Here is a 57,671-nt window from a genome sequence, read left to right on the forward strand (position 1 = left end):
TACTCGTTGAACCATGGGTTTGACATTATCAAACAACCATTGTGGCCGTTTGTTGGGCCCCAGCTGTTCTCTACCATCCACTTCTTTGGCTGTCCGTTCTCGTCAAGGTCTACAGCTGTAAGTGTCATAGCGTGGGTAGAACCGCTATCGAATGTAGAGATGCGTTCTGCCTTGTTCATTGGGAAAGATGTGCCAAAGAGCGTGCCATAATCGTAGTTGTCCAAATCCAAGTAACCACGCTTGCGGTCCAACTGCTTGCCTACGTCATAGCTTGTATACATCTTTGTATTGTCCTTCAGAGATGCAATAGACATCTTTGCAATGTCTTCCATAGGAAGGTTGATGTACTTCCAGTTCTGTCCGTCGTAGGTATGGCGGTCGTATTCCACTTCGTAAGTCTTGTAGTACTCACGGCGTGGGTCGTTCATTGCCATAATGAAGGTACCGTTGAGCTTATTTCCCATCACTTCGTCACGGAACGATTGTGGAGTATAAGTCTTTGGTTTGCCAACGCTGTTGCCGTTCTTATCCTTGAAAGCATACTCGAAAGTCTTTACAGGCTCACCCAACGAGAGGGTAAGAATGCGATAGACATCGCCCAACATTTCTGTTTTGCGCGCCTTAATCGCTGCTGCCGACTTCTTGTTAGCTACCATCTTACGAAGTTCCAATCCAAATTCGCGGAGCTTAGAAGATATGATTGATGCCATACGAGAAGTGTTTTCAGCTGAATAACTCTCTGGCATTGCTTCCATAGGAACAAGTCCGTACTTATCAACGAGGTCTGAAACGCCACAGAAAGTACCACCATCATTTATCGGATGCTTAAAGAAGAACTGCACAGTAGGGTCTTCTATTGGTTTGTTGGCATTGTCGATAACGCCTTGAAGCATAAGGTTGGACTTCTCCAACTGGTCGTGGAGACTCAAGTAAACGTGTGAGAACTCTACTCGAAGAGTATCTTTGTGCTTGCTCGCAAAGTTGGAACGCAACACATTTAAACCAGTAAAGAGCCAGCAACGACCCGAGCTTTTCTGGTCGTGAATATTCTGCTTGGTTGTCTCAACGCTGAAATGACTATCAATCTTGCCTGCTTTCTTGAAGTTACGAGCAAGGTCGTCGATAGAGTTTGTTGCAATAGCGTTTGCAAGAGCACGATTAGCAGTTGATGAATGTCCTGCGGTGATTTTCTCCATCATCTGCTTGTCAATTCCACCACCCTTTGTCTGTGCCTGCATTGAAAGCGAGAGGCTAATCAAGCCACAGACCATTAAAGTCTTTTTGTTCATAGAATTTGCTTGTAAATTTTAGATTATTTCTGTATTTATAGTATTCCGATTGTTGTCGCTGCCTGCTTCTGTCCGTGCTGAAAACGCAAAGACGACCGCCAAAACTGACGACCGTGCAAAGATAGCTAAAAAACTTTAATCCCACAACTTTATAAGGAACAATAGTTAAAGTATGTGATAGGAAAAGAGTGCAGACGTATCTGCACTCCGTATTTGCGCTTTTCCATTATACTGTAATCTCTGCCGAACCGAAGCAGCGGTTGTGGTCTTTGTCGTAGATAACGCAGAACTGACCAGGTGCCACGCCGTGTATCTTGTCTTCAGAATGTACGATTGCTTCTGTCGGTTCGCCATTATCAGCAGCAGGAAGCAGTTCCAAATAGCCCTTGTGGAACTCTGGCGTGTGCCTGATTTTAAAGCAGATGGAAATCTTTCCAGCCGTTTCGGCATCACTGTCGCTTGCTTCGGGGCGGGGCATTTCGGTGAGCCAATGCAAGCCGTGCACCTTAAAGTCTTTCTTGTACGCCGTTTCAGGGTCGTAGCCGTGGCTGACAAACAACACATTGGCAGCTACGTCTTTCTTCACAACAAACCACGGTCCGCCGCCAAAGCCCAAGCCCTTGCGCTGTCCGATGGTGTGGAACCACAGTCCTTTGTGCTGTCCTATCTTCTTTCCGGTCTCAAGTTCCACCACATCGCCTACCTGTTCGCCAAGATAACGGCGCACATATTCGTTGTAGTCGATGTTGCCCAAGAAGCAAATACCTTGCGAATCCTTACGCTTGGCATTGATTAGGTGTTCGCGTTCGGCTATCTCGCGCACCTCGTTCTTTGCATAATGACCTATCGGGAATATGGCTTTTCTAAGTTGCCAGTCGTATATCTGTGCCAGAAAGTCGGTCTGGTCTTTCACTGGGTCGGGACTTGTGCAGAGCCATTTCTTTCCGTCAATCCACTTGGTTTGTGCATAGTGCCCCGTAGCAATGAGGTCGTAGTCGTGTCCGCACTTCTCGTCGAAGGCACCGAACTTAATGATGCGGTTGCACATAACGTCGGGATTGGGCGTAAGACCTGCACGCACCTTATCCATTGTGTACTTCGTTACCTGACTCCAGTATTCCTTATGACAGTCTATCACACTGAATCGGCAGCCATAACGCCGTGCCACAGCCGTTGCCATCTCCACGTCTTCTTCCGAATTGCAGTCCCATTCTTCTTTCTCTTCGGGACCGATGCGGATATAAAAGCAGTCGGGGGTAAGCCCTAACCGTGCAAATTCGTAGACAACAACTGAACTATCGACACCGCCCGAAAGCAGTACCGCAATGCGCTTATCCTTTATTTCATCATAATTCATACTGCAAAGTTACTGATTTTCATTAACTTTTGCATCATCATCGGCTATCTTTTTGCGACTTCCCACCTTCATTTTGTCGAACCCAATGCCATAAACGCCGTTTACAGCACTCTGCGAAACAAAGGCTTCGGGGTCTATCTCGTCGATAACACGGAATATATCGCGGGTTTCGGAACGGCGCGCAAGTATGAAAAGCATACCCAATTCCTTGCCCGTATAGAAGCCGCGGGCGTCGATAAGCGTACAACCACGCTCCACATCGCTGTTAATGGCATTGCCAATTTCCTTCCATTTGTCGGAAACGACGAAGAACTGAACCGACCCACGCATACCATTGACGACATAATCGACCACTCCCGTCATGATGAAAAGCGTGATGTAGCCATATATAATATTCTCCCAATTGTGCAGAACCAAGTAGCCAGACGTAATTATAACAAGGTCGCAACCCAATATTATCTTACCCAACGATACATCGTGGTGCTTGTTTATCATTGCTGCAATTACGTCCGAGCCGCCCGTACTGGCGTTGTATTGCAAGGCTATGCCCGTGCCGAACCCTAAAAGCACGCCACCAATAACGCTGGCAAGGAAAGGTTCGTTGGGGAAAAGAGTGTTTCCTGCCATCATTTCCTGAAAGATAGTGCTGGTAACGGTAAACACCACCACGGCAAAAATGGTGTGAATGCAAAACCGCCAGCCCAAGGTTTTCAGTGCAACCAACAGCAACGAGATGTTCAGCACGAAGTAAGTAATCTGCACAGGAGTTTCCGTGCCCCAGTAAAGCACCGATGAAAGACCTGCAATGCCACCGATAGGAATCTTGTGGGGCAATACAAATGCACACCAACCAAAGCACCCTATGGATATGGCAATGGCAATTACTAAGAAGTTTTTAATCTCTCTGAAAAGCTGTTTTTGTGTAATTCCGTTCATTGTTATACGCTCATTTACCTTTAATTCATATTGTGTATTAAAACAAAATATTTGTTCTTCCAAAATAAGAAAGCACTACTTTGCTGCAGAAACCGTTTAATCAATCCTGCTTGTCGGTCGCTTTGTTTTATTCCTCGTATTCCGTTGGGTCTGCCAATCCTGCTTCTCCGAAGGCTTCGTGCCGTTCGATACAAGTGCCGCACTTACCGCAATGGTGCTTGCCCGCTTTGTAGCAACTCCACGTTTCGGCATAGTTTATGCCGAGTTTTGTACCGATACGCACAATATCAGCTTTTGTTATGTTGGTAAAGGCAGCTTCTATGCGTGTGTTGTTGAATGTGCCTGCTTCGGTGGCAGCAGTCATTGCGTCGATAAAATCGGGACGACAATCGGGGTAAATGGTGTGGTCGCCACCGTGGTTGGCAATGTAAATGCGGTTGAGATTATGGCTTTCGGCAATGCCTGCTGCGATGGCGAGCATAATGCCGTTGCGGAATGGCACCACCGTCGATTTCATATTCTCCTCTTCGTAATGCCCTTCAGGAATCTTGTCCGACCCTTCCAAGAGCGAACTCTTGAAGTATTGCTGCATGAACTGCAAAGGAATAACAATGTGGCGTATGCCCAAGCGTTTGCAATGCAATGCCGCAAAAGGCAATTCCTTGCAGGCGTGGTTCTGCCCGTAATCGAACGAAACGGCTAAGGCAATAGTTTCAGCCTTGTCGTATAAGAGCGTAATGGAGTCGAGTCCACCGCTAACGATAATAATAGAATCTTTCATTTATGTCAGTTTGTTACTGCAAAATTACAAAAAAGATTGTGTTTCGTTTCCCTGATAAAATATTTTTTCGTATTTTTGCCGTAGGAATGTATTCATTATAATTATATAAAAATCAATCAAATGAAGATTAATGATTTCAACTTCGCTGGACAGAAAGCAATTGTTCGCGTGGATTTTAATGTGCCATTGGACGAGAATGGTAATGTAACAGACGACACACGTATCCGTGGTGCCTTACCAACTTTGAAGAAAGTGCTTGCTGACGGTGGCGCACTCATTATGATGAGCCACATGGGTAAGCCTAAAGGCAAGGTGAAGGCTGAACTCTCATTGAGCCAGATAGTGAAAAACGTAAGCGAAGCACTTGGCGTAACCGTTAAATTTGCCAAGGACGCAGGCAACGCTGAAGCCGAAGTTGCAGCTTTGAAGAACGGAGAAGCACTCTTGTTGGAGAACCTTCGCTTCTACGCTGAAGAAGAAGGCAAGCCTGTCGGTGTAGAAAAAGGCACACCAGAATACGACGCTGCCAAGAAAGAAATGAAGACACGTCAGGCTGATTTCGCAAAGAAATTGGCTTCATACGCTGACGTATATGTGAACGACGCTTTCGGTACAGCTCACCGCAAGCACGCTTCAACAGCCGTAATTGCCGACTACTTCGATGCCGAACACAAGATGTTGGGCTTCCTTATGGAAAAAGAAGTAACCGCAATCGACAATGTCTTGAAGAACGCACAGCACCCTTTCACCGCCATTATCGGAGGTTCAAAGGTCAGCTCTAAGCTCGGCGTCATCAAAAACCTGCTCGATAAGGTAGACAACCTCATCATCGGTGGCGGTATGGGCTACACTTTCATCAAGGCACAAGGCGGAAACGTAGGTTTGTCGCTACACGAAGACGACCTGATGCCTGAAGCATTGAACGTAATGGCAGCAGCAAAGAAAAAGGGCGTAAACCTCTCGCTCTCTATCGCATCTATCTGCGCACAACAGTTCTCTAACGATGCAGAGCGCAAGGAGTTCCCTATCAACCAGATTCCAAACGATTGGGAAGGTATGGACGCTGCCCCCGAAAGTCTTGAAATATGGAAGAAGATTATTCTCGACTCAAAGACTATCCTTTGGAACGGTCCTGTTGGCGTGTTCGAATTCGAGAACTTTGCTCACGGTACAGGCGAAATTGCAAAGTATGTTGCCGAAGCTACACAGAATAACGGTGCGTTCTCGCTCGTTGGTGGTGGCGACTCGGTAGCTGCCGTAAACAAGTTTGGCTTGGCAGACAAGGTTTCTTATGTTTCAACAGGTGGCGGTGCAATGCTCGAAGCTATCGAGGGCAAAGTGTTGCCAGGCGTTGCAGCAATTGAGAAATAGACTTTTCGTTCAAGCGAAATAGAATATTCGATAAACTAAAGAAAGAAGAAAGGAAGCCCATATCGGGTTTCCTTTCTTTGCTTTTATTCCCTATCTGAACGTGAATTCGTCATAAGAAACACGCCAGTATATTACAAACTCACATTATTCTACGAACGAAAATGAGGCGATAAATATGTAAATATTTTTCATAGTCATAATCATCGCTTAATCATCTAACTATCAATACGTTACAAAACCTATTGTTTTGCGTTCCAAAAGCGGCTCTTTTGCACGGTAAAAGCGTAGGTTTTGCAACGCAAAAGAGCCGCTTTCGCAATGTCAAAACGCAGTTGTCATTTTTTAAGAGAATTATCTTTACAAAACTAAACCGAAAAAGCCTCACAGTTTCATCGGTGAGTTTGATAAAAAATATCTATGAGATTGCGTGCTTAACCTATTTTCTTATGCCAAGCCAACGCCTACTTGAAGACTTCGCACATCGTTCTTAGATACGCACGGATAGGGTGAGGTGAAGTGGGAAAACCCTATTTAACAATCAAATAGGTTAGTTTTCCAACAATTTTTAGTACCTTTGAACCCAATTTAGAAGGATAATTAATTATGAGTAACAACTTATTAAAAGGTAAAAGAGGCATTATTTTCGGTGCCTTAAACGAGCAGTCAATCGCATGGAAAGTTGCTGAAAGAGCAGTAGAGGAAGGAGCAACGATAACACTTTCAAATACTCCGGTAGCCGTGAGAATGGGTACTGTAAGCGCATTGGCTGAGAAATTGAATTGTGAAGTAATTGCAGCTGATGCAACAAGTGTAGAGGATTTGGAGAATGTTTTCAATCGTTCGGTGGAGATTTTAGGTGGAAAGATTGATTTCGTGTTGCACTCTATCGGTATGTCGCCAAATGTTCGCAAGCACCGTACATACGACGACTTGGACTACAATATGCTGGGCACGACGCTCGATATTTCGGCAATGTCGTTCCACAAGATGATTCAGAGTGCGAAGAAGCTCGACGCTATCAACGAGTATGGCTCAATCTTGGCTTTGTCGTACATTGCTGCACAGCGTACATTCTTCGGTTACAACGATATGGCTGATGCCAAAGCTCTCTTGGAAAGCATTGCGCGCAGCTTCGGTTACATCTACGGTCGCGAAAAGAACGTGCGTATCAACACCATCTCGCAATCGCCAACGATGACCACAGCTGGTCAAGGCGTGAAGGGTATGGACAAGTTGTACGACTTCGCCAACCGTATGTCGCCACTCGGTAACGCTTCGGCAGCCGAATGTGCAGACTACTGCATCGTTATGTTCTCTGACTTAACGAAAAAGGTAACCATGCAAAACCTCTACCACGACGGTGGTTTCTCTAACATTGGTATGAGCCTTCGTGCCATGTCTACCTACGAAAAGGGTATCGGCGACGAATATAAAGACGAGAACGGAAAAATCATTTACGGATAAATCTCCGCACTCCAAAACACATAAAACGACACGGGGCGACACGCATAGTGCCACCCCGTGTTGTTTTATCTTCCTTACAAGTATCGCCATTACGATATAAAACAACCACACAATTGCTTATAAATTATAACTTACGCATCTACCCAATACCTTAAAAACCTATTTTAAACACCTTTTTCATTGATTATTGATTGATATTTGCGTATTCTGCAAGATGAAACTTATAATCTAAAAGCACCGTGTTTATCACATTGCCACACTTCCGTTCTGTTTTTACAGCATCGCTGCACAACCGTTGCTACAAGGCGGTAAGCAGCAAAATATCAGCAAGTAAGCAACACCTTATTATATAATAAAGGTACGAACAAATTTGCCTTTGAATGGTCTTATTCTCCCCTGTTGCTGATAAAAAAGTAGAGAATAAGTAAAAAATTACAAGGTAAGAAGTGATTTTTGAGTATTAAAAATTTGTTATGTCATTTAATTAGTGTAATTTTGTACCGCATTTGGAGCAGCCTTGTCTTAATAACCATAAAGGTTTGAAAGGCGAATGCATACAAACAGAGAAAACAAAAAAAATATAAAAAACAATCTAACTTAAATCGAATTTAATTATGAATCAAGATTCTAAGAAAGTCAGTCCATTCTCATCTGAAGGCATTAATCAAGGTCTTTCTAAAGTTGGAGGATTGCTGAAGACAAGAAAGTTTTGGGTAGAGCTGGTTATCATGACCCTTGGTATGTTCGTTGCAGCCCTCGGCGTCTACTTCTTCCTTATCCCAAGTAAGCTCATTGTAGGTTCTATTACTGGTCTTTCACTGGTAATCTCCCAGCTTTTACCATTCATTTCAGTTGGTAATGTTATCTTCATTATCAACGCAATCTTGTTAGTATTGTCGTTTATTCTGATAGGAAACGAGTTTGGTGCCAAGACTGTTTACACTGCACTTATACTTGGTCCGATGATTGACTTCCTTGGAACAATCTTTCCGATGTCAGAATCTATGTTCACACAGCATGTTGCTGGTGGTATAATAACAAATCCTTGGTTCGACTTGCTTTGCTTCGTACTGATTCTGCGTGCTTCTCAAAGTATTCTTTTCAGTATCAACGCATCTACAGGTGGACTCGATATTCTTGCAAAGATTATCAATAAGTACACAGGTGTAAGCCTTGGTACATCGGTAACATTCGCAGGTGGTGCCATTTGCTGTACTGCTTTTGCCATCAACCCTCCCTATCTTGTTATCATCGGTCTTATCGGTACATGGATGAACGGCCTTATCTTGAACCACTTTATGTTGGGTATGAACATGCGAAACCGTGTATTTGTTATTTCAAAAGACTACGAACGGATTCAAGACTATGTTATCAACACCCTTCACCGTGGCGTAACCATGCACGAGGTTATTGGTGGTTTCAGCCATCAGAAGAACGTACAGTTGGAGATTATCTTAACCAACGAAGAGTTGTCTAACTTCATGGCGTTCCTTGCTAAAGAAGAAATCGATTCGTTCTGCACCACCGACACTGTCAGCGAAGTACGCGGTTTGTGGAACAAGAATAAAAAACATAAACACTAACAATTAGGAAAAAGGGGGCAAGTTACATTGTATCCGAAACTAAAAATAAAGAGACGGCATAACAAATATGCCGCCTCTTTATAATGTATAAAAGCACATTGAAATAAAGTTTATTCATTATTAATTATGAAAATCAAAAGCATTATCGCATTATTATTATTGAGTTCGACAACCGTAATGGCGCAAGAAACAAAGCCTGTAAACTTGCAGGTCGAGGCAAGAGCCGACTATCAGCGCATAAACATTGACGGCAAGAAGATTAAAGAAGGAAGCGGATTCAAGGGAAATGTTGTAAATATCATCTTGAAAGGCGACATTTCGCCAAAGTTCTCGTATGCTTTCCGCAACCGCCTGAACGGTATCAACAAAGACTACAACTTCTTCAACTCTACCGACTGGTTGTACTTGAAGTATAAACCCAACAAGAATGTAGCCCTTATAGCAGGTAAATACATTGTAATGGTGGCAGGCTACGAATTGTTGCCCGCTCCAATCGACTGCTATTTCCTATCAGAATTCTGCTACAACTTCCCTTGCTACCAATGGGGACTTGTAGGCGAGCTCACCACCAACAGCGGAAACGATGTCTTCTCGGCACAGATTTGCCAAAGTCCATACCAGAAAGTCTACGAAAACAAAGCAGGCAAGGCAGCAGAAATGTATGCCTACAACGTAGCGTGGAATGGTCGCCACGGCTTCTGGGAACCTTTTTGGTCGGTAAATATGTCGGAATATGCACCCCATAAGTTCATCAACTACATTTCGTTAGGCAACAAATTCCACCTTGCCGACAACCTTCAATTAGAGTTAGATTATTGGAACCGTGCCGCTTCAGGACAAGGTTTTATCGGCAAAGACTGCTCAGTTATCGGTCAAATATCTTACCAACCTACCGAAAAACTGAACGTTTTTGCAAAGACAAGCTACGAAGTGAACCACGCAGGAACCGATGCTGACGTTGCCGTAATGGACGGAACAGAACTCACCCGCGTTGGTAGCGGTGTAGAATACTACCCATTGAAAGAGAAGAACGTCAGAATACACGGCTATTACAGCTACTCATTTGGCAAGAACGCCAACCCTGCAGGTGTGGTTCAAGACAAGATGTCGGAACTTAACATAGGTGTAACTTGGCGTGGCAAAGTGCTCTAATACATCTTTGTAATTGCAGTTGAGCCGAATGGCTCATACGAAATAGAAGCGAACCAATGCTTGCAGTGAGCGTTGGTTCGCTTTTTCGTATTCATTCACTGCCACTAAAAAGGCAACAGAACTTAGGCGGAAACAAGGTAATAAAAGTGTAAACATTTTTCATAAGCATAACTTTCACGCAACCACTTAATTATCAACGTTTTGCAAAACCTATTGTTTTGCATTCCAAAAGCGTAGGTTTTGCACGGTAAAAGCGGCTCTTTTGCATCGCAAAACCTACGCTTTCGCAACGTCAAAGCGCAATTACCATTTTTCAATAGATTTTTTCTTTACAAAACAGAGCGTATTTTTGTTAAAATCAGACCGAAACAATAAAAAGAGATTTGCCCACTACCGAAGTTCCGTCAAACACCTATAAGGCTCGCAATAAGCAAAAAAATGGTGAAATAGTTTGGGCATTCACACCTTTTAATGTAACTTTGTAGCAATGAATACACAAAATTCACAGAACATAAAAATGAGCGAAAACATCATCATTGTCGATGGCGACTATATCGACAGAGTGGCGTTCAACCTCATTGTGAACTTCGAGCGAATGCTCAACAGAAAGATTCCAGCTGCCGACTTCAGCCAATGGGTGGTGGATATAGCACTCGACGGACGGCTGAAAGCAGGCAATCACGAAACCCAAGTAGTGGTATTGCACGATAAGAACAAAGCAAAATTAGAGAACTTCGTGCCTTCCGACTTTCAGAAAGAGCTTGACAAGCAAGCATTTACCGATAAACAGTTGGGCGAATTTATTATAAACACCATTGCTACGGGCAGTGCGCTGACCGAGAAAGACGATGTATTGCTCGACGTATTGCGCATTGCGCTGAGCCACGACGAAGTTCGCCGCATAATGATAGTGCCGAATGCAGAAGACAGCAACATTTACAGCGTTATCCGAAATACGCTGAAAGATGTGGACGACGAGCAGAAACACATCACCATGTTCGCTATGATGCCTATGGAAGGCGGCAACTTCAAGCAACAAATATTAGGTTATCCGCTCATGAATGCTATGGGCATAACCGCAGAGGAAATAGATAAAAACATAGAATAAAAGAAATAAGAAAATGGGAAGAGTACTTATGATTGGCGCAGGTGGCGTTGCCACGGTAGCCGCATTTAAGATTGTTCAGAATCAGGACGTGTTTACTGAGTTTATGATTGCAAGTCGCCGTAAGGAGAAATGCGACGAGTTGGTGAAGTCGATTCACGACAAAGGCTACAAAGCCGACATTAAAACAGCGCAGGTAGACGCAGACGATGTAGAACAATTAAAGGCACTTTTCAATTCGTTCAAGCCAGAATTGGTGGTAAACCTTGCGTTGCCATACCAAGACCTCACCATTATGGAGGCTTGTTTGGCATGCGATTGCAACTATTTGGATACTGCTAACTACGAGCCAAAGGACGAAGCGCACTTTGAGTACAGCTGGCAGTGGGCTTACAAAGAGAAGTTCGAGCAAGCAGGACTCACTGCAATCCTTGGTTGTGGGTTCGACCCAGGTGTGTCGCAGGTATTCACAGCCTACGCAGCAAAGCACCATTTTGACGAAATTCACTACCTCGACATCGTGGATTGTAACGCAGGCAACCACCACAAAGCATTTGCAACAAACTTCAATCCTGAAATAAACATTCGCGAAATCACCCAAAAGGGATTATATTACGAGAACGGCGAATGGATAGAAACTGAACCGCTGAAGGTGCATCAGGACTTAACGTATCCTAATATCGGCCCTCGCGATTCTTATTTGATGCACCACGAGGAGTTGGAATCGCTCGTTAAGAACTTCCCAACCATCAAGCGTGCACGCTTCTGGATGACTTTCGGACAGCAATACCTTACTTATTTGGATTGCATACAGAATCTCGGAATGAGCCGTATCGACGAAATCGAGTACGAAGCACCATTGGCTGACGGTTCAGGAAAGACCGTAAAAGTGAAGATTGTACCACTTCAGTTCCTCAAAGCCGTATTGCCAAACCCACAAGACTTGGGCGAAAACTACGACGGAGAGACTTCAATCGGTTGCCGTATTCGTGGTATCAAGGACGGAAAAGAGCAGACTTACTACGTTTACAACAACTGCAAGCACCAAGAAGCCTACGAAGAAACAGGCATGCAAGGCGTCAGCTATACAACTGGCGTGCCTGCAATGATTGGCGCAATGATGTTCTTCAAGGGCATTTGGCGTAAGCCAGGCGTGTGGAACTTGGAAGATTTCGACCCAGACCCATTCATGGAGCAACTCAACAAGCAAGGTTTGCCTTGGCACGAAGTGTTCGGAGGCGATTTGGAGTTGTAGGATTTGAAACAGCAAAGAAACGAAACAGCAAAACAAAATGGCGTGTTCTTTAGACTTCATTGAGTTTGTTTGCCGACAGATAGAAGCTGTTGGAGCAATCAGATACCGCAAGATGTTTGGCGACTATATGATATATGCCAACGAAAAACCTGTCATCATAGCTTGCGACAACATAGCCTTCGTAAAGCAACACGAGGCTATTGAGGCTTTAATGGCAGAGGCTGAAAAAGGTTATCCATACGAAGGAGCAAAAGAACACTACATACTCGACGTTTCAAGAGCAGACCACGCAACAAAGGTTGTTGCAATCTTGGCAGAGGTGTTGCCCTATCCTAAGAAGCGAAAGAAGAAGGAATGAACGGCAAAGCATTGCACAACAAAGAATGAACATACACAAACTTTTAAATGTTTAGCAGCGAATAAAAAGCCCGAAAGTGAAACTTTTGGGCATTTTAGCACTCCATATAGGCAGGCGAAGATAGTTTGTTATCAACATAAAACCTGTACTGGCGCACAACGTTTGCTAATAAAAGGTTTAAATTACAAGATAAAATAGATTAATTAATATATGACTAAAGAAGAAGCACAAAACCCTGCTGAAGGCAAACTGAAGGCCTTGCAAGCAGCGATGTCGAAGATAGAAAAAGACTTTGGTAAAGGTTCTATCATGCGTATGGGTGATGAACAGATAGAAAACGTGGAAGTAATACCAAGCGGCAGCATCGGTCTTGATGTTGCTTTAGGCGTAGGCGGCTACCCACGTGGACGCATTATAGAGATTTATGGTCCCGAAAGCTCGGGTAAAACAACCCTTGCTATCCACGCCATTGCCGAAGCACAGAAGGCTGGCGGCATAGCTGCATTCATCGATGCAGAGCACGCTTTCGACCGTTTCTATGCTCAAAAGTTAGGCGTAGATGTAGATAACTTGTGGATTTCGCAACCCGACAACGGCGAACAAGCGTTGGAAATAGCCGACCAACTTATTCGTTCTTCAGCCATCGACATTCTCGTTGTAGACTCTGTGGCTGCGCTTACACCTAAGAAGGAAATAGAAGGCGATATGGGAGACTCTAACGTTGGCTTGCAGGCGCGCCTTATGAGCCAGGCTTTGCGCAAACTTACATCTACCATCAGCAAGACAAACACTTGCTGTATCTTCATCAATCAGTTGCGCGAAAAGATTGGTGTGATGTTCGGAAACCCCGAAACAACAACGGGTGGCAACGCTTTGAAGTTCTACAGCTCGGTGCGTTTAGATATTCGTCGCGTTACTTCCATCAAGGACGGCGACAATGTTATCGGCAACCAAGTTCGTGTAAAGGTTGTGAAAAACAAGGTTGCGCCTCCTTTCCGTAAGGTAGAATTCGATATTCTCTTCGGCGAAGGCATCTCTAAAGTGGGCGAAATACTCGACTTGGGTGTAGAATACAACATCATTCAGAAGAGCGGAAGCTGGTTCAGCTATGGCGGAACAAAGCTCGCACAAGGGCGTGATGCTACCAAGACCATGCTGAAAGACAATCCTGAACTTGTAGAAGAGATTACAGCACTGATACAACAAGCCATTACTGCAAAGCAAAACGCATAATGGAAACATCGAGACAGGGCGAAGAAAGCTACTGAAAAGTGGGCTTGCTTCGCCCTGTTTTCTATTCAGAAAAGAAGAAAAGACAATGGAAAAAAACACAACAACCAACTTTGAAACTATCTTCAAAGACGACCTTTATCAATATTTGCTATCACACAACGAGGTAGACGAGCGGTTGCCCGAAGCTCCCGACTTGGACGAACTGTGGCAGAAAATAGCCGAAGCCTATATGCCCGATGCCATACGCGAGTTTCCCAACTACCCAACGGTTGCACTTGGGTGGATAATGTACGTCGGAATGGCAGTTGCAAAATACTGGGACGAGGACTGGGAACTATACAGCAAGGTAGAAAACCTGTATGCCTACCTGCGCGACCAAACCGATTTCGACCATACCGACGACTATATTCGCGAAAAGGTTCTACTGCTCAATGCCGAAGAAGCCAACGCCTTGGAACGTCTTGTGGGCGAATGTGCCGCACGAACTTACAGCCAGTTGCGCCGTTTAAACATCGAGCCAAGTACCAAAGAGGCTTACCGTACATTTGTAGAAGCACTTCATCAGCTTTACAATTTCGGTGTAGCCATAGAGTTGAAGCGATTAGGCTACCGTATGACGGCTATGTAATAAAAGAGCCAAAACTACAATCATACAGGCTGAAACATGCAGCAAGCTGACGGTGTAGTTTTGTTCTATTTTTCCTTAAACAATTCTGTTAAAAAGTGATAACTGCGCTTTGACTTTGCAAAAGCGTAGGTTTTGCGTTGCAAAAGAGCCGCTTTTACCGTGCAAAACCTACGCTTTTGGAACGCAAAACAACTGGTTCTGCAAAGCGTTGATAATAAAGAAGTTACACAACAGATATTTTTACACAGGATTTTTGCACTATTGTCCTATTTTTCCTGTCCTCTCAACAACATACGTTGCTGCATTTCAAACGTCAGCGAACAGCAATATTTTTCTTTATACAATGCTTGCGCAAGAAGTCCTCGTACTGGTTTTTATAGCCATTAAAGACATTTATATCAACGTCGCCGTGTATGCCGCTGACCTTCCCATCGGGACTTAATTGCCAGTAAGTCAGCTTCAGTTCGGGCTTATACTCGCCATAACGGGCTATCCACACGAAGTATTCGCCTTGCAAATCGACAGCCAACGGCAAGTATTTCTTTGTAAACATCTGACTGATATAAAGAATAGGGCGCACGCCTGTGGCACGATGAACCGCAACAAGCCAATTGCGAACGTGCTTGAACAAGACTTCGGCACCGCCCATCTTTTCTATTTGCTCGTCAGAAGGCTCAACATCGAGTACAGCGGGTAGGTCGCCTTTGCTGAAAATGCTGTTCTTCAGGAAGTAGCGAGCCTGCTCTATGCCCGCCGAAGTGGTGGAAAAGAAATGATATGCCCCCACCTTGATGCCGTGTTTGCGTGCCTGCGCATAGTCGTCCTTGTAGTATGGGTTCAGCACCGTGCAGCCTTCTGTAGACTTTATATACATGAATGCAATGGGGTAATCCACCTTTCCGCGTATCTTCTTTGCACTTATCTTTCCCAAACCTGTGATACGGAGCTTCTCCCAATCAATGGCGAACTTCTGTTTGTTCTTCTCGTGCTGATGTTTGGAGATGTCTATGCCATAGATACGCTCGTGGTGGTGGCTGATTCGTTCGCCTTTAAACACGCCGTCTTTCCACTCTCCCACCTGTAAATATTCGTGTGGTGCAATGTAGAAGCCGAATCCGTTGCGCTTTCCGTCGTCCCAATGACCGTCGTAGAAGCTGCCGTTATTGCCGAAATGCTGTCCGTAGCCATTCGGTTTTCCGTGTTTCATCTCGCCGACATAGTAGCCCAACGAATCAGGAACGCCCATTTGAAACGGCTTGTTCAGTGCCACTTCGGTGCGCTGCGACACCTTTGCCAACTCTTCCTGTGCCCTTTCGGCACCCATTACAGCAATTGTGCCGATGGGTGTGAACTTGTTATGCGTCTGCAACAGTAGGTTTCCGCTGTCCTTGTATATGGCAATGCGGTTGCAGACTGTCGTTTTAGCCGAACCGTTGCGCAACACGGTGTAGCGATTAATCTGCTTTATGCGCAGTTGGGCATCGTTTGGAATGCTCACCAACACACCAATGACTGTTCGGAGCGAGTCGCGTTGGCGTTCAAGATGTCGGTGATAGTCAGCTACTTTGTTGTATCCGTAATCGCTTACGTTGTGCACACGCATATAATAAGTAAGCTCGTTGTGCTGCGTTTGCAAGTCTGCCAGCTCGTCGTCGGCAGTTTTCAGCTTGTTGGCTAACAGCTTGTGCAAGGCATTGCTGTTGAGATTCAAGATGATTGAGGGCTTGTTAGCCCACTTTGTTACGATGCGACCGAAGCAACTGGGCCAGATTGGAAAAGCATTTACCCAATAGCCACGTGTGCGAACTTTACGTGTGCGGATTAATTCCTTCTGTATAACACCGCCAACGAGTTTCGAGTTCTTGTAATCGGTAAAGTAAACGGTGGGCTTTCCGTTTACTTCAAGTTGGTAGTAGGCTTGCTGCTCCACCACTACAGCACAGCCATCAATGTCTTCTTGCGTGGGTGGGAGCATTCGATAAACCACAAATGCGAGTAAAAAAAACGACAATACGGCACCCGCAATGCAGTATTGTCGTTTCGTAAGATGCCAACGCGCCATTCCTTATCTGCTTTTTTATATTGGTTGAAATATTCTTATAGCCTCAACAAGTTGCAGTATGAACCACAAAACAGCTGATTATTGAAAAACTCCAACACCACGAATGTTGCTGAAACAATGGTTACGATGTGCATCTTTTCGTTCATTCTACGAAGTTAGTTATTAATCGTGAACGAGTGTTCGCCTTCTGTTGTATAGAAGATAATGATAATATTCCCTTGTGGGAAGGCATTCAAGTCCAAGTTATACTCTTTTGCAGGTTCGGCAATCGCAATATCCTTGATGTTTTTTCCTGCTGCATTCTGCACCGAAATCTTCACGATGGGTTCGTTGGAAGTAGCCGTCAGCATTCCTTTATCGCTTATATGTACTTTTACTTCCATTGTTTTGCGGTCAATGGTCTGCTTCGTTATCGATGTTGTTCTACGAACTTCGGGGAGTTCATAGCCAATTCCTTGCAAGGCTTTGATAGCAAATTTGCGCCCAAGATTTTCAAGTCCCTCTTTAGAATAGTAGATTTTGTTGTCTGCCAAAGGGCAATTTGCCGATGAAACAACAAACGAATACTGCAAGGCTTTATGCATTTTGCCATAGGTTTCGTTGGCAGCGGCATACTTTCCGCCATATTCAGCACGGCCTACCTCGCCTATCAGCAATGGAACTTTCGTAGAATCGAGCGACAAATCGCCAACTATGTCGTAAAAGATTCTCCTCATACGCTTCAGCCACGCTTCGTTGTAGTTGTCGATACCGTCTTGTTGGAGCAATATTCCTTTCACTACGCCCTTGCTCTGGGCACTGCGTGCCATACTGATAAGTTTGCCGTAAGGGTTGTTGTCATACTTTGCCAAAGCCTTCTTGTTGCTTTCATCGGTTACTTTCGATACATAGCTGCGATAGTTTTGCTTATCGAAAGCAATGATAGGGCTTACCGGCAACGTTACGGTAACGAAGCCTATGCGCTTTCCTTTTGCGGTTTCGCCTATTGTTTTGCTGAACGAATCGAGCAAGAAGCCATCGGTACTTGTTCCTTCATCGGCTTTACCAATCATATTATCTTGCCCGATAACAAGATAAATCCAATAGTTTTGGTCTTGCGCATTCACTGAAATGCCCATTAGAAACAAGACCAATGAAACGATAGTCTTCTTCATTTTCTGTTTTATTTAAGGTGTTTTTAGTATTTGCTAATTAAGTGGAAAAGAAAGGCGGAAGCCTCTCCAAGAAGGTTCCGCCGTTTGTATTGATTGCTTCCGAGGATTAGTCGAGGTTAGCCAACTTGTTGTCTGAACCAAGAACGTCCTTAATCTTCTCAGCATAAAGTTCGGTCATATACTCGCGAGCCTTGCCACAATACTGGCGTGGGTCGAAGTATTCAGGGTGCAATGCCAATGTTTCGCGAACACCTGCGGTGAATGCAAGACGAGAGTCAGAGTCGATATTAATCTTACATACAGCACTCTTGGTAGCCTTACGGAGCTGTTCTTCAGGAATACCTACTGCGTTTGGCAATGCGCCGCCGTACTTATTAATCATCTCAACATACTTCTCTGGCACTGAAGACGAGCCGTGAAGTACGATTGGGAAGCCTGGAAGTTCTTTCTCTACCGCTTCCAATACGTCGAATGCCAATGGAGGAGGAACCAAACGACCAGTCTTTGGGTCGCGTGTACACTGCTCTGGCTTAAACTTGTAAGCACCGTGAGAAGTACCGATAGAGATTGCCAACGAGTCGCAACCAGTGCGCTTAGCAAAGTCTACCACTTCTTCTGGACGTGTATAGTGAGACTCTTCAGCAACAACGTCGTCTTCAACGCCTGCCAAAACGCCGAGTTCGCCTTCTACTGTTACGTCGAACTGGTGTGCATAGTCTACAACCTTCTTTGTCAAAGCTACATTTTCCTCGTAAGGAAGTGCAGAACCGTCAATCATAACTGATGAGAAACCGAAGTCCACACAGCTCTTACATACCTCGAAGCTGTCGCCGTGGTCGAGGTGTAACACGATTTCAGGGTGGTTGCAGCCCAACTCTTTTGCATATTCAACAGCACCTTCTGCCAAGTAACGAAGCAATGTTTGGTTAGCATACTTGCGCGCTCCCTTTGAAACCTGAATGATTACAGGCGACTTTGTTTGCACACAAGCTGTAACAATTGCTTGGAGTTGTTCCAAATTATTAAAGTTAAATGCTGGTACTGCCCAACCGCCGTCGATGGCTCTCTTAAACATCTCGCGTGTGTTTACGAGGCCTAAGTCTTTATAATTTACTGCCATAATATTGTTATATATTTAAAATGTGAATACTGAATACTAAGTATTTATTTGCAAATATACCCTTTTATTTTGTGAACACCAAACCTTATGAGCAGATTAATCTGTATGACTGTTAAATTATACATATTTCTTGATTTAAGCGAAGAATTGCCGCACGAAACCAATGGAAAGCCCTACACACGGAAAAATACGTTCTGTTGGAATAAAAGACATTCCCTTTTTGGAGAATGAACGAACCTTTTAATCTCTGCCCCATTTCTCTTACACATCTTATTATATAGGAGAGAAGGAAGCCACAACGGTGTAAATATTTTTCGCAAGAGCATCTGTTATCTAACCACCTTATTATCAGCACGTTGCAAAACCTATTGTTTTGCATTGCAAAAGCGGCTGTTTTGCACGGTAAAAGCGTATGTTTTGCGTTGCAAAAGAGCCGCTTTCGCAACGTAAAAACGAAATTATCATTTTTCTTTAGAATTATCTTTACAAAACCAAGGTGATTTCCACACCTTCTGCAAACAAAAAAGGGGGATTCATTCCCCCAATTATTTTTCTATCGAAACAAAAATACAGCAAGGCAAATGCTACTCACTAAGACGCTTGAAGGCTTTCGGAAGATAGTCGATAATATCGCCTGCGATAAGGCTTTCCTTGCCTAAATCGTTTGCAGCGAGGTCGCCTGCCAAGCCGTGCAGGTACATTCCGACAGCACAAGCATCTGTATGGTTGTAGCCACGAGCCAACAAAGCCGTTATGATACCTGTGAGCACATCGCCGCTACCTGCTGTTGCCATACCGCTATTGCCCGTGGGGTTGAAGAGAATGTTGCCATTTGGCAAGCAAAGCGCACTGTTGTGCCCTTTCAAGAGTATATATGCGGTGAGGCTTTGCGCCAAGTTTTGCGCTTGTTCCAAGCGTTCGTAGTCGCCGTTGGAAGGCGTTCCGTTCAGTCGGTCGAACTCTGCTGCATGCGGCGTCATAATGATATTCTTCGGCAACTGCTGCAGCCACGCCCGATGAGAAGCCAGCATATTCAGTGCATCGGCATCGGCAACGACGGGGCACTGCGCCCTGCGAATTTGCGAAATCATAGCAATGGCAGTGTTTTCCTGCTGTCCTAAGCCAGGACCGATGCCCAATGCGTCGAAGTCTTCTACGTTTACGGCTTCCGAGAAATAAGTTTCCTCGTGGTCTATCTGCATTATGGCTTCTGGAACCGCAGTCTGCATAATGTCGTAGTTCTTCTTTGGCGTGTGCACGGTTACCTTTCCTGCACCCGAACGCAAGCACGCACGTGTTGCAAGCACTGCCGCACCTGCCATTCCGTAGCTTCCTGCTATGAGCAAAGCGTTGCCCATAGTGCCTTTATGGACGAAATCGCCGCGTGTAAGCAGCTTTTCCCGCACTTCGCTTTCCTCTAAAATGGCGTATTGTGCGCCTGTCTTGCTGATAAATTCCCTACTCAATCGTATGTCGAGCACCTTTACTCGCCCAAGGAATTGTTGCGATTCGCCAAGCAGGAACGAAAGTTTCTTTTGGTGTAACGTCAGCGTCAGGTCGGCTTGAATAATGTTTGCACGCACATTGCGTGAGTTATCTTCGGCTAAAAGTCCCGATGGCACGTCGATACTGACTACTTTCGACGGACTTTGATTGATGTATTTCACAAGCGAGGCAAAACCACCTGCAAGGGGTTTGTTCAGTCCGATGCCGAACAAACCGTCTATAACCAAGGTTTCGGCAGTAAGTTCGGGTGGGTCGAACGACACGTTTACTTCCGTGAAATCCTTGAAATGCTTTGTATCTATCAGCCTGCTTTTGTTCAAAGCACAGTTCTCGGATAGATGGTTGGAGATATTAAACAACACCACCTTTACCTGATAGCCTTCGGCAAAGAGCAAACGTGCCACTGCCAAGGCATCGCCACCATTGTTCCCAGCCCCTGCAAAGACCACTATGGGCGTCTTGTTGCTCCATTCTTCCATAATGGCGTGGGTCAGTGCCTTGGCTGCTCGCTCCATCAAATCAATCGATCTGATGGGTTCGTGTTCTATCGTATATTGGTCGAGCTCGTGTATCTGAGCACTTGTAAATATCTTCATAATAGTGGCAAATTTACAAAATAAATGCTAATCCTATGAGATTGTTTGGTTTAATTTTCGTAATTTTGCGCAAAATAACTGATTTTGCACAATGAGTCGCATAACAATTAAAGATAAAACATTCGAGACTTCAATCCCTGAAGCAGTAATTCTTGAAAAAGTGGAACGTGTGGCTGAAAGGCTGAACAAGGATATGGCAGGCAAGACTCCCCTGTTTCTTGCAGTCCTCAACGGGTCGTTCATGTATGCTGCGGACTTGATGAAGTTTATTGATATACCTTGCGAAATAGGTTTTGTAAGGGTGGCTTCCTATGAAGGAACAGAGTCGTCGGGAAAGATTACCGAAATCATTGGCTTGAACGAAGATATTTCTGGGCGCGAAGTAGTAATCGTAGAAGACATCGTAGATACGGGCAGAACAATGGAACGTATGCTGGAAACACTGCGCAAGAAGAACCCTGCCAATATCCATATCAGCACGTTGCTGCTGAAACCAGGCAAGTTGGAGGCGGCTTTGAATATAGAATATGCTGCTATGGAAATACCTAACGACTTCATTGTGGGCTACGGATTGGACTACGACCAGCAAGGAAGGAACTTAAGAGACATATATACTTTAGTACAAGAATAATGAAAAATATCGTAATTTTCGGTGCTCCCGGTGCAGGAAAAGGCACACAGAGCGACAAAATGATTGAGAAGTACGGTTTCGGACACATCTCTACAGGCGATGTATTGCGTGCCGAAATCAAGAACGGTACAGAACTTGGTAAAACCGCTAAGGGCTATATCGACAATGGTCAGCTTATCCCTGATGAACTTATGATTGACATTCTTGCCAGCGTCTACGACAGTTTCGGCAAGGAACACAAAGGCGTTATCTTCGACGGATTCCCTCGTACAATTCCACAAGCTGATGCCTTGAAGGCTATGCTCGCAGAACGTGGACACAAGATTGCAGCTATGATTGAGCTGTTCGTGCCAGAAGATGAGCTTATGAAGCGTCTTATCCTCCGCGGACAGCAGAGCGGACGTTCTGACGACAACGAAGAAACCATCAAGAAGCGTCTGAATGTTTACCACACACAGACCTCTCCACTCATTGATTGGTACGAAAAAGAAGGCATTCACCACCACGTTGAAGGCCTTGGAACCATTGACGAAATCTTCGGTCGCATCGAATCGGTTATCGATGCACTATAATATAAAAAGATGATAGGCAGCAGGAAGTATTGCCATACGCATACTTTTACCCGCTGCCTATCATCTTTTTTATTCAATAAAACTTCGCCACTTATTGGCTTTTCCCACCATTATTCATTATTTAAACTCCCCATCAAGCTATGGCAGAAACAAACTTTGTAGACTACGTCAAGATATATTGTCGCTCTGGCAAGGGCGGTAAAGGCTCTATGCACTTGCGCCACGTGAAGTATAATCCTAACGGCGGTCCTGATGGAGGAGACGGTGGAAAGGGTGGAAGCATTATTCTGCGTGGCAACCACAACTACTGGACATTGCTCCACCTGCGCTATCAACGCCACATTTTCGCCGAACATGGAGGCAACGGAGGGCGCGACAAGTGCCACGGAAGCGATGGCAAGGACGTTTATATCGATGTTCCTTGCGGCACAGTGGTCTACAATGCCGAGACAGGAAAGTTTGTTTGCGACATCTCATACGACGGTCAGGAGGTGGTATTGCTGAAAGGCGGTCGTGGCGGATTGGGCAATTTCCAGTTCCGTACTGCTACCAACCAAGCTCCACGATATGCCCAACCAGGCGAACCGTTGCAGGAAATGACCGTCATTCTTGAACTTAAACTCTTAGCTGACGTAGGTTTGGTGGGCTTTCCCAACGCTGGCAAGTCTACATTACTGTCATCGTTGTCGAGCGCGAAACCTAAAATAGCCAACTATCCCTTCACAACGATGGAGCCATCGCTGGGCATTGTAAGCTATCGCGACAACCAAAGCTTCGTTATGGCAGACATTCCAGGTATCATCGAAGGTGCAAGCGAGGGCAAAGGATTGGGGTTGCGCTTCCTCCGACATATAGAGCGCAACTCGCTTTTGCTGTTTATGGTGCCAGGAGATACCGACGATATAAAGAAAGAATACGAGATTTTGCTCAACGAACTCCGCCAATTCAACCCCGAAATGCTCAGCAAACACAGAGTGCTGGCAGTTACAAAGAGCGACCTATTAGACGATGAACTGATAGAAATGCTAAAGGAAACGCTTCCCACCGACCTGCCAGTGGTGTTTATTTCAGCAGTCGTTGGCAGCGGAATCGACGAACTGAAAGACTTGTTGTGGAAGGAACTCAACTCGGAAAGCAACAAATTGAACGACATTGTAGCAGAAGACACACTCGTACATCGCGACAAAGACATGGCACGCTTTGAGGCAGAGATGCACGAAGAGGGTGCTGATGTGGAAGATGCAGAGCTTTACGACGAAGATAACTTCGACGAAATAGACGAACTTGACGATTTTGAGTACATTGATGAATAAGCCCGAACTGCACCATTACGCACTTGCCGACAACGTTGTGGCTTTCTCTTCCACCCGCCACGGCGGTGTTAGCCAAGGCGATTACGCTTCGTTCAACATCAATCGCTATTGTAATGATGTGCCCGAAAGCATAGAAGAAAACCGCAAAGCCTTAGCCAACAGCTTGGGAATAGACGTCAGTCGGCTCATCGTTCCGCACCAAATACACAGCGACAACTCGCGGTTGATAGCCAGCGAATACTTCAATTTGCCCGAAAACATACGCCAACAAATCATCGAAGGCGTCGATGCTGTGATGACAAACGAACCGAATGTGTGCATCGGAGTGTCTACTGCCGACTGCATTCCCATACTTCTCTACGACACAGAGCACCACGCTGCTGCAGCTATACACGCTGGTTGGCGTGGCACAGTGAAGCATATCGTGCTGAAAACCATCAAGGAGATGGGCACAGTCTTCCACACCGACCCACAAAAACTGAAGGCTGTGATTGGTCCCGGTATATCGCTGGAGAACTTTGAAGTGGGCGACGAAGTCTACGAACAGTTTGCCAATGCCCATCTCGATATGGAACGAATAGCCAAACGCTATCGCACCATACAGCCAAAAGAGGGCGAAGCACCTTTGAAATGGCACTTAGACCTGAAACTTTCCAACCATATGGATATGGAAACAATGGGCGTTCTGCCCGAAAACATTATAGACGAAGGCATTTGCACTTACGATGCCACCACCGATTACTTCTCTGCCCGCAGACTCGGCATCGATTCGGGGCGCATCTATAATGGCATTATGTTGAAGTAAGAAGTACTTCCTTTCTCTTTTACGCTATTGGTTTGCCACGACCCTAAAACCATTCTTGCCGTGCCAAACCTTCCCTATTATATATAAGGTGTAAGCAAACTACTTACACCAAACCACTGAGTTGGGCTTTCAAATCTTTCAGTTGGTCGCGTACCGATATCAAACTCTCAAGCACTTTCTGGCTCTTATCGGCACCGCTGCGGTTTTCTTGCAGCATCTTTCGTGCTGCAGCAATCTTAAATCCACGCACTTTCACCAGATTATAGATAATCTTTATTTGCTCAATATCCTTGTCCGTATATTGGCGAACACGATTACCTGTGGTTTTCGGACGGAGATGTGGGAACTCTGTTTCCCAATAACGGAGCAAACTTTCCGACACTTCCATCATCTGTGCCACTTCTTTTATGGAATAATATAGTTTACGCGAATTATCTGCCATATATCAATCATTTTACAATTCATTTGCAAAAATAGTGAAAAGTCAGTATCTTTGCAACTCTTTTGGTTGATTTTTATAAAATTAAAGTATATGAAAGAAATGACAGCAAATGAAATCCGCGACTCTTTCAAGAAGTTTTTCGAGTCGAAAGGACACGTCATTGTACCGTCTGCACCGATGGTTATTAAGGACGACCCTACGCTGATGTTCACCAACGCTGGTATGAACCAGTGGAAAGATATAATTCTTGGCACGAAAGAACCAGAACCACGACGCCGCGCCGACTCGCAGAAATGCTTGCGTGTAAGTGGCAAGCACAACGACTTGGAAGAAGTCGGACACGACACCTACCACCATACAATGTTCGAAATGCTCGGCAACTGGAGCTTCGGCGACTACTTCAAGGAGAACGCAATCGACTATGCGTGGGAGTATTTGGTTGATGTTCTGAAGCTGAACCCTGCCGATTTGTATGTTACCGTATTCGAAGGCAGCCCCTCAGAAGGCATTGCCCGCGACGACGAAGCTGCACAATACTGGCTCAAACACTTGCCAGCAGACCACATTATCGACGGAAACAAGCACGACAACTTCTGGGAAATGGGCGAAACAGGTCCTTGTGGTCCCTGCTCTGAGATACACGTAGACTCTCGCAGTGCCGAAGAAAAGGCAAAAACACCCGGTCGTGAGCTTGTGAACAAAGACAATCCGCAGGTTATCGAAATATGGAACATCGTCTTCATGCAGTTCCAACGCAAGTCTGACGGTTCGCTCGAACCTTTGTCAATGAACGTCATTGATACGGGTATGGGCTTCGAACGCCTCGTACGTATGCTGCAAGGAAAGAACTCGAACTACGATACTGACATCTTCCAGCCTACCATCAAGGAAATGGAACGTTTGAGCGGAAAGAAGTACGGCTTCACTACGCCATCGGGCGAAAACGGAGAAGCAAGAAACGAACAAGAGAAAATAGACATTGCCATGCGCGTCGTAGCCGACCACATGCGTGCCGTTGCCTTCTCAATTGCCGACAGTCAGCTGCCAGGCAATGCGAAAGCAGGCTACGTTATCCGCCGTATCTTGCGCCGTGCCGTACGTTACGCCTACACCTTCTTAGACCAGAAGGAAGCGTTTATCTACAAGTTGCTCAACACGTTTATCCACGAAATGGGCAACGCATACCCTGAACTGACCGCTCAACGCGAACTCATTGCGCGCGTTATCAAGGAAGAGGAAGACTCGTTCCTGCGCACTTTGGAGAAAGGTATCAACCTTTTAACCAACGCAATGGACGAAATGAAGGCGCAAGGAAAGACCGAACTGAACGGTAAAGAGGCGTTCCGCCTGTTCGATACCTACGGTTTCCCACTCGACCTCACCGAACTGATTTGTCGTGAACACGGCTTCAGTGTCGATGAAAAACAGTTCGAGGAAGAAATGGAACAGCAAAAGGCACGTGCTCGCAATGCTGCCGTTGTTGAAAACGGCGACTGGGTAGTGCTGAAAGAGGGCGAACAAGAGTTCGTAGGCTACGACTACACCGAATACGAATGCCGCATTTTGCGTTACAGAAAGGTTACACAGAAGAAGAATACTTTCTTTGAATTGGTGTTAGACCACACGCCTTTCTACGGCGAAATGGGTGGACAGGTTGGCGACCAAGGTGTTTTGGTGAACGAAGAGGAAACCATCGACATCGTTGATACAAAGCGCGAGAACAACCAAAGCATTCACATCGTGAAGCAACTGCCGAAGAATGCAGAGGCAGACTTCATGGCTTGCGTCGATACCGACAAGCGCGATGCTTCGGCAGCCAACCATACAGCAACCCACTTGTTGGATTACGCACTGAAACAGGTGCTGGGCGAGCACTGCGAACAGAAGGGTTCGTATGTCAGCGCAGACACTCTGCGTTTCGACTTCTCGCACTTCCAGAAAGTAACCGACGAGGAATTGCGACAGGTAGAGCGCATCGTAAACGATATGATACGTCAGGACTTGCCTCGTGGCGAGTATCGCGACACACCGTTAGAGCAAGCAAAGGAGATGGGCGCAGTGGCATTGTTCGGCGAAAAATACGGCGACAAGGTGCGTGTCATCAGCTTTGGTCCGTCGTGCGAGTTCTGTGGCGGTATCCACGCTACCTCTACAGGACGCATTGGCTTCTTCAAGATAATCAGCGAAAGCAGTGTTGCTGCGGGCATTCGCCGCGTAGAAGCCCTCACAGGAAAGCATTGCGAAGAAACTCTCTACGCACTTGAAGACACCGTGCGCGACTTAAAGGCGATGTTCAACAATGCGAAGGACTTGAAAGGCGTTATAGAGAAGTACATTCAGGAGCACGATGCAATGAAGAAAGAAATGGAAAGCTTCCGCCAACAAACCGTTGTCCGCTTTGCAAACCGCTTGGTAGAACGTGCAGAAACCGTGAACGGCGTCAAGGTGGTAAAGGCTGTGCTGCCCGTTGAACCAGCTTCGGCAAAAGACATCGTCTTCAAGGTGCGCGAAGCCATACCCGAAAAGCTCGTTTGCGTATTGGGCTCGACCCACGAAAACAAGCCTTTGCTCTCGATTATGCTGAGCGACGATATGGTGAAAGACCACGAAATGAACGCTGGAAAGATTATCCGCGAAGCTGCAAAGCTGATTAAAGGCGGTGGCGGCGGACAGCCCCACTACGCACAGGCAGGCGGTAAAGATGTTGAAGGCGTAACCGCAGCAGTAGACAAGGCAATTGAATTGGCAAACCTGTAATAGGGTTTCAAGGTGGCACGGTTGCCGAAATACATTCTAAGAACAAGGAGGGTATGCAGAAAATCTCATCTGCATACCCTCCTTTCTTTATCTACCAACGCCACAGCCACGACCTTGCACGGTTGCATTCCTGCACCAAAAACCATGAAGCCTCATCGGTTCATGCACCTCTTCTCCACCCCATCTTCCTGTCTTTAAAGTACTTATATTGCACAAAAATCGTTGTCAGACAAATTATTTACACGTAAAGAAATATTTATTTACGTGTAAAGAAATTATTACTTACGTGTAAAAAAATATTTATTTACACGTAAATAATTTAGCGAACTTGCGTTAATTGTTCTTCTTATAACTCATCACAGCCCAACCTCCCATAAAAAGGGCAATGCCCGAAAGGGCAAATACCTGATGAGCAATGCTGTTGAAGCTGCCACCACGAATAAATACTGTACGTATAGCCTCTATGAAATAGCTTACAGGATTAACGTACGTGGTGAGATAAGGCACAGACGGCATAGAGCGTGTGGGGGTGAACAGACCAGAAAGCAACAGGAGTATGACTACGAAGAACCACATTACGAAAATGGCTTGCTGCATTGTGTCGGAGTAATTGGATATTATCAGTCCGAAAGAAGAGAAGAACAATGCCAGCAACATAGCCAGCAGATAGATGAGAGCGATATTCCCCACTGAAGTTATGCCATATACAGCCCACGCCAATACAAGGCAGACGGTAATGATGAAGAACGCAATAAGCCAGTAAGGAACGAGCTTTGCAAGAATGAATGTCCACTTGCTTACAGGGGTTACGTTCATCTGTTCTATCGTCCCAGTTTCTTTTTCGTTCACTATATTGAGCGTTGGCAGGAAGCCTGTCATCAGCATCATTATGATGGCAAAGAGTGCAGGAATCATAAATAGCTTGAAGTTAAGGTGCTTGTTGTAGAGGTATAGCGTAGCCACCTTCGACTGAATGGCTGCGGCAGAGGGCAACGCATTGGCAGAAACAACCTGAGAAAGATAAACCGAGCCTATGGAACCCTTTGTCCCATTGACGGCATTGGCAGCAATAAGCACCTGTGGCATACGCCCCAAGGTAAGGTTGCGACTGTAATTTTGCGGTATAACCACTGCTATATCGGCTTCGGAATGCTCTATGTTGTTGAGTGCTGCTGCGTAGGTAGATTGCTGTCCGTGAAATACAAAGTACTTGTTTGCTTCAATTTCGTGCACCAATTGCTGCGACTGCGTAGAGCGGTCGTTATCCACAACGTCTACTGCAATGTTCTTTACCTCCATGTTCATTATCCACGGCATGACGCACATAATCACAATTGGATAGATTATGATGAGTCGTGGAAGAAATGAATTCCGACGAATTTGGGTGAACTCTTTCCGTAAAAGATATTTCAGTGTCATAGACTTCTATTCTAATCGTTTGTTGAACTTGGCGAGCGAGAGGGACAACAGCACCACAAGCATACCTATGAGAATCGTCGTTTCACGGTACACTTGCTCTATGCCAACTCCCATAATCATTAGTTTACGCATGGCACTTGTATAGTAGCGCGTGGGAACAATGGCTGATACGTACTGCAATATTCGGGGCATTGACTCAATGGGGAATATCATTCCAGAAAGCATGATAATGGGCATCAGCAGCACCATTGCCGATAACAGCAATGCCACAAGCTGCGTTTTTGCAACATTGGAAACAAGCAAACCCAACGAAAGAGCCAAGAGGATATATATCGTGGAAATAAGAAATATCCAGAACAAGGAACCTTGCAACGGTACGTCCAACACGAAAATAGCCATAAGGAGTATTACTATCAGGATAACAAAAGCAAGCACCAAGTAGGGAACAACCTTGGCAGCGATAATCATCAAGGGACGTGTGGGCGAAACGAGAAGCACTTCCATTGTGCCTTTTTCCTTTTCACGGACAATGGAAATGGAAGTCATTATGGCGCAAATCAGCATCAGCAATGTTCCTATGATGGCAGGAACGAAGTTGTAGGCTGATTTCATCTGCGGATTATATAGCAACTTTGAGTTTATCATACTGCTTTCTGCATTCGTGATAACCGCATTGGCATAGGTCGTCCACAGCTGCGCCATGTTAGGGTCGGTGCCGTCTACAATAAGCTGAAAGCCCGATTTCCTGCTTGCAAAGTCCTTCGCAAACACCACTGCCATATCTGCCTTTTGGTTGCGGATAGTCTGTTCAGCCTCGGCAGGGGTATCAACAACCTTCGTTATGGTGAAGTATTCCGATGCCAACAAACGGTCTGCCGCCTGCTGGGTGGCGTGGTCAGCATTGCTCATAACAACGACTGTCCGAACGTTTTTCACATCGGTGGTAATGGCAAAGCCAAACAGAAGCATCAAGACTATCGGCATACCGAACAGCATTAACATTGTGCGCTTATCGCGAACAATGTGCTTGGTTTCCTTGACGACAAATGAAATAAACTGCTTCATCTATATTGAACATTTATATTGAGGTGTATTCTTAATCCGAACTGCGCGTTGCCTGTCGTGCTAAATAGGTGAACACGTGGTTCATATCGGGCTGGTTGAGGTTTCGTTTCAGTTCGTCGGGCGTTCCCAAAGCCTTGATTTTGCCGTCCACCATAATGGATATACGGTCGCAATATTCAGCCTCGTCCATATAGTGAGTGGTTACAAAGACTGTTATTCCCCGTTCTGCAGCATCGTAAATCAGTTCCCAAAATTGGAGGCGCGTGGCAGGGTCGACTCCTCCCGTAGGTTCATCGAGGAACACAACTCCAGGCTCGTGGAAGATGCTGACAGAGAAAGCCAACTTCTGTTTCCAACCTAATGGCAGATTAGATACTAAAGTATTGCGATGTTCTGCGAAGTTCAAACGCTGCAACAGTGCATCGGTCTTATGGTGTATCTCATCATCTTGCATACCGTAGATGCCAGCAAAAAGACTGATATTCTCTGCAACGGTAAGGTCTTCGTAGAGCGAGAACTTCTGACTCATATAGCCAATGTGTTTCTTTATCTGCTCATATTCGGTGCGTATGTCGAAGCCCACCACTCTGCCTGTACCACTTGTGGGTTGGTTAAGTCCCGTCAGCATGTGCATTGCAGTGGTCTTGCCGGCTCCGTTGGCACCGAGAAAGCCAAATATTTCTCCTTTCTTAACGGTAAAGGAGATATCGTCTACCGCACGGAAAGTACCAAAAGCCTTGACAAGATGTTCTACTTCGATGACATTTTCAGCCTCATTGCCAACCTTATTGCTTCCTTCGTGCTCGATGCTGGGTGGGTTAAACACATCTCTAAACTCCGTAAGAATCTCTTCGGGAGTCCCTATACCTCTTATAATACCTTCTGAAAGAAAGGCCACACGCTCACAACTTCTCACCTCATCAAGGTATGGTGTGGAAACAACAATGGTTATATCGCGCGCTTTCAGTTGTGCAAGTATCTCCCAAAATTCCGTACGACTGACTGGATCAACGCCCGTTGTTGGTTCGTCAAGGAATAGCACGCTCGGCTGATGAACAAGGGCACAGCAGAGTGCCAGCTTCTGTTTCATACCGCCAGAGAGTGCTCCTGCCCTTCTATTCTTAAATCGTTCAAGCTGCGAATAGATGGCTTTGATAGAGTCGTAGTTTTCTTCTACCGTCGTATTAAATAGCGTTGCGAAGAATTTAAGGTTCTCTTCTACGGTCAAATCCTGATAGAGCGAGAACTTGCCAGACATATATCCAACCCGCTTGCGTATCTCTTTCATCTGGCTTACCACGTCGTAACCATCTACCGTAGCCGTGCCCGCATCGGGAAGAAGCAGCGAACAGAGAATGCGATACATAGACGTCTTGCCTGCTCCATCGGGACCAATGAGTCCGAAAACCTCGCCTTTGCCCACCGAAAAGCTGACATCACGCAATGCCTGCACCTTACCGTAGTGCTTTGATATGCTATTTACTTCGATTGCATTCATCGCTTTCAATATGGCTTAAAACTTCACTTCGCCGTACATTCCTATCTTTACATAGCCGTCGTTTTGGAACTGTATCTTGACAGCATAAACCAAATCGGCACGCTCATTGTCGGTAACAATGGTCTTAGGCGTAAACTCCGAGCGGCTCGAAATCCAAGTAACAACACCATTATACTGCTTTTTCTGTCCGTTTCCATAGTCTGCCATCACCTTCACCTTTTGCCCAAGGCGCACGTCTTTCAGCTGTTCTGAAGTGATGTATGCCCGTATGAACATTCTCTTGGTGTCGGCAATCTTGAACAGTGGCTTACCGATGGAAACAAATTCGCCCTGCTCTGCATACTTTTCCAAGACGGTTCCAGTGAGCGGACTCTTCACGAAGGTGTGGGCAATCTGGTCGTCAAGCTGTGCTTGTTGGGCACGCACGCCAGCTTGCTGTGCGCTTACTCCTGCCTGTTGCAAATTGATTCCGTCAATCTGTGCAGCTATTCCCTTGTTCTGTTCAGCCAATGCAGCATTCTGACTGGCTATCTGTTCTTCGGTTGCTGCAAGCTGTTTCTGCAACACTTGTATCTGATAGTCTATATCATCGACCTGCTTTTGTGGGACAGCACCGTCGCGCAGGAGTTCCGAAAAACGCTGACGCTCACGTTGCTGATTGGCTATCTGCTGACGAATGGACGCCACCTGCTTCTTCAAATCCAACTGTTTTCTTGCCGTTGCCTGTCGGTTGGCAGCCAACTGTCGCTTATTTGCATCAAGCTGACCGTGCGTAGCCACCAGCTGGTCGTTGCTTGTTGCCAACTGGGCACGCTTCAATGTAAGCTGTCGGGAGTCTATCTGTCCTACCGTAATTCCACCGTCGAGCAACTGTCCTTCCGCAACATTAAAGCTTATCAGCTGTCCTGACGACTCGGCAGACACGGTAACTTCCGTTGCTTCGAACGTTCCTGTTGCGTCATAGTCCTTCTTATCCTCTCCGCAAGATGCCATTATAAAGGCAAGACTGGCTAATAAAAATACCTTTTTCATATTTGTTGGTTGTTTTTCTATTCGTTGTTGGTGTATTTCAGATTATACATTTCCTTGAGCATATCTATCTCGTGGATAGCCTGTTGCGTCTTGGCTGCATTCTCATTGTTAATCTCTCGCAGCAAGCTATTGACATCAATGATACCGTGAGCAAGCTTCGATTCAGCAGCTTTGCGTACGTTTGTGCGCAGCGCAATTATCTCGTCGTCGCCTTGCATCATCGTGCGGTATCGGCTTACATTCTCTGTTTGCTGTATCTGTTCCATGTTATTGTTGAACAGGAACACCTCTCGTGCATTCTCAATCAATTCGCGCTGCGCCTTCAACTTGGCTTTATCGTTTTTGTGCGTATAGAGTGCGCCTACGTTCCAAGACAGTTTTATGCCCACTATGCCGTTCAAACTCCACTTCCGACTTATCATATCCTCGAACATATTAAGCCCCGGATAGCCGTAATAACCTTGAGCATAAAGTCCCAACGTGGGGCGCAGCTTTGTGTTCAAGGCTTTCTCCTGTACTTCGGCAAGCTTCAGCTGATTGTCGAACAGCCGTATTTCGGGACGATTGCTTGCCGATGCACTCGCCTCAACAGCCGCTGGCTTCTCGGGATTGCTTATCTCTATGCCGCAAAAGACGCTTAGCATACGCTGCAACATCTGCCGTTGCGATTTCAAACTCTCGTTCTGTTGTGCTACACTCAGCCGCTCTGCTTTCACGTTATCAAAGTCGCTTGTGGCTGCCGTACCGCCTTTCACCATCGCTGCAAGTTTCTTTTCGCTCGACAGCAGCAAAGCCTTTACATCGTCGTTCAGTCTGATTTGTTCGTCGAGAAGCAAGAGCGAGAAGTACATTTCATTGACACGCTTGCGCACCTGATACAGATTTGCTTCGGTTTGTGCCTCCTGAACCTTTCCTTCCTGACGTGCTATGCTGCGCTGACTGCCTATGGCACCACCGTCATAAATAATCTGCTGAAGGTCTACACCTATTTTATATTGGTCTTTGGTCAGCCCTTTCATGTCGAGTCCCATCTGTTGGTACATACGTTGCATATTCTCTGGCCACGACACCACATCGCTCTGATAGGTTGCCTGCGCCGAAGCAGTAATCTGCGGTAACCACCCTTTCTGAATATTCTTGACGGTTAGCTCGGTTGTCTGAGCGATTAAGCCGTACTGTTTGATAATGGGATAGTTCTTCTCCGCAGCCTGCTGACATTCTTCTAATGTCTGCGCTTGGGCAACAGATGCCAGCATTAGCAAAACAAGGGTTATTATTTTCTTTTTCATATCGCTGAAATTACATTGCTCTTTCTACTTCTATGGGACAAAGATAATATTTTGTTCTGTTACTTCATTAACCAACACACCGATATTATTGCCCTTTTGTACGATTATTATTAAATATCCTCTCGCATTCAATAGAATTATGTTAATTTTGCAATTAATTCGTACAGAAAGGCAAGTTTATGGATAAAGCAAAGGTAGTAAATCACTTTTCAAGAGATTGAATTAAAAGAATGTAACAAAAACAACTATGATTTGTTCCTGCCTCTGACTAATTCCAACTGTTCTCCTTTCTTTGGATAAGTGCCGATTTTTGCAGTCCGACATATTCTTTACACGTAGAGAAATATTTATTTACGTGTAAAGAAATTATTACTTACGTGTAGAAAAATATTTATTTACACGTAAATAATTTGGGAATGTTTTACAAAAACGACATTTACCATTTAGACTGAAATAATAAAAGAGCTTGTCCTATATTACTGGGGCAAGTTCTTTTATTTGTATATAATTATTAACGATTTCTTGAAGTTTGAAACATAAACAAACTTCCACTACATCGTTTATATGTCTTTCTTTTCATAAAGCCGACAGGTGATATAATAAGATACTACATAAGCCGTACCTGTCAATACAATGTAAGCTATTATCCAATACTGATTATAGAAGGTTTCCAGTGTTTCCGCCAAGTCAATGCCCATCAAGGATAACAGATATTTGCCCCCAAGATAAATCAGTACTATACTGGCAATAATCAGAAAAAACGATATGCGACTATGTGCCACTCCGTATTTATAAGTACAAGGTATCTGAATCGAGTTTATCACTGCCATTGTGAATATACCAATCAGCACAACTCCGAACCATCGTAGCATACTATCTCCAAGTTCACCGTGCATAATCCATTGCAGTGCGATACCCAATATCCACCCAAGCAGTGCCCCAGCGGTACTCGTACCGAAAGAGAGTAAGTACTTTGACAATATGATATCCTTTCTCCGTGCAGGCATACAAAGCACATACCGCTCTGCTCCGCCCATTTCATCAAAATTAAAGGAAAGTGTTACTATCATTCCAAAGCCGAATGCCATCAACAACGTGTACATATGCGCTATATCGAAAACAACAGAAACAATACCGAATACAATTATCCAAAACAATAAAGAAAATTTAAAATCTTTGAGTTGCAGTAGGTCTTTCAACATAAGACCCTTAACTACCTTGTTCATAATTTACCTCCTTTCATATGATTTAGCATCACATCTTCTAAGCTGCCATTACACATCAATTCCTTCATTGGCTTTTGGAAGACCAATTTCCCCTCGTGGATAAAAGCCACTTTGTCGGCTATGTGTTCTAAGTCTGTAGTGATATGACTTGAAAACAAAACCGAATGCTGCTTATCTTTCACGAAATCTTTCAAAATCTCCAACACTTCGTTTCTCGCTATCGGGTCTAATCCCGAAGTGGGTTCGTCTAACACGAGTAACTCTGGCTTATGCGAGAGAGCTGTTGCTATTTTAAGTTTTACTTTCATTCCGCTGGAATACTTCGATAATCTCTTTGTACACTGCAACTTCAGAGTATGACAAAGTTGAAAGAAATACGCCTCATTCCAATTCTCATAAATATTTTTCAGAATACGATTGATGTCTTTTGGTGTCAGACTTCCATTGAAAAAGCTGTCATCGAGCACAACTCCCGTCTTTTCTTTGATTTCCTTTTCGTTACAACGATGGTCTATACCGAATACTCTGATTTCTCCGCTGTCAATGGAAACAATATTCAGGATAGAGCGAATGGTCGTGGTTTTCCCTGCTCCATTTTCTCCTATCAATCCCACAATCTCTCCAGCGGGCACTTCCAAGTCAATACCTTGCAACTCAAAACCGGGATAGCTTTTGTGTAAGTTGCGAATTTCTAACAGATTGTCCATATACTATGTCTTTTTTGATTTCGTAAAATACCGTTCTTCTACTTTCTAAATTGTTGCATTTATTATTAAGCAAAACAAAAAATATGCCAATAGAGTAACTATGTCAAACTGGCAATTGAGGAGTTTAGAAAGTTCAAGGAAGAATTCTTTTGTTCAAAGCCTAAAGGGTTTAAGAGTATTTTCTCGCATAACACATTCAATCGAGTATTTTCCTGTTGCCCCTCAAGGAACTGGAGAAACAATTTCGTTTGTGAATATAGGAAGCTGTGGAGCACGTCTAACAAATGGCAATGGTGCGCTCAAACCCTTACGCACCATTAGTGTTTCGGGTGGTGAAAATGGTGTAATATTAGAACAAGGGAAGGTCGGAAAGCAGTACGACGAAACAAAAGGTAATCTATAAACAACTTGACGCCCTTGACCTTGCTATATATGTAGGTTCCATTAATGCCATAGGCATACAAACGCAAAAGGACAATGGAGAATATTTTCGATAAAAAAAACATCACTAATTTCTCGTTAATCACATTTTTGCAGTACTTTTGCAGTCTGTAAAGAATAGGTAAAATAACGTTTTAAGGGAAAGATTATGAAGAAAATAAGAGCAGCAGTAGTGGGCTACGGCAACATCGGGCACTACGCTATTGAAGCACTCGAAGCTGCCAAAGACTTTGAGATTGCAGGTATCGTGCGTCGTCAGGGCGACAAGGACAAACCTTTGGAACTTACGCCATACGACGTTGTAGACGACATTGCAAAGCTGAAGAACGTTGATGTAGCCATTCTTGCTGCACCAACACGCAGCTGTCCCAAATATGCAGAACGCATTGTAGCTATGGGTATCAACACGGTGGATTCGTTCGACATACACACAAGCATATTGGACTACCGCACAAAGCAAATGGAGAACTGCAAAAAGGCGGGCAAAGTGAGTGTAATTGCAGCGGGTTGGGACCCCGGTTCCGACTCTGTGGTGCGCATCTTGATGGAGAGTTTGGCACCCAAAGGCTTGTCGTACACCAATTTCGGGCCTGGTATGTCAATGGGACACTCGGTTTGCGTGCGTGGCAAGGAAGGTGTGAAGAACGCACTTTCTGTAACTATCCCGCTGGGCGAAGGCATTCACCGCCGTATGGTTTACGTGGAATTGGAAGACGGCGCAAAGCTCGAAGAGGTTACAAAGGCTATCAAGGCTGACCCATATTTCGCCAACGACGAAACCCACGTGTTTGCAGTGGCAAGCGTAGACGACGTGCGCGATATGGGACACGGCGTCCATCTCGTTCGCAAAGGTGTGAGCGGAAAGACGCAAAACCAGCATTTCGAATTCAATATGAGCATCAACAACCCTGCACTTACAAGTCAGATACTCGTAAACTGCGCCCGTGCCACAATGCGTTTGGCAGCTGGTTGCTATACGATGCCCGAAATTCCTGTGATTGATTATTTGCCTGCATCGCGCGAAGAGGTTATCAACACATTGGTATAGGAATTTCCAATTATTGCGCACGGAATAGAAATAATAAAAAGAAAAATGCTTTATATTCCTTTCTTTTCGTAACTTTGCACCTGATTAAATGTTGGAACAACATAAATGGAAAAGGCATTGAAACGCTTTATTGCGGAGTTTCAGCATAAAATTCCGCAGCATATCAATCTGTCAGCCGACTACGAAAAGGTTTCAGCAAGGTTGAAGCAGCACCATATAAACTTGGAATCGAAGTCGTTGCGGAAACTCTGGGGCTATGTGCTGTTGAAGGAAAAGCCATCGAAAAAGACATTAGACCGATTGGCATTGTTTGCAGGTTTTCAGAACTGGAAAGACTTGCAGACCGCTATTCACGGCGTTGGCGATGGGCAATTGAACTACGAAGAGGAAGACAAAGAGGATTGAGCAGAAAAGAAAAGCTACGATTCAAGACATAAAAAAAGTTCAGAACTGTAAAGTTCCGAACTTTTTTTATTTGTGGATTTCTCAAGAGAGAATTACTTGTCTTTCTTAGCAGATACCACTCTTCTTTCCTTAATACGAGCAGCCTTACCTGTAAGATTGCGCAAGTAGTAAAGCTTAGCGCGACGTACCTTACCATGCTTGTTCACCTCGATAGACTCGATATTAGGTGATTCCATTGGGAAAATACGCTCAACACCGATGGTGCCCGACATCTTACGAACAGTGAAACGCTTCTTTTCGCCCTCACCGTTAATCTTGATTACTACACCACGGTAAAGCTGAACACGTTGCTTATTACCCTCGACGATTTTGTAAGCGACAGTTACAGTGTCTCCAGCTCTGAACTCTGGGTGCTGCTTGCCGGTTGCAAATGCTTCTTCAGCAATTTTAATTAAATCCATTTTTTAATTAATTAAATATTGTTTGTCGTTCCAATATAACATAGTACGCGACTCTTCCACGACCAGCGGTTATACCGAAAAGCGGTGCAAAGTTACGATAAATAATTCGATTAACGATTGAAACTTTCTTATTTGCAAACCTTCTTTAACTATATTTCACTTATGCAGAACAAAAACAAGATGACTGAAACAACGTTGGCTGACAAGTTTTTACTACCTTTGCAGAAAGCAAAAAACGCAGATTATGAATAAGAAGATGTTTTTAATAGGTGGTATGGCAGCTGTATTGACCTGTACGCCATGTGCAGCACAGCGGGCAAAATACCAACTTACAGGTGTGCAGCGCAGCAGAATACTGATTGATGCACGCTACGACAAGGCTAAAGACCCGAAGGCTGTGGAGTTTTTAGCACCCTACAAGCACATAGTAGACAGCATTATGACTCCGGTAGTGGCGCAGTCAGACCACTATATGGCGGCGCATCGGCCAGAGAGCGACCTATCCAATCTGCTTGCCGACATATTGGTATGGGCAGCAAAGGGATATAACGAGAAAGTCGATTTTGCTGTTTACAATATGGGAGGCATTCGTGCAGCACTGCCCAAAGGCAATGTTACAGTGGGCGACGTGAACGATATTGCACCGTTTGAAAACAAAATATGCTTCCTTACACTTAGCGGCGAGAAGGTGTTGGAGCTGTTTCAGCAGATTGCTCATACAGGTGGCGAAGGCGTTAGCAAGGGAGTGCTGCTGGGTTTGACAAAGCGTAACACGCTTCAGTATGCGAGTCTGCACGGAAAACAGATTGACCCAAAGGCGCAATACCGCATTGCCACCATCGACTATTTGGCACAGGGCAACGACAAACTGGAGGCTTTCAAAGCTAAAACCGATGTCAATGCACCGCAAGACGCATCGAACAATTCGCGATACATCATTCTGAACTACTTCAAAGCGATGACAGCGGAGGGAAAAACCATCAACAGCAGGAAAGAAGGGCGCATTGCTTATGTCAGCAATGAAAAGAACCAACCTGCCGCGATAGCGAAGTAAGATGGATAAGTGGGACTATAAAAAAGGAAAAGAAACAATGAAAAAGAATATTTTATTGATAGCCTTGTGTATGTTCAGCGTAGTTGTCTTTGCACAGAAAAAGCAACTCACCATTCTGCATACAAACGATACGCACAGCCAGATAATGCCTTTCAACACCACACTTGCCGACACACTGCGTGCAGGACGTGCGGGCTTCGAGCGTCGCATAGCCATGTTGAAGGAAGAAAGAGCAAAAGACCCCAACTTGTTGCTGTTCGATAGTGGCGACTTCTGCCAGGGTTCGCCCTACTTCACTATGTTCAAAGGCGATGTAGAGGTAGGATTGATGAATCTGATGCACTACGATGCAGGCACAATAGGCAACCACGAGTTCGACTTTGGGCTTGACAATATGATACGAATGTTCAAGGGGTTGAACTTCCCCATTGTATGCGCGAACTACGATTTTGCAGGTACGGAATTGGCAAAGATTGTAAAGCCCTACATTATATTAAAGCGCAAGGGTCTGAAGATTGGCGTGTTTGGTTTGTCGCCACAGCTCGATGGTTTGGTGGTAAAGGCGAATTATGGGCCACTGAAGTATATGGATCCGATAGCGTGTGCGCAGAAATGCGTCAATGAACTAAAGAAAAAGAAATGCGACCTTATTATTTGCATATCGCATTTAGGCTTGAATATCGAAGGAGTTAGCGACGAAGAGTTGGTTGCAGGCACACGTGGCATCGACCTGATATTGGGCGGACACTCGCACACCTTCCTAAATGAACTCGCTTACGTGAAGAACTTGGACGGCAAGAAAATAGGTATCGACCAGAACGGAAAGTCGGCAATCTTTGTAGGAAAGATGGTTTTAGACTTGGAAAAGAAGAAATAGAAAAGCAAAAGGAGTTAAGACAACACAGCGTCTTAACTCCTTTTACTTTATATCCACTAATAAAATTACTCGAAATAGAACGTCAGCGCAATCATCTTGGAACGGGCTTCCTTTGCAAAATTGGCATACATCTGCGTATTCTTATCGCGCAATTCCTTTACGTGATTGGCATCTAAGCTGTTCGACAGTCCATACATAAACTTCAATTCAGGGCGCAACTTGAAGAAAGGAAGATAGAAATCGCAACCTAATCCCACCTCTAAATAAGCATCGCCGCCTTTTAACTTTAAGTAATCGTCGTTCTTTCCCGACAGATTAGCCATCGGATTAATACCCAACATTAGGTAGGGGCGATGATTGTTGAAACGCGGAGCAGCTGCAATAAGGTTGAAAGCGCACGAGATATACACGGATTTCAAGTCCTGTGTCTTCTCAATAGGTTGCCCTTTGGCGTTCAAGTCCGTCAGATTTCTGAAAGTAAGGTGGCGTGTACCGAAGTACATGGTAGGTGCTATACGTAGCTGAAACGTCGTGTTCAGGCGCAGTTCGCCCAATACACCCACCGTGAAGCCTGCGTCCCAGCGGTCTTGGTCTACCGAAATAACCTTCTGCACAGGTCCGTTACCATCGCCAAGGTCTACCATTTGCGGTCCCGTATTAACAATTTCAAGGTCTTGCAAGTGTGTGCCAACCATAACACCGAAATGGAACGGACGCAAGTCTGTATAGGGACGGTTCTGCACGGTGCGTTCTTGCGCAAAGCCAACCATTGATGTTGCCAACAATAATATTATGTATAGAAGTCTTTTCATATCTGTTCTTATAACGTTTTCTCTATTTATTTATTGTAACACAAGGCTTTCATCTTTCTTCTCAAAGCCAATAAGACCATCGGTTTTATTTGTATATTGTCTAAATATTTCATTTTCTAATCATTATTTGTAGGTATTAGAAAAATATTATTTACCTTTGCACCATACAAAAGTAGGTATTGAAGACAATCCTATACAAAAACATTATTAATATATAAAAGATTTATAATTATGGCTTATGTAATTAGCAATGACTGCATCGCTTGCGGTACATGTATTGACGAATGTCCAGTAGGAGCTATCTCTGAAGGCGACATCTACAAGATTGACGCTGATGCTTGCACAGAATGCGGCACATGCGCAAGTGTTTGTCCAAGCGAAGCTATTAGCTTAGGCTAAGACAAAACTAATTGTTACTGATTAAATTTAGGCGGACTCTGCGGAGTCCGCTTTTCTTTTTGCCCTTTCCCAGTGTTCTTCAGCACTCGCCTTAGCAACAAAAGGTAAATAGTTCCCTACCAAACTATTCAATTAGATAATCATTCATTTTCCTTACTAACGTGAGTTCGACATAAGAAATCACTCCAACATATTATCTATAAAAAACTTAGACGTTTCTAAACCGAAAGAAAATAAAGAAATAATCTTGTAATTCGAGTATTTATTACCACTTAAAAAGGTTATAGTGAGCTGTTTTGTTTAATCAATTTAATTAAATCCGTTTTAAGAAGAATTGAGAAGAATTAACAATAAATTAATGTATTTATAATCAATAAGAAACTGAATATGTCTATTTAATTCTTATATCGAACTCACGTTATAGCAACATTAATTATCCGTTGGAATAATGCATACAACGCGCAACTAATATCCATATATTCATCGAATTCCTGTTTTAATGTAATTATATAGATTTTCTGACACATCTGCATATTGCGAAAATGTTGACAACATTGTATTCTGATTAAATGGTATTGAGCATGAAGCAACACTATAAATGCGAGACTTTTGGGGTTCATTTTGTATAAATCTCAAGAATTCAAATAGGAATTGCATTTCATATTTACCCCTATAAAACATATGCCCTTTAGCTTGTAACTTTGCTTTTTCTGTATAAACAACCGAGTCTTCCAGCTGAGGTGCATTCTTATACTTCTTCTCAATGTCTGATAATTTATAGGAATATCTTATATCTCCAATTTTTAAAGAAAGCCATTCTTTAGGAAAACTATTATCAAGAGACACGTCACGTCTGTCCCAAACAGGGCTATTATAAAGACAGCTATACCAGGCATTGAACAGTGATATTCCTTCTAAAAACTTTTCATGTTCAGAATGAAATAAATCCATACAGTTAGTATAATTATCAGGATACTTTACCCTTGACATCTTAAACTCAGTTTCAAGAATGCTACTAACACATCTATCCGAAAGATAGTAGTTTTCTATCGCATAACCATCTGTAATGAAAATAGTATCAGGAAGATTATCATTATTATCAAAGTCTCGATCCACAAAATATCGTTTAGCGTATCTTCTACTATCTTCTTTCGCTTCTATAAATATATTAGCTGCGATGACTGAACTTTTACCATTGCATATAATTTCTACAGGGGTTTTCTGACAAACATTTTGGACAATAGGTCTGTAGTAAGGCATGTCATAGCCTTCTACAAAGCAATAAATAGCATCTTCACCATATAGAGGAATAAGCAAAGTGAATCTAGAATAGATAACAGAAGCATCAGCTCGTTTCTTGGCCAATGCATTTGGGGTGAAATTCTGATCAGTCATTATTCTTTAAAAATTCATGCATCCCAACAGTAAATTGTTGCAGTTTGTCGCCAAAGATAAATGGTGAATGAGTTACAGCCATTAAGAACATACAATTACCTGATTCAATAATATCTGGCAATAGATTTTCCTGCCAATATATAGACAATGACAACTCTGGCTCATCAAATAACACTATATACCTTTTATCAAGTTCCAAATATATTTGGGAAAAGATGGAAACAATTTGCTTCTCGCCCGAACTTAATTGATTCAATTGAACATTGTTATCTTGCGATATTACAGGCTTACCATCAATGCAACGGTAAATTGCAAGTGTTACATTACTAGCATCATATACAAATTTTTTATCACTCAAATACTTGTTGCATACTTCACAATACTTATTGATTGCAGAATCGTACTTTTCTTGACTTCTGTATATCATTAATAACTGTTGTAAATAGAACAACAGGAAATCGTTCTCCAATAAAGCCTTATCTTGTTTCTTAAATTGATCCAATATAACAGATTTGTCACTCGCATTCAATTTACTACCTGTTCGATCAAGGACTATTCTTAATTCATCTTCTGTACAATTCAATTCATGTTTGGAAATTGAATTCGTACCTAACATTTGATGAATTACGTCGCCCGACACAATTGTAAAACCCTCCAATGATGATTTCCTGATAATGTCTGTAATAGTTTCAATTCGTCTTGCAACATCCTTCATTCCAAAACGGATATTCATATCCTCATTTTCATTATTTCTTTCCTCCTCAAAGCGCATCAATTTTCGCCTTTCCCCGAGGGGGAAAAGACTCTGGTAATCAACTTCAACCCTTCGATAAGTTGGATAGAACAGAACAGTATAGTCGTAACTATCAATAAGGTTTTCCATAACAACAAAATCGTGGAAAGTTTTTGTCTGCTCATTCCAAGTAAATAATTCTTGATACAATAAATTGCCAGGAATCGTTTTCAAGAAATCATCATTATTTATAAAAGTAAAGAAATCCTTACGTTTCCCAGACTCTATCAAATCTACAGCTGTCAAAAAAACCTTATTATCTGTATTTCGTCTTACAAAATCTATAATAGAATGATCTTCGTTATCTTTTCTGTCAATATAGGAAGAATATTGTTCTATTAAATTTCTTTCATAGAAAAACTCTCTACCATTGATAGTAAGCCTTATCGCATTAAACTTAATCTCCAAGAGGCGCTTATAAGAATGCGTGATTAGAAAATTAAGAGCATTCAGAACACTTGTCTTTCCAAACCCATTTTCTCCTATCACAATCAATGTAGAATGGTTGAATGTAATGCATACATTCTTGTAACCAAAAAGACCGAGGATCTCAAACTCTTCAATAAATGATTTTTCCATAAATTATTAAATTACAATAAAATATCTGTTTCTTGTTGGAGTATAGAATATCTATCACTAAAATTATATAATTGTCTATGCTTACAATTCCTACTCAACCGTTCCAAATCAACTTCCACACTATCCTTTGACACCATTGAATCTTTGAGCAGTATGGGGGTATTCTTAGCAATGTTCTCTTTCTTCCTGCTGAAGCATCCTCCAAATGCTGTCAGAAGGAAGAAATTTACATAGAAGTTCTCTTTTTGAGTGTGTATCTGTTGCAGACACTTTAAACTCCCAAGTTCTGCCATTTGCAAGATACCACTTTCAAAGATTTATTGCTCTTCATACTCTACCATAATTGAAAGCCATTATTCACCTTTGGTATTGATTAACACGATAAGTCATTTGCAAATATAGCTATTTTTCTTGTATTAGAGGCTAAAAGACTTCCTTTTTTCTGTATGTCTTGTCAATGCCTCCCCCTCCCCTTCCGCAGTTCATCGAGATAACGGGCGGTTATCACGCCGGAAGGCAGTGCGATTACGGCAACGCCAAACAGCGAGGAGAGCATACTTACGAAGCGGCCGACGTCGGTAACGGGACACATGTCGCCATAGCCGACGGTGGTGAGCGTTACGGTTGCCCAATACAGGGCATCGAAAAAGGAATGGAACGTATGCTGATGGGTATATGGATTTACGTGCGGCTCGACATTGAACAGTATGAGTGCCGTTACAAAAATGTAAATCAGTGCCAATACCAAAACGGAGGACAGCACCTGACGCTCCTTGTAGAGTATGGACAGGAACAGGCGCATCTTGCTCGATATGCCAAATATCTTCAGCACCCTTGTCAGCCTCAGCAGGCGCACGAAGCGGAACAGCTTGAAGGCTGGGTTGAGCAGCGTAACGGCAGGCAAGATGGACAGCAGGTCTATGATTGCCATAAAAGAAAACGGATAGGTAAGGAACGCCGTCTTGCGATTGTTGCTCCTAATGTCAGCCGTACCCCACCTCAGCAGGTAGTCGATGATGAACACGAGCGTAGAGCCGAGTTCCGTGTACCAAAACGCCTTGTGCGACTTCATGAACATAAGCGGCAGGAGGCTTACGAGAATGGCAAGAACCATAAACCAGTCGTAAGCCGTGCATATCCAGTCGGTATGCGATTGTCGGTCAATAATGTTTGCTATCTTCTGTCTATTCATATTGCTAAATGATTTCTTCCGAGCTAACGAAATTGGACACGTTTGTCCAACTCGCTGGACACGTTAATCCAATTAATTGGACACGTTAGTCCAACCCATTGGACAAACGTGTCCAAAGTCGTATGTTATGTATCTTTCCGTAAGAACCTGTTAAGGAGCTGTCAGAGTATGTCAAGTATGGGGGAGCGAGATACCTACTTGTATCTTGCCAACCGCATCAGTGCGGAGTATTGTTCTTCATAGCGGTCGAACTCGATGGCACTGCCGTCGTAGCCCATTTCAGTAAACGAGAGGCGAACCATTTCCTGCTCTTCCTCCGTGATGGCACGTCGTTGCTGCTTCACCTTGTAGTAGACTTCCGAGCCGAAGCACGCCATTACTTCGTGTCGGGCACGGCGCAAGTCAGCCGCCCTCACGTTGTTGTAGATGCTCGATATGCCCCACGCAAAGCGTTCCTTGCGATCGGACTCGAAGAACGGGCAGGGCTGTGCGCCCTTTATCACGGCAGGGTTCACCATCGTATAGGTTTCATTCCCATTCCCTGCCAGCATCTTGTAGGCAGTGTGGCGCAGGCATTTGTCAGTTTTCTTGCAATGGGTGCCTGCGCAGTGCGCAAAGTCGGAGTCTAATTGGTTGTATTCTTCAAGGGTCATAGAAGGAAATGTTGTCGTGTATTTACTTTAACCAAGACATGACCAAATGGCAGGATTGGTTATAATATTTGCAAGTATATTTGAAGCAACATTTTCGCCAAACGACTTTATTTTATCCATAAGTTTAGGTTTAGCTTTCTCTAAATCACCCTTCTCTTCATCAACAACTTGCTTTAATTCTTCTAGTTGACTAACGGATAGTTCGTCTTTTAGAGATTTTAGAAGTATCTTTATTTCTTGATTCTGTGATTGGCTTTGAGTATTAGTATTGCTAATACTACTGTGTATATTTATATTAGCACTCTGATTTAACACCTTGTTATTTTCTATTACCTGTGGGTATTTCTCAAATGCTTCAAGTATAGCTAACAACTTATTTTGTTGGTTAGGTGTAATTTTTTTATCGCAAGTCTCATTAAAATCATCTATGTACCTATCTCCTGTGAAGTTTATTTCTAAAAATCTTTTAGTATTTTCCCTCCATTTAATATACTCTTCTTTTACGGAAGGTTCATAAACATAATATGCAAAAGCTCCAACCTCACATTTCAATTTTGGAATCCTCTCTCTCTGTTCTTGAATTAGTGCCTCTAACTCTTTTTTAACATTATCTTTCATAATATGCGACTAATAAAATAAAAATCGCAGTAACCCACTATCGGATTACTGCGATTATATTAATTATTATTTTACTTCCTCAAAATCTGCGTCTTGAATTGTTTCGTCCTGCTTTGGCTGCTCTTGCTGTGCCTGCTGACCTGCATCTGCGCCAGGCTGTGCACCTGCACCTTGATACATTTGTTGGCTGGCTGCCTGCATTACGGTGTTGAGGTTGTTGGTAGCCGTGTCGATGGCTGCAATGTCGGCTGCCTTGTGAGCGTCCTTGAGTTGCTGTAGGGCTGACTCGATAGCAGGCTTTTGGTCGGCTGGTATCTTGTCGCCGTTGTCCTTCAAGAAGTTCTCGGTGGTGAATATCATTGAGTCGGCTTGGTTGAGCTTGTCTATCTTCTCGCGTTCTGCCTTGTCGGCTGCTGCGTTCTGCTCTGCCTCTGCCTTCATTCGGTTGATTTCTTCGTCGCTCAAACCGCTTGATGCCTCGATGCGTATGCTTTGCTCCTTGCCTGTAGCCTTGTCCTTTGCCGATACGCTTAGGATACCGTTGGCGTCGATGTCGAATGTTACTTCAATCTGTGGCTCTCCACGACGGGCGGGAGCTATGCCTGTGAGGTTGAACTGACCGATGCTCTTGTTCTGCGCTGCCATTGGGCGTTCGCCTTGCAGCACGTGGATAGTAACTTCGGTTTGGTTGTCGGCAGCTGTCGAGAATACTTCGCTCTTCTTGCAAGGAATGGTTGAGTTGGCATCGATGAGCTTTGTCATTACGCCACCCATTGTTTCGATACCGAGTGTCAGCGGAGTAACGTCGAGCAATACAATGTCGCCCACACCGCTTTCCTTGTTAAGGATTGCACCCTGAATAGCAGCACCGATGGCTACCACTTCGTCGGGGTTCACACCCTTTGAAGGCTCTTTGCCGAAGTAGTTCTTCACCAATGTCTGAACGGCTGGAATACGGCTTGAACCACCTACGAGGATTACTTCGTCGATGTCTGATGTAGAGAGCTTCGCGTCGCGGATTGCGCTCTGGCAAGGTACGAGACAAGCCTGAATAAGGCTGTGTGCCAACTGTTCGAACTGCGCACGTGTCAATGTCTTCACCAAGTGCTTTGGCACGCCACCTTCGGCTGTGATGTAAGGAAGGTTGATTTCGGTAGAAGTAGTGCTTGACAGTTCTATCTTCGCCTTTTCGGCAGCTTCCTTCAAACGTTGCATAGCCATTGGGTCTTTGCTAAGGTCGATACCTTCGGCAGCCTTGAACTCACTTGACAACCAGTCGATGATAACTTGGTCGAAGTCGTCACCACCCAAGTGGGTATCACCGTTTGTAGACAACACTTCGAAAACACCGCCACCAAACTCAAGGATAGAAATATCGAACGTACCACCACCAAGGTCGAACACGGCAATCTTCATATCCTTGTTTGCCTTGTCGATACCATAAGCCAATGCTGCTGCCGTTGGCTCGTTCACGATACGCTGAACGTTCAAGCCTGCAATCTGACCTGCTTCCTTTGTAGCCTGACGCTGTGAGTCAGAGAAGTAAGCAGGAACAGTAATAACTGCATCTGTTACCTCTTGTCCAAGATAGTCTTCAGCGGTCTTCTTCATCTTCTGAAGCACCATTGCAGAGATTTCCTGCGGAGTGTATTTGCGGTCGTCAATCTGCACGCGTGGATAGCCACCTTCGTCGACAACCTTAAAAGGAACTCTCTCGGCTTCCTTGGCACATTGTGCGTAGGTCTCGCCCATAAAGCGCTTGATAGAGTAAACGGTCTTCTGAGGGTTTGTGATTGCCTGACGCTTTGCTGGGTCGCCAATCTTGCGTTCGCCACCTTCAACAAAACCTACGATAGAAGGCGTTGTGCGCTTACCTTCGCTATTTGCAATTACAACAGGCTCGTTGCCTTCAAATACTGAAACACAAGAGTTTGTTGTGCCTAAGTCAATTCCAATAATCTTTCCCATAATGTATATATTTTTATTTTTATTATTATCAATTTCTGTTATGCTACCGCCTTTTCAGTTGCATTCGCTTCATTAATTACAAACGATATGCCAACTATGCCATACTACAATCAGTGTGCCATCTTGTCAGTTTCGTTCCTGTTCTTACTCCCGCAAACGAGCCAACTTGCCTGATTTACTGCGAATAATTTGCTCATTCCGAGAAATTTTCGGAACTTTGCAGCAAACTATTATATGGCTATGCTTACTATGTTCTTACGTATTGAGTATTTCAAACTTTAATCTTACCGACAGGTAATATAATTAATTACACCTATTTTAAAGATGAACAAAATTTTATCAAAGAACCTTACGCGCTATCTGTGTCTGACAGTAGCCGTTCTTCTTTCTGTTTCAGTTACTGCGCAGAAAGACTTTTCCTCTATTCGCACCGGCGTAAATGTCGCAGATGCAAAGATTATCGAGAGTGGAGTCAAATCTTTCAAAGAGATAGAAGGAAAACTTCCAAGACGAGCAAACAGCTTTGATGACGACAACCCAGACCATCACGCAACAACAGGTTGGGGCTTGAATTATGAATATTACAGATACACCTACCCCAGCATCAACACCAAAGGCGAGCCTGTAACCCTGACAGCCTTGGCAGCAATGCCAACCAATTATAAAGTTCTTATCAACAACATTATTTTAGGTTGCCATATTACGATAACCGATAATAAGAGTACGCCTTCAGAATACATAAAGAGCGGAGATTGGAAAAGCGATGTGGGTATGTTAGTTATGCACGCAAGAAGCAAGAGTGCTTCGGAGCTGGCATACAACTGCTTAGTGATATTGCCAGACTATCAAGGGTACGGAATAACACAAAACGAAGCTCACCCTTACTTAGCACAGGAAGTAACAGCCCGACAGAGTGTCGATGCGCTACGCTATGGCATTGAGCTATATAAAAGCAGCAAGAAAGGACGTGCTAAACTCAGAAATGATTGGAAAACCATCTGTGTGGGATATTCTCAAGGAGGTTCGGTAGCTATGGCTTCTCATAAGTTTATAGAAACCAACTTTCTCGACAAGGACCTCCAGTTGGGTGGCTCGGTATGCGGAGATGGTCCGTACGACCCTATCGCCACGCTGAAATTCTATATCACCGAGGATAAAATATACATGCCTGTAGCCCTTCCCCTTATTATAAAAGGTATGCTCGACTACAATCCTTACATGGGAAGGCACAACATAAAAGATTACTTCAATGAGAAGTTTCTTAACACAGGAATCCTCGATTGGATAGAGAAGAAAGAAAAAGATACTCAGGTTATACAAAATGAACTAAAGAAAATATATAACTTCCAAAAAGATGCAAAGGGAGAATATATAAAGGTATCTGAAATATTCACTCCCGAAGCATTTGCCTTTATGTCTAAGAAGGTGAAAGGAGAGGAAACGGAAAAGAATCCTAAATTTGACGACCTATACACAGCCTCAACCGTTAACAATCTTACACAAGGTTGGAAGCCCAAGTACCCCATCTATCTTTTCCATTCAAAGGCTGACGAGGTTGTGCCTTTGAGCAATGCGGAAAGTGCCTACCAGAAAATGAGAACCGATGACAATCCAGACATTATCAAATACACCTATGTAGATGAAGGCGGACACGTGAAAAGTGGACAGACTTTCTACTTTGCAGTGTGGAGTAAATGTTACGAGCAACAAGGCGTAGAAGCCATTGCAGGTGGCGAGGAAGCCTGGAAGAAGTTCAAACCATAACAGCATTAAACATCAAATTATATACAATCTTCAACATTGAAAGATATGAAAAAACAACATATATTAATATTTTTAATAGCAGTATGCGCACAGCTTTCTGCCTTTGCCTCTGTTTTAGAGAAAGAAACACTCATAAAAGGTACAGCCAAACTGAATGGAACAGATATTCCAATTTGGTTTAACATCACAGGAGAAGGCGTCGCAGAAGTTGGGAACGGCAAGAATGCAGCCATCAGTCAGTACTCTGTGGGAAAGCTTGTCATTCCTGCTTCGTTCACCAATGCTGCTGAAAACCGCCAGTACAAAATTACAAAGGTCGGGGATTTTGCGTTCAGTCTGTGCGACAAACTGACAGAAGTAGTACTTGAAGAAGGAATTACGGAGATAGGCGAACAGACTTTCTTCGGCTGCAACGCCCTGCTGAACATCGGCTATCCTGCCTCGCTGACAACCATAGGCAGAGGTGCTTTCAGAGGTTGCAGAAACCTCAAGCACACCAATCTGCCTGCAAACCTCGCCACAATCGGGCAGGAAACCTTTGCAGAAAACCAATTCGCTGACAACAAAATAGTTATCCCCAACAAGATAACAACCATTCCGCTTGCTTCTTTTGAAAGCAGTAAGCTGCAAATCGTGGTATTGCCACCTTCGCTGACAAGCATTGAAGAAGACGCTTTCCTACATTCTGAAGGTTGCGACTTCTATATGTTCGACGGAACAACAGCACCAACGGTAAACGAAAAGAGCGTCAATCAGAAAGGACATTGGTATGTCACAAACCCTGAAATCTACGCTGCAAACAATTTCTGCAAGGGTTTGCTGCCTATCAGTGCTATGATTCCACAGAAGGAATTCATCGCAGAAGGCGTTACCTACAAAGTTCTAAAAGAGGGAGAATACCCTGGCATCTTCACCGCTTCGGTTCATAAGAAAAGCGACGAAACAACTTGGAGCCACACTTTCAACGAATTTAAAGAGAACGTATTCAACGATTCTTTCGCAGGTAAGTGGAAACCAACATTCCGTGTAAACGGTATAACTCCAAACTTCTTTGCTGGCGAGGACATAGAAAAGCTACACCATATTGCCCTGCCAACAAACATAGAAGCGGCACAAGCCAAAAACGCATTTGCACAATGCAAGGCTCTCGTATCTCTCGACTTATCGAAGCTGAAACCATTGGAAAAGAACGAAAGCGACGAACTTTTAAGCGGACTGCCCGAAAACACTGTGGTATATGCGCCAAAAGGACAAACCGAGGAATATCGTGCTTACAACACTGTTCTCACAGCGGACAACGGAGAACGTCGTACAAGTCATTTCAAAATAAACATTGACGACAATTTCAACGAATTGGCAATGAAAGGAAATATGAACTACTACCTTCCTCATAAGTTCATGGCAGACAAAGCCACTTTCAATCGTTCTTCTTTCCAAAAGAAAAAGAAAGAAACAATCGTATTGCCGTTTACCGCCAAGCCAAGCGGAAAAGCCTTTGCGTTCAACAAGATGCAAGGAGAGAACGGTGCAAAAGAAACCATTGTATTCTCTATAGAAGAGGAAATGCAGGCAAACAAGCCCTATATATACATATCTAACGGAGAGGAAATCTCGGCTAACAATGTGGAAGTAAACCCACAAATAGCAGGAACAACACCATCGGAAGTCACAAATCTATATGGCGTCTACAAGGCTGATTACATTAAAAAGTTGGCAAAAAGCCTACAACTTGAGGGCACTATATATATTTACAGCTCTGCAGGAAACGAAGGAAAAGGGGCCTTCGTACGAACTGGCGAGTATGCTAAAATCACTCCTTTCCACGCTTTCTTCCACCTAAATAGCAAGGATTCGGAAACAAAGTTAGACGTTTCGTTCGAGGGAGAAGACCCAACAGGAATAGAGACCCCATCGGCAAGCAAGAACGATGACGACAACTCGTGGTTCAATCTGCAAGGAATAAAACTCAATGACAAACCAAAGAAGGGCATTTATATTCATAATGGCAAGAAAATAATGATACAATAAAGCAATGAAAGTAAAACAAAAAACATACACTAAACCTCTGATACAAACCCTACCAGTAGAAATACAAATGCCATTGGCAGACTCAAACGAAAAAATAAAGGTACCTATTGATAATGGTACGATAAGCGAAGGCTTTGCAGAAGGCAAAGAGCAAACAGAAGAAGTGTGGGACATTTAAGTCCCACACTTCTTTTTTGTAGTTCATCTTCCTTTCCGAGCCACCCAAGAATATCGCTTCAACAAATAGGAACAGATACTTTCATCGTAAAGTATTCGTATTTTCCACACGCATCGGCAGAGATTCGGCAAGATTAAACAAAAGAGGTTGAACACAATAAAAGCACCTATCTTTTCAGATAGATGCTGAATGTCAAGAAAGCCGACAAGCCTAATACAACTGTTGAATACTTCCTTTATAATTATATTTGCCTTTTCTTATAAAACAGAGCTGACCGCATAATTACCAATCTTCGGTTTCATTGCCAACCACTCCATTCTTAACAGCTTCTTCTATCTTATCTATTATAACGTTAGAATATGCATGAGCCATTATAAGGGCTTTCGCAGAGGTTTTCTTATGGCTGTCTCTTTTTGCAAACGGATAGCAATTTTCCAAGAGCCACTTTTCTTGTACTATTGGTGCAATTGTACCTTCCTGTGCGCCCAAAATACCGACCCCATACATTACATCTACATCGTAGAATGGCACGGTGTATGTAACTCTGACCTTACCATCTTTTATATCGGTCTTGATGATTGATGTAAGATGTATCGTGTATGAGTTTAGTCCGCCTGTATGAGAAGCAATGGCATCTACATTGCTTTTAGCAATAATCACGCCTGCATCTCTGTCATTCAGCTGAATAATAGAGTTACCACTTCCAAAAGTATTGGTGTACCAATAGTTGAGAATTACATAAAGTTGTGTTTTCGTTTTGTTTGGTGCCTCGATAACCTGTGTATAGGTCAGCGCATTGTTCTTGTCTAATTGCAACTGACCAGCAAGATTCTTCGCTGCATCAGTCCATTTCGCACCATACCTTCTTTTAGCGTACTTTTCTAACTCTTCCGCCCTCATGATTTGGGCATTTACACCGACTGCCAATAAGAGCATTACGGCACACAAAAATAGTTTTTTCATCTTTATTTGAATTAAGTTTAATAGTTCCGATTTTCCTTTGCCAATAGACAAGGCATAAGCTTTCGTCATACGCCTCACGGTTTACCACAAGCCACAACTGTATATAGGAAAGCCTGCAACCGTATGGCACAGGCCTCAATAACAATTGCCTTGCTCTTTCTTGCGTGGTGATTGTTAGGCTATTGAGCAAATAAAACATTGTTGTTTCCAAAGAAACACAATGCAAAAATAATAAATTTATTTTAAGACGCTGTTAAAAAGACAATATTCTTTCTCGATAAAAACAAAAAAATCCTTTACAAACCTACAGAATAGGAATTGTTACAACAATTACAGAATACTACTTAAACTAAACGGCAGCAATAAGTTAGCTCTGAATTTTCTTTTTCCCGCAGAATTACTTACACGTAAAGAAATATTTTTTTACGTGTAAAGAAATTATTATTTACGTGTAGAAAAATATTTATTTACACGTAAATAATTCGTCTGTGTTTCGCAAAAACGACACAAATACTTAGAACAAGTAGGAGGATAACTGCTTACCTATAAGTTTTTTGTTAGCTTATAAAACATCGGCAAACACACTGCAACCGTTGAAAGCACCGAAAAAAGTCTGCACAAACTTCTTTTTCGGTGCTTTCAAATTTGGAATACCTATTTTGTTGTTGTACCTTTGTAGCAACTTCAATGATTGAAAAAACTTATGATAGATAGACCAACGGTAGACAGAATATTGGAAGCCACAAACATTGTGGACGTTATTTCGGAATATGTTTCGCTGCGAAAGGCTGGCACAAGCTATAAAGGACTGTGCCCATTCCACGACGACCGTACTCCGTCGTTTTCGGTTAGTCCTGCGAAAGGGGTCTACAAGTGTTTCTCGTGTGGCGAAGCGGGCAATGCCGTAAACTTCATTATGAAGCACGACCAAATGACTTATCCCGAAGCTCTGAAGGTCTTGGCAAAGAAATATGGCATTGAAGTGAAGGAACGTGAGCTTACCACGGAGGAGAAACAACTTGAGAACGAACGCGAGTCGATGTTTCTTGTGAACGAATGGGCAGCAAAACACTTCAGCGACATACTGCACAACCACGTAGACGGAAAGGCTATTGGCTTGCAATACTTCCGCAGCCGTGGTTTCAGAGACGATATTATAGAGAAGTTCCAATTGGGTTTTTGCCTTATAGGGAAGCAGGATTTTGCCAATGCTGCACTGAAAGCGGGCTACAAGGCAGAATATCTTGTAAAGACGGGGCTTTGCTTTGAGCGTGATAATGGCGAACTCTTAGACCGATTCAATGGCAGGGTTATTTTCCCTTGGCTCAATGTAAGCGGAAAGGTGATAGCCTTTGGCGGTCGTCTGCTCGATTCAAGAACAAAGGGAATCAGCCAGAAGTATGTCAATTCGCCAGGTAGTGAGATTTACCAAAAAGACCACGCACTCTACGGAATATACCAAGCGAAGAAGGCTATTGCCAAGTTCGACCTTGTATATATGGTGGAAGGCTACACCGACGTGGTGTCTATGCACCAGTGTGGTATAGAGAACGTGGTGGCAAACAGCGGTACGGCACTTTCGGTTTTCCAAATAAAGCTGCTCCGCAGGTTTACTTCAAACATTGTGTTGCTATACGATGGCGACGAAGCAGGACAGCACGCAGCCTTGCGCGGTACGGATATGTTGCTGTCGGAAGGTATGAACGTGAAGGTATTGTTGCTGCCCGATGGGAAAGACCCTGACGAGTTGGCACGCAATCTGACTGCCGAAGCCTTCAGAAAGTATATTGAGGAGAACCAAACGGACTTTATTGTCTTCAAGATAAATGTGTTATTGAAAGGCGTAACCGACCCCGTGAAACGGTCGGAGGCGATAAACTCCATTGTGCAAAGCATTGCTGTGATTAAAGACCCGATACTGCGCGACACCTATTTGCGCGAGTGTGCGCACAGAACGGGAATGAAAGAGAACACGCTTATTGCACAGATGAACCGTTTCATCTATAACGACAAAGAGCAGCAACGCAAGGAGCAGGTGCGAGAAGCTGAGCAATCGGCGAGCGAACAGCAGGTATTGCGTCCAGCAACACCTATGCAGCAGGCATCGAAAGTAGAAACGATGTTGGTGCAAGCCATTGTGAAAGATGGCGAAAAGATTATCATTCGCGACGTGCAGGACGACGAAACTGGCGAGCGCATCAGCCTTAACGTGGCGCAATACATTGCCTACGACCTCGGCTTGGATAACCTTTCGTTCAGCAATCCGCTATCGGTTCAGATACTTACCGAAGCCATAGAGCACAGTGGCGAGGAAGGATTTAAGGCGGAGGAGTATTTTACGCACCATTCCGACATACTTGTTTCCACCTTGGCGGTAAAGTTGAGCGTAGACCGCTTTCAGTTATCAGAGAGTATGCAGATGAAGGAACGGGAGGTAGACCTTCGCGACCGCATCATGCACCTTATACTCGACTACCGTATGGACTACGTGGAACAACACCTGAAAGAGTTGCAGGCGAGCCTATCGACAGAGAGCGACCTGAACAAGACAATGGAAATAATGGGCGAAATAAAGAAGATGCAGGATATGCGCAACGTGCTTGCACGCAAATTGGGAAACGATATTGTGGTATGATGGATAGGAAATAGGCATTAAGGAAGGGAGGAAAAAGAATGATTTACATACACTGGATAGTTCTTGTAGCCTATACCGTGATTGCCATTGTGGCAATGATTACGGTGCTGTTGGAACATCGTCAGCCTGCCAAGACCATTGCGTGGGTGTTGGTACTGTCGTTCTTGCCGTTGGTGGGAATTGTTCTTTACTTCTTTTTCGGCCGTCGCACACGCAAGAACCGACACATTTGGGAAAAGAGTTTAAACCAACTGACAAAGCGTTCGATGATTGAATTTGCGGAACAGAAGCAGTTGGAACTGCCCGAAGAGCACAAAGAGCTGATACAGCTCTTTGTGAATCAGAACTTCGCCCTGCCGTTCAAGAACAACGAAACCGATGTCTACGTGTCGGGGTATGAGTTTTTTCCTGCACTCTTGGCTGAGATAAGCAAAGCCACACACCATATCCACATTGTTTCTTACATCATAGACGACGACCCATTGGGGCGTTTGCTGCGCGATGCGCTTATCGACAAAGCACGCAAGGGAATAGAAGTGCGCTTGCTGTTCGACGATGTAGGCTCGTGGAAGACACCCAACCGCTTTTTTGAACAGATGCGTGAAGAAGGTATCGAGGTACACCCCTTTATGCCTGTACGCTTTCCTGCCTTTACAGGCAAGGTGAACTATCGCAACCATCGGAAGATTATCGTCATCGATGGAAAGGTTGGTTTTATTGGCGGAATGAATTTGGCACAACGCTATGTGAAAGGTCATAAGGGCATTATGTGGCGCGACACCCACGTAAAGATAAGCGGTGCTGCGGTGTATGGGCTGCAACGTGCTTTCCTCGTAGACTGGTTCCACGCCGACCGCACGCTGATAACCGACCGAAAGTATTATCCTGACACGACCATAACGCCCAACAACAACTTGATACAGATTGTTACGAGCAGTCCCACCAACGTTTGGGAAGAATTGGAACAAGGCTATATCAAGATTTTGCTAAGCGCAAAGCGATACGTTTATATGGAAACTCCCTACTTCTTGCCTACCGAGCCTATCTTCTTTGCAATGCGCACAGCGGCTTTGTCGGGCGTAGACGTTCGGCTGATGGTATCGTTAAAGACGGATTCAAAGTTGGTTCAGATGGCTTCTCGCTCTTATCTTACACAAACCATACAAGCTGGTGTAAAGGTGATATGCTATGAAGAAGGGTTCAATCACACCAAATTGCTTGTTGCTGATGACAATGTTGCAACGATAGGTTCGGCGAATATAGACTTCCGTAGCTTTGAAAACAACTTTGAAGCCAACGCCTTCTTCTACGACAAATCAATGGCACAACGCATAAAAGACATTTTCCTGACCGACGAAACAAAGTGTGTTCCGTTAGAAAAGATAAAAGAAATAAACCACAAATCGTTTATTTACAGACTGTGGGAATCGATTGTGCGCTTGCTGAGTCCGCTGCTATAAGTTGGCAATCTCCATATAAGCAAGACATACATAGCCAACCCGCCTCTGCTAAAACTAAAAAATCAGCAATAAAAAAAGAGGGACACGCCATCTAAACGATGTATTCCCTCTTTATATGAATAGATTTAATATATTCAGAACAATTCCTTAGAAGTTGTAGTAAACACCGAAGTTAACATTGTTACCATCAAGGTTTACACCCCATACGTGTGCGTCCTTGTCAGCCTTATCCTCCTTAACAG

51 protein-coding genes (2 of these 51 only partly in view) are annotated in these 57,671 nt (G+C 44.0%); 25 read left to right on the forward strand and 26 right to left on the reverse strand.

Translation table 11 applies throughout. From position 1 onward, the window contains the following. From BWX39_RS07965 to queC, 4 genes are all read right to left on the reverse strand, one after another. Positions 1-1,289, reverse strand: the 5' portion of a protein-coding gene (locus BWX39_RS07965) for a C1 family peptidase (protein ID WP_028905438.1). The gene continues 115 nt to the left of window position 1, outside the view; only the first 1,289 of its 1,404 coding nucleotides appear in the window; its start codon is at positions 1,287-1,289; its stop codon lies beyond the left edge, outside the window. Positions 1,290-1,515: 226 nt separating this feature from the next. After that, positions 1,516-2,646, reverse strand: coding sequence for a tRNA 2-thiouridine(34) synthase MnmA (mnmA, locus tag BWX39_RS07970; RefSeq protein ID WP_028905437.1), 1,131 nt, complete (start codon positions 2,644-2,646; stop codon positions 1,516-1,518). A gap of 9 nt (positions 2,647-2,655) precedes the next feature. Then, complete coding sequence (locus BWX39_RS07975; RefSeq protein WP_028905436.1) at positions 2,656-3,582, reverse strand: YitT family protein; 927 nt, start codon at positions 3,580-3,582, stop codon at positions 2,656-2,658. A 127-nt stretch (positions 3,583-3,709) separates the two neighbouring features. Then, positions 3,710-4,363, reverse strand: coding sequence for a 7-cyano-7-deazaguanine synthase QueC (gene queC / locus BWX39_RS07980; protein ID WP_028905435.1), 654 nt, complete (start codon positions 4,361-4,363; stop codon positions 3,710-3,712). Between the two features lie 120 nt (positions 4,364-4,483). Between queC and BWX39_RS07985 the strand changes: the two genes are divergently transcribed. From BWX39_RS07985 to BWX39_RS08030, 9 genes are all read left to right on the forward strand, one after another. Continuing rightward, positions 4,484-5,734, forward strand: coding sequence for a phosphoglycerate kinase (locus tag BWX39_RS07985; RefSeq protein WP_028905434.1), 1,251 nt, complete (start codon positions 4,484-4,486; stop codon positions 5,732-5,734). Between the two features lie 603 nt (positions 5,735-6,337). Continuing rightward, complete coding sequence (locus BWX39_RS07995; protein WP_028905433.1) at positions 6,338-7,198, forward strand: enoyl-ACP reductase FabI; 861 nt, start codon at positions 6,338-6,340, stop codon at positions 7,196-7,198. Between the two features lie 614 nt (positions 7,199-7,812). Continuing rightward, positions 7,813-8,781 carry a YitT family protein gene (locus BWX39_RS08000; RefSeq protein WP_028905432.1) on the forward strand — a complete coding sequence of 323 codons (969 nt, stop codon included), beginning with the start codon at positions 7,813-7,815 and terminating at the stop codon, positions 8,779-8,781. 126 nt (positions 8,782-8,907) lie between these two features. Then, on the forward strand, positions 8,908-9,933 hold the full coding sequence (locus BWX39_RS08005; RefSeq protein WP_028905431.1) for a porin: 1,026 nt from the start codon (positions 8,908-8,910) through the stop codon (positions 9,931-9,933). A gap of 487 nt (positions 9,934-10,420) precedes the next feature. Beyond that, a complete protein-coding gene (locus BWX39_RS08010) occupies positions 10,421-11,041 on the forward strand; it encodes a DUF6621 family protein (RefSeq protein ID WP_028905430.1) in 621 nt (206 codons plus the stop codon). A gap of 13 nt (positions 11,042-11,054) precedes the next feature. Next, positions 11,055-12,293, forward strand: coding sequence for a saccharopine dehydrogenase family protein (locus BWX39_RS08015; RefSeq protein ID WP_028905429.1), 1,239 nt, complete (start codon positions 11,055-11,057; stop codon positions 12,291-12,293). A 37-nt stretch (positions 12,294-12,330) separates the two neighbouring features. After that, positions 12,331-12,651, forward strand: a complete 321-nt coding sequence (locus BWX39_RS08020) for a transcriptional regulator (RefSeq protein WP_028905428.1) — start codon at positions 12,331-12,333, stop codon at positions 12,649-12,651. A gap of 210 nt (positions 12,652-12,861) precedes the next feature. Further along, complete coding sequence (gene recA, locus BWX39_RS08025) at positions 12,862-13,884, forward strand: recombinase RecA (RefSeq protein ID WP_028905427.1); 1,023 nt, start codon at positions 12,862-12,864, stop codon at positions 13,882-13,884. Positions 13,885-13,969: 85 nt separating this feature from the next. Further along, positions 13,970-14,512: a hypothetical protein gene (locus BWX39_RS08030; protein ID WP_028905426.1), complete on the forward strand. Its 543-nt coding sequence runs from the start codon at positions 13,970-13,972 to the stop codon at positions 14,510-14,512. A gap of 313 nt (positions 14,513-14,825) precedes the next feature. Here BWX39_RS08030 and BWX39_RS08035 read toward each other — a convergent pair whose 3' ends face one another. From BWX39_RS08035 to BWX39_RS08050, 4 genes are all read right to left on the reverse strand, one after another. Continuing rightward, positions 14,826-16,574: a GH25 family lysozyme gene (locus tag BWX39_RS08035; protein WP_028905425.1), complete on the reverse strand. Its 1,749-nt coding sequence runs from the start codon at positions 16,572-16,574 to the stop codon at positions 14,826-14,828. Between the two features lie 155 nt (positions 16,575-16,729). Then, positions 16,730-17,728 (reverse strand): sialate O-acetylesterase, encoded by a 999-nt coding sequence (locus BWX39_RS08040; RefSeq protein ID WP_028905424.1) that lies wholly within the window; start codon positions 17,726-17,728, stop codon positions 16,730-16,732. A 106-nt stretch (positions 17,729-17,834) separates the two neighbouring features. Then, positions 17,835-18,848, reverse strand: coding sequence for a class II fructose-bisphosphate aldolase (locus tag BWX39_RS08045; protein WP_014709605.1), 1,014 nt, complete (start codon positions 18,846-18,848; stop codon positions 17,835-17,837). A gap of 584 nt (positions 18,849-19,432) precedes the next feature. Continuing rightward, positions 19,433-20,950: a bifunctional ADP-dependent NAD(P)H-hydrate dehydratase/NAD(P)H-hydrate epimerase gene (locus tag BWX39_RS08050; RefSeq protein ID WP_028905423.1), complete on the reverse strand. Its 1,518-nt coding sequence runs from the start codon at positions 20,948-20,950 to the stop codon at positions 19,433-19,435. A gap of 91 nt (positions 20,951-21,041) precedes the next feature. Here BWX39_RS08050 and hpt point away from each other — a divergent pair, with 91 nt between their 5' ends. The 4 genes from hpt (at position 21,042) to pgeF (ending at position 24,271) form a co-directional block, all read left to right on the forward strand. Next, positions 21,042-21,581 carry a hypoxanthine phosphoribosyltransferase gene (gene hpt / locus BWX39_RS08055; protein ID WP_028905422.1) on the forward strand — a complete coding sequence of 180 codons (540 nt, stop codon included), beginning with the start codon at positions 21,042-21,044 and terminating at the stop codon, positions 21,579-21,581. Then, complete coding sequence (locus BWX39_RS08060; RefSeq protein ID WP_014709602.1) at positions 21,581-22,153, forward strand: adenylate kinase; 573 nt, start codon at positions 21,581-21,583, stop codon at positions 22,151-22,153. The genes hpt and BWX39_RS08060 overlap by 1 nt, the downstream gene beginning before the upstream one ends. A gap of 140 nt (positions 22,154-22,293) precedes the next feature. Beyond that, on the forward strand, positions 22,294-23,466 hold the full coding sequence (gene obgE / locus BWX39_RS08065) for a GTPase ObgE (RefSeq protein WP_028905421.1): 1,173 nt from the start codon (positions 22,294-22,296) through the stop codon (positions 23,464-23,466). Beyond that, positions 23,459-24,271, forward strand: coding sequence for a peptidoglycan editing factor PgeF (gene pgeF / locus BWX39_RS08070; RefSeq protein WP_028905420.1), 813 nt, complete (start codon positions 23,459-23,461; stop codon positions 24,269-24,271). Before obgE ends, pgeF begins: the two co-directional genes overlap by 8 nt. 103 nt (positions 24,272-24,374) lie before the next feature. Here pgeF and BWX39_RS08075 read toward each other — a convergent pair whose 3' ends face one another. After that, positions 24,375-24,713 carry a MerR family transcriptional regulator gene (locus tag BWX39_RS08075; protein ID WP_028905419.1) on the reverse strand — a complete coding sequence of 113 codons (339 nt, stop codon included), beginning with the start codon at positions 24,711-24,713 and terminating at the stop codon, positions 24,375-24,377. Positions 24,714-24,803: 90 nt separating this feature from the next. Between BWX39_RS08075 and alaS the strand changes: the two genes are divergently transcribed. Continuing rightward, positions 24,804-27,470, forward strand: coding sequence for an alanine--tRNA ligase (gene alaS / locus BWX39_RS08080; protein ID WP_028905418.1), 2,667 nt, complete (start codon positions 24,804-24,806; stop codon positions 27,468-27,470). Between the two features lie 333 nt (positions 27,471-27,803). Here alaS and BWX39_RS08085 read toward each other — a convergent pair whose 3' ends face one another. The 7 genes from BWX39_RS08085 to BWX39_RS08115 all read right to left on the reverse strand — a co-directional run bounded on the left by BWX39_RS08085 (position 27,804) and on the right by BWX39_RS08115 (position 35,706). Next, positions 27,804-28,889 (reverse strand): ABC transporter permease, encoded by a 1,086-nt coding sequence (locus BWX39_RS08085; protein ID WP_028905417.1) that lies wholly within the window; start codon positions 28,887-28,889, stop codon positions 27,804-27,806. A gap of 6 nt (positions 28,890-28,895) precedes the next feature. Then, entirely contained in the window at positions 28,896-29,954 is a 1,059-nt protein-coding gene (locus BWX39_RS08090) for an ABC transporter permease (protein ID WP_028905416.1), read from the reverse strand. Between the two features lie 31 nt (positions 29,955-29,985). Next, positions 29,986-31,452: an ATP-binding cassette domain-containing protein gene (locus tag BWX39_RS08095; RefSeq protein WP_028905415.1), complete on the reverse strand. Its 1,467-nt coding sequence runs from the start codon at positions 31,450-31,452 to the stop codon at positions 29,986-29,988. Positions 31,453-31,467: 15 nt separating this feature from the next. Next, positions 31,468-32,484, reverse strand: a complete 1,017-nt coding sequence (locus tag BWX39_RS08100) for an HlyD family secretion protein (protein ID WP_028905414.1) — start codon at positions 32,482-32,484, stop codon at positions 31,468-31,470. A 17-nt stretch (positions 32,485-32,501) separates the two neighbouring features. Then, positions 32,502-33,773, reverse strand: coding sequence for a TolC family protein (locus BWX39_RS08105; RefSeq protein WP_028905413.1), 1,272 nt, complete (start codon positions 33,771-33,773; stop codon positions 32,502-32,504). A 560-nt stretch (positions 33,774-34,333) separates the two neighbouring features. Beyond that, on the reverse strand, positions 34,334-34,999 hold the full coding sequence (locus BWX39_RS08110) for an ABC-2 transporter permease (RefSeq protein WP_028905412.1): 666 nt from the start codon (positions 34,997-34,999) through the stop codon (positions 34,334-34,336). Further along, positions 34,996-35,706, reverse strand: coding sequence for an ABC transporter ATP-binding protein (locus BWX39_RS08115; RefSeq protein ID WP_051129494.1), 711 nt, complete (start codon positions 35,704-35,706; stop codon positions 34,996-34,998). The genes BWX39_RS08110 and BWX39_RS08115 overlap by 4 nt, the downstream gene beginning before the upstream one ends. Before the next feature lie 100 nt (positions 35,707-35,806). Here BWX39_RS08115 and BWX39_RS08120 point away from each other — a divergent pair, with 100 nt between their 5' ends. The 3 genes from BWX39_RS08120 (at position 35,807) to BWX39_RS08130 (ending at position 37,600) form a co-directional block, all read left to right on the forward strand. Continuing rightward, positions 35,807-36,109, forward strand: a complete 303-nt coding sequence (locus BWX39_RS08120) for a hypothetical protein (RefSeq protein WP_028905411.1) — start codon at positions 35,807-35,809, stop codon at positions 36,107-36,109. 186 nt (positions 36,110-36,295) lie between these two features. Then, the gene (locus BWX39_RS08125) at positions 36,296-37,195 is read left to right on the forward strand and encodes a diaminopimelate dehydrogenase (protein ID WP_028905410.1); all 900 of its coding nucleotides are present in this window, start codon (positions 36,296-36,298) and stop codon (positions 37,193-37,195) included. A 105-nt stretch (positions 37,196-37,300) separates the two neighbouring features. Beyond that, positions 37,301-37,600, forward strand: coding sequence for a hypothetical protein (locus tag BWX39_RS08130; protein ID WP_028905409.1), 300 nt, complete (start codon positions 37,301-37,303; stop codon positions 37,598-37,600). Between the two features lie 92 nt (positions 37,601-37,692). On the opposite strand, the gene rplS is transcribed toward BWX39_RS08130, so the two are convergent. After that, positions 37,693-38,061, reverse strand: coding sequence for a 50S ribosomal protein L19 (gene rplS / locus BWX39_RS08135; protein ID WP_028905408.1), 369 nt, complete (start codon positions 38,059-38,061; stop codon positions 37,693-37,695). 244 nt (positions 38,062-38,305) lie between these two features. Here rplS and BWX39_RS08140 point away from each other — a divergent pair, with 244 nt between their 5' ends. Together BWX39_RS08140 and BWX39_RS08145 are read left to right on the forward strand one after the other, a co-directional pair. Then, entirely contained in the window at positions 38,306-39,115 is an 810-nt protein-coding gene (locus BWX39_RS08140; protein WP_028905407.1) for a 5'-nucleotidase C-terminal domain-containing protein, read from the forward strand. A gap of 37 nt (positions 39,116-39,152) precedes the next feature. Continuing rightward, on the forward strand, positions 39,153-39,992 hold the full coding sequence (locus BWX39_RS08145) for a bifunctional metallophosphatase/5'-nucleotidase (protein ID WP_028905406.1): 840 nt from the start codon (positions 39,153-39,155) through the stop codon (positions 39,990-39,992). 65 nt (positions 39,993-40,057) lie between these two features. On the opposite strand, the gene porT is transcribed toward BWX39_RS08145, so the two are convergent. Beyond that, positions 40,058-40,804 carry a type IX secretion/gliding motility protein PorT/SprT gene (porT, locus tag BWX39_RS08150; RefSeq protein ID WP_028905405.1) on the reverse strand — a complete coding sequence of 249 codons (747 nt, stop codon included), beginning with the start codon at positions 40,802-40,804 and terminating at the stop codon, positions 40,058-40,060. A gap of 231 nt (positions 40,805-41,035) precedes the next feature. On the opposite strand from porT, the gene BWX39_RS08155 reads away from it, so the two are divergent. After that, the gene (locus BWX39_RS08155; RefSeq protein WP_014709582.1) at positions 41,036-41,203 is read left to right on the forward strand and encodes a 4Fe-4S binding protein; all 168 of its coding nucleotides are present in this window, start codon (positions 41,036-41,038) and stop codon (positions 41,201-41,203) included. Positions 41,204-41,683: 480 nt separating this feature from the next. Here the strand turns inward: BWX39_RS08155 and BWX39_RS08160 are convergent, their stop codons facing one another. The 6 genes from BWX39_RS08160 to dnaK form a co-directional block, all read right to left on the reverse strand. Beyond that, a complete protein-coding gene (locus tag BWX39_RS08160; RefSeq protein WP_028905404.1) occupies positions 41,684-42,598 on the reverse strand; it encodes a DUF4435 domain-containing protein in 915 nt (304 codons plus the stop codon). Continuing rightward, positions 42,591-43,970 (reverse strand): ATP-binding protein, encoded by a 1,380-nt coding sequence (locus tag BWX39_RS08165; RefSeq protein ID WP_028905403.1) that lies wholly within the window; start codon positions 43,968-43,970, stop codon positions 42,591-42,593. The genes BWX39_RS08160 and BWX39_RS08165 overlap by 8 nt, the downstream gene beginning before the upstream one ends. A 454-nt stretch (positions 43,971-44,424) precedes the next feature. Beyond that, on the reverse strand, positions 44,425-45,162 hold the full coding sequence (locus BWX39_RS08175) for an ion transporter (RefSeq protein WP_036860494.1): 738 nt from the start codon (positions 45,160-45,162) through the stop codon (positions 44,425-44,427). 194 nt (positions 45,163-45,356) lie between these two features. After that, on the reverse strand, positions 45,357-45,815 hold the full coding sequence (locus BWX39_RS08180) for a DUF6078 family protein (protein WP_023925607.1): 459 nt from the start codon (positions 45,813-45,815) through the stop codon (positions 45,357-45,359). 27 nt (positions 45,816-45,842) lie between these two features. Beyond that, the gene (locus tag BWX39_RS08185) at positions 45,843-46,433 is read right to left on the reverse strand and encodes a hypothetical protein (protein WP_023925608.1); all 591 of its coding nucleotides are present in this window, start codon (positions 46,431-46,433) and stop codon (positions 45,843-45,845) included. Between the two features lie 66 nt (positions 46,434-46,499). Continuing rightward, positions 46,500-48,401: a molecular chaperone DnaK gene (dnaK, locus tag BWX39_RS08190; protein WP_028905400.1), complete on the reverse strand. Its 1,902-nt coding sequence runs from the start codon at positions 48,399-48,401 to the stop codon at positions 46,500-46,502. A gap of 324 nt (positions 48,402-48,725) precedes the next feature. Here dnaK and BWX39_RS08195 point away from each other — a divergent pair, with 324 nt between their 5' ends. From BWX39_RS08195 to BWX39_RS12135, 3 genes are read left to right on the forward strand one after another with little or no spacing between them, the layout of a single operon-like run. Beyond that, positions 48,726-50,165: an alpha/beta hydrolase gene (locus tag BWX39_RS08195; RefSeq protein WP_028905399.1), complete on the forward strand. Its 1,440-nt coding sequence runs from the start codon at positions 48,726-48,728 to the stop codon at positions 50,163-50,165. Between the two features lie 45 nt (positions 50,166-50,210). Then, positions 50,211-52,193: a leucine-rich repeat domain-containing protein gene (locus BWX39_RS08200; protein ID WP_028905398.1), complete on the forward strand. Its 1,983-nt coding sequence runs from the start codon at positions 50,211-50,213 to the stop codon at positions 52,191-52,193. A 4-nt stretch (positions 52,194-52,197) separates the two neighbouring features. Next, positions 52,198-52,371 carry a hypothetical protein gene (locus BWX39_RS12135; protein ID WP_154650385.1) on the forward strand — a complete coding sequence of 58 codons (174 nt, stop codon included), beginning with the start codon at positions 52,198-52,200 and terminating at the stop codon, positions 52,369-52,371. Between the two features lie 282 nt (positions 52,372-52,653). Here BWX39_RS12135 and BWX39_RS08205 read toward each other — a convergent pair whose 3' ends face one another. Next, entirely contained in the window at positions 52,654-53,334 is a 681-nt protein-coding gene (locus tag BWX39_RS08205) for a DUF4468 domain-containing protein (RefSeq protein WP_028905397.1), read from the reverse strand. Positions 53,335-54,037: 703 nt separating this feature from the next. Here BWX39_RS08205 and dnaG point away from each other — a divergent pair. Next, positions 54,038-55,969 (forward strand): DNA primase, encoded by a 1,932-nt coding sequence (gene dnaG / locus BWX39_RS08210; RefSeq protein ID WP_028905396.1) that lies wholly within the window; start codon positions 54,038-54,040, stop codon positions 55,967-55,969. A 38-nt stretch (positions 55,970-56,007) separates the two neighbouring features. Next, complete coding sequence (gene cls, locus BWX39_RS08215) at positions 56,008-57,429, forward strand: cardiolipin synthase (RefSeq protein ID WP_028905395.1); 1,422 nt, start codon at positions 56,008-56,010, stop codon at positions 57,427-57,429. Positions 57,430-57,576: 147 nt separating this feature from the next. On the opposite strand, the gene BWX39_RS08220 is transcribed toward cls, so the two are convergent. Beyond that, a protein-coding gene (locus tag BWX39_RS08220; protein ID WP_028905394.1) for an outer membrane beta-barrel protein crosses the window boundary here: on the reverse strand, positions 57,577-57,671 show its 3' portion. The gene runs 460 nt beyond the window's last position; only the last 95 of its 555 coding nucleotides appear in the window; the start codon falls outside the window, past its right edge; the stop codon is at positions 57,577-57,579.

Origin of the sequence: Prevotella intermedia ATCC 25611 = DSM 20706 (genome assembly GCF_001953955.1) — a bacterium.
GTDB lineage: Bacteria > Bacteroidota > Bacteroidia > Bacteroidales > Bacteroidaceae > Prevotella > Prevotella intermedia.

Excerpts from the sequence above, each read along its gene's own strand:
- dnaK (WP_028905400.1), bottom strand. The coding sequence starts at position 48,401 with ATGGGAAAGATTATTGGAATTGACTTAGGCACAACAAACTCTTGTGTT.
- BWX39_RS08110 (WP_028905412.1), bottom strand. The coding sequence starts at position 34,999 with ATGAACAAGGTAGTTAAGGGTCTTATGTTGAAAGACCTACTGCAACTC.
- BWX39_RS08050 (WP_028905423.1), bottom strand. The coding sequence starts at position 20,950 with ATGAAGATATTTACAAGTGCTCAGATACACGAGCTCGACCAATATACG.
- BWX39_RS12135 (WP_154650385.1), top strand. The coding sequence starts at position 52,198 with ATGAAAGTAAAACAAAAAACATACACTAAACCTCTGATACAAACCCTA.
- BWX39_RS08045 (WP_014709605.1), bottom strand. The coding sequence starts at position 18,848 with ATGGCAGTAAATTATAAAGACTTAGGCCTCGTAAACACACGCGAGATG.
- BWX39_RS08015 (WP_028905429.1), top strand. The coding sequence starts at position 11,055 with ATGGGAAGAGTACTTATGATTGGCGCAGGTGGCGTTGCCACGGTAGCC.
- BWX39_RS08020 (WP_028905428.1), top strand. The coding sequence starts at position 12,331 with ATGGCGTGTTCTTTAGACTTCATTGAGTTTGTTTGCCGACAGATAGAA.
- dnaG (WP_028905396.1), top strand. The coding sequence starts at position 54,038 with ATGATAGATAGACCAACGGTAGACAGAATATTGGAAGCCACAAACATT.
- alaS (WP_028905418.1), top strand. The coding sequence starts at position 24,804 with ATGAAAGAAATGACAGCAAATGAAATCCGCGACTCTTTCAAGAAGTTT.
- BWX39_RS08160 (WP_028905404.1), bottom strand. The coding sequence starts at position 42,598 with ATGACTGATCAGAATTTCACCCCAAATGCATTGGCCAAGAAACGAGCT.
- BWX39_RS08100 (WP_028905414.1), bottom strand. The coding sequence starts at position 32,484 with ATGAAAAAGGTATTTTTATTAGCCAGTCTTGCCTTTATAATGGCATCT.
- queC (WP_028905435.1), bottom strand. The coding sequence starts at position 4,363 with ATGAAAGATTCTATTATTATCGTTAGCGGTGGACTCGACTCCATTACG.
- recA (WP_028905427.1), top strand. The coding sequence starts at position 12,862 with ATGACTAAAGAAGAAGCACAAAACCCTGCTGAAGGCAAACTGAAGGCC.
- BWX39_RS08155 (WP_014709582.1), top strand. The coding sequence starts at position 41,036 with ATGGCTTATGTAATTAGCAATGACTGCATCGCTTGCGGTACATGTATT.
- BWX39_RS08105 (WP_028905413.1), bottom strand. The coding sequence starts at position 33,773 with ATGAAAAAGAAAATAATAACCCTTGTTTTGCTAATGCTGGCATCTGTT.
- BWX39_RS08095 (WP_028905415.1), bottom strand. The coding sequence starts at position 31,452 with ATGAATGCAATCGAAGTAAATAGCATATCAAAGCACTACGGTAAGGTG.
- BWX39_RS08085 (WP_028905417.1), bottom strand. The coding sequence starts at position 28,889 with ATGACACTGAAATATCTTTTACGGAAAGAGTTCACCCAAATTCGTCGG.
- BWX39_RS08205 (WP_028905397.1), bottom strand. The coding sequence starts at position 53,334 with ATGAAAAAACTATTTTTGTGTGCCGTAATGCTCTTATTGGCAGTCGGT.
- pgeF (WP_028905420.1), top strand. The coding sequence starts at position 23,459 with ATGAATAAGCCCGAACTGCACCATTACGCACTTGCCGACAACGTTGTG.
- BWX39_RS08185 (WP_023925608.1), bottom strand. The coding sequence starts at position 46,433 with ATGAAAGATAATGTTAAAAAAGAGTTAGAGGCACTAATTCAAGAACAG.
- BWX39_RS08165 (WP_028905403.1), bottom strand. The coding sequence starts at position 43,970 with ATGGAAAAATCATTTATTGAAGAGTTTGAGATCCTCGGTCTTTTTGGT.
- obgE (WP_028905421.1), top strand. The coding sequence starts at position 22,294 with ATGGCAGAAACAAACTTTGTAGACTACGTCAAGATATATTGTCGCTCT.
- BWX39_RS08120 (WP_028905411.1), top strand. The coding sequence starts at position 35,807 with ATGTCAAACTGGCAATTGAGGAGTTTAGAAAGTTCAAGGAAGAATTCT.
- BWX39_RS07995 (WP_028905433.1), top strand. The coding sequence starts at position 6,338 with ATGAGTAACAACTTATTAAAAGGTAAAAGAGGCATTATTTTCGGTGCC.
- BWX39_RS08005 (WP_028905431.1), top strand. The coding sequence starts at position 8,908 with ATGAAAATCAAAAGCATTATCGCATTATTATTATTGAGTTCGACAACC.
- rplS (WP_028905408.1), bottom strand. The coding sequence starts at position 38,061 with ATGGATTTAATTAAAATTGCTGAAGAAGCATTTGCAACCGGCAAGCAG.
- BWX39_RS08035 (WP_028905425.1), bottom strand. The coding sequence starts at position 16,574 with ATGGCGCGTTGGCATCTTACGAAACGACAATACTGCATTGCGGGTGCC.
- BWX39_RS08060 (WP_014709602.1), top strand. The coding sequence starts at position 21,581 with ATGAAAAATATCGTAATTTTCGGTGCTCCCGGTGCAGGAAAAGGCACA.
- BWX39_RS08130 (WP_028905409.1), top strand. The coding sequence starts at position 37,301 with ATGGAAAAGGCATTGAAACGCTTTATTGCGGAGTTTCAGCATAAAATT.
- cls (WP_028905395.1), top strand. The coding sequence starts at position 56,008 with ATGATTTACATACACTGGATAGTTCTTGTAGCCTATACCGTGATTGCC.
- porT (WP_028905405.1), bottom strand. The coding sequence starts at position 40,804 with ATGAAAAGACTTCTATACATAATATTATTGTTGGCAACATCAATGGTT.
- BWX39_RS08115 (WP_051129494.1), bottom strand. The coding sequence starts at position 35,706 with ATGGACAATCTGTTAGAAATTCGCAACTTACACAAAAGCTATCCCGGT.
- BWX39_RS08140 (WP_028905407.1), top strand. The coding sequence starts at position 38,306 with ATGAATAAGAAGATGTTTTTAATAGGTGGTATGGCAGCTGTATTGACC.
- BWX39_RS08175 (WP_036860494.1), bottom strand. The coding sequence starts at position 45,162 with ATGAATAGACAGAAGATAGCAAACATTATTGACCGACAATCGCATACC.
- BWX39_RS08010 (WP_028905430.1), top strand. The coding sequence starts at position 10,421 with ATGAATACACAAAATTCACAGAACATAAAAATGAGCGAAAACATCATC.
- hpt (WP_028905422.1), top strand. The coding sequence starts at position 21,042 with ATGAGTCGCATAACAATTAAAGATAAAACATTCGAGACTTCAATCCCT.
- BWX39_RS08040 (WP_028905424.1), bottom strand. The coding sequence starts at position 17,728 with ATGAAGAAGACTATCGTTTCATTGGTCTTGTTTCTAATGGGCATTTCA.
- BWX39_RS08090 (WP_028905416.1), bottom strand. The coding sequence starts at position 29,954 with ATGAAGCAGTTTATTTCATTTGTCGTCAAGGAAACCAAGCACATTGTT.
- BWX39_RS08000 (WP_028905432.1), top strand. The coding sequence starts at position 7,813 with ATGAATCAAGATTCTAAGAAAGTCAGTCCATTCTCATCTGAAGGCATT.
- BWX39_RS08145 (WP_028905406.1), top strand. The coding sequence starts at position 39,153 with ATGAAAAAGAATATTTTATTGATAGCCTTGTGTATGTTCAGCGTAGTT.
- BWX39_RS08125 (WP_028905410.1), top strand. The coding sequence starts at position 36,296 with ATGAAGAAAATAAGAGCAGCAGTAGTGGGCTACGGCAACATCGGGCAC.
- BWX39_RS08200 (WP_028905398.1), top strand. The coding sequence starts at position 50,211 with ATGAAAAAACAACATATATTAATATTTTTAATAGCAGTATGCGCACAG.
- BWX39_RS08180 (WP_023925607.1), bottom strand. The coding sequence starts at position 45,815 with ATGACCCTTGAAGAATACAACCAATTAGACTCCGACTTTGCGCACTGC.
- BWX39_RS07985 (WP_028905434.1), top strand. The coding sequence starts at position 4,484 with ATGAAGATTAATGATTTCAACTTCGCTGGACAGAAAGCAATTGTTCGC.
- mnmA (WP_028905437.1), bottom strand. The coding sequence starts at position 2,646 with ATGAATTATGATGAAATAAAGGATAAGCGCATTGCGGTACTGCTTTCG.
- BWX39_RS08195 (WP_028905399.1), top strand. The coding sequence starts at position 48,726 with ATGAACAAAATTTTATCAAAGAACCTTACGCGCTATCTGTGTCTGACA.
- BWX39_RS08075 (WP_028905419.1), bottom strand. The coding sequence starts at position 24,713 with ATGGCAGATAATTCGCGTAAACTATATTATTCCATAAAAGAAGTGGCA.
- BWX39_RS08030 (WP_028905426.1), top strand. The coding sequence starts at position 13,970 with ATGGAAAAAAACACAACAACCAACTTTGAAACTATCTTCAAAGACGAC.
- BWX39_RS07975 (WP_028905436.1), bottom strand. The coding sequence starts at position 3,582 with ATGAACGGAATTACACAAAAACAGCTTTTCAGAGAGATTAAAAACTTC.